60 protein-coding genes (2 of these 60 cut by a window edge) are annotated in these 54034 nt (G+C 64.3%); 41 read left to right on the top strand and 19 right to left on the bottom strand.

All coding sequences use genetic code 11. The annotated features are described in order from the left end of the window. Positions 1–34 carry the beginning of an alpha/beta fold hydrolase gene (locus tag AC3WMR_RS26195; RefSeq protein ID WP_492265990.1) on the bottom strand. It extends 863 nt beyond the left edge of the window, so only the first 34 of its 897 coding nucleotides appear in the window; its start codon is at positions 32–34; its stop codon lies off the left edge, out of view. A gap of 167 nt (positions 35–201) precedes the next feature. Between AC3WMR_RS26195 and AC3WMR_RS26190 the strand changes: the two genes are divergently transcribed. After that, positions 202–1161 carry an AraC-like ligand-binding domain-containing protein gene (locus tag AC3WMR_RS26190; protein WP_492265991.1) on the top strand — a complete coding sequence of 320 codons (960 nt, stop codon included), beginning with the start codon at positions 202–204 and terminating at the stop codon, positions 1159–1161. A gap of 81 nt (positions 1162–1242) precedes the next feature. On the opposite strand, the gene AC3WMR_RS26185 is transcribed toward AC3WMR_RS26190, so the two are convergent. Both AC3WMR_RS26185 and AC3WMR_RS26180 read right to left on the bottom strand, forming a co-directional pair. Continuing rightward, positions 1243–3408: a metallophosphoesterase gene (locus tag AC3WMR_RS26185; RefSeq protein ID WP_492265992.1), complete on the bottom strand. Its 2166-nt coding sequence runs from the start codon at positions 3406–3408 to the stop codon at positions 1243–1245. Positions 3409–3612: 204 nt separating this feature from the next. Further along, on the bottom strand, positions 3613–5040 hold the full coding sequence (locus tag AC3WMR_RS26180; RefSeq protein WP_025136332.1) for an NAD-dependent succinate-semialdehyde dehydrogenase: 1428 nt from the start codon (positions 5038–5040) through the stop codon (positions 3613–3615). A gap of 186 nt (positions 5041–5226) precedes the next feature. Here AC3WMR_RS26180 and AC3WMR_RS26175 point away from each other — a divergent pair, with 186 nt between their 5' ends. The 19 genes from AC3WMR_RS26175 to rplQ all read left to right on the top strand — a co-directional run bounded on the left by AC3WMR_RS26175 (position 5227) and on the right by rplQ (position 15414). Next, positions 5227–5991 (top strand): aspartyl/asparaginyl beta-hydroxylase domain-containing protein, encoded by a 765-nt coding sequence (locus AC3WMR_RS26175; RefSeq protein WP_492265993.1) that lies wholly within the window; start codon positions 5227–5229, stop codon positions 5989–5991. A 379-nt stretch (positions 5992–6370) separates the two neighbouring features. Further along, positions 6371–6739: a 50S ribosomal protein L14 gene (rplN, locus tag AC3WMR_RS26170; protein WP_006216531.1), complete on the top strand. Its 369-nt coding sequence runs from the start codon at positions 6371–6373 to the stop codon at positions 6737–6739. 11 nt (positions 6740–6750) lie between these two features. Next, positions 6751–7071 (top strand): 50S ribosomal protein L24, encoded by a 321-nt coding sequence (rplX, locus tag AC3WMR_RS26165; protein WP_006389623.1) that lies wholly within the window; start codon positions 6751–6753, stop codon positions 7069–7071. 12 nt (positions 7072–7083) lie between these two features. Continuing rightward, a complete protein-coding gene (gene rplE, locus AC3WMR_RS26160; RefSeq protein ID WP_025136330.1) occupies positions 7084–7623 on the top strand; it encodes a 50S ribosomal protein L5 in 540 nt (179 codons plus the stop codon). A 12-nt stretch (positions 7624–7635) separates the two neighbouring features. After that, positions 7636–7941 carry a 30S ribosomal protein S14 gene (gene rpsN / locus AC3WMR_RS26155; protein ID WP_006227037.1) on the top strand — a complete coding sequence of 102 codons (306 nt, stop codon included), beginning with the start codon at positions 7636–7638 and terminating at the stop codon, positions 7939–7941. 10 nt (positions 7942–7951) lie between these two features. Then, positions 7952–8347, top strand: a complete 396-nt coding sequence (rpsH, locus tag AC3WMR_RS26150; RefSeq protein WP_006216525.1) for a 30S ribosomal protein S8 — start codon at positions 7952–7954, stop codon at positions 8345–8347. 12 nt (positions 8348–8359) lie between these two features. Then, on the top strand, positions 8360–8893 hold the full coding sequence (gene rplF, locus AC3WMR_RS26145) for a 50S ribosomal protein L6 (protein WP_175192366.1): 534 nt from the start codon (positions 8360–8362) through the stop codon (positions 8891–8893). Positions 8894–8914: 21 nt separating this feature from the next. After that, positions 8915–9280: a 50S ribosomal protein L18 gene (gene rplR, locus AC3WMR_RS26140; protein WP_013397004.1), complete on the top strand. Its 366-nt coding sequence runs from the start codon at positions 8915–8917 to the stop codon at positions 9278–9280. Between the two features lie 15 nt (positions 9281–9295). Next, complete coding sequence (gene rpsE, locus AC3WMR_RS26135; protein WP_006389628.1) at positions 9296–9817, top strand: 30S ribosomal protein S5; 522 nt, start codon at positions 9296–9298, stop codon at positions 9815–9817. 3 nt (positions 9818–9820) lie between these two features. Beyond that, on the top strand, positions 9821–10006 hold the full coding sequence (gene rpmD, locus AC3WMR_RS26130) for a 50S ribosomal protein L30 (protein ID WP_006216520.1): 186 nt from the start codon (positions 9821–9823) through the stop codon (positions 10004–10006). A gap of 9 nt (positions 10007–10015) precedes the next feature. Further along, positions 10016–10456 (top strand): 50S ribosomal protein L15, encoded by a 441-nt coding sequence (gene rplO, locus AC3WMR_RS26125; RefSeq protein ID WP_042884491.1) that lies wholly within the window; start codon positions 10016–10018, stop codon positions 10454–10456. Between the two features lie 14 nt (positions 10457–10470). Beyond that, a complete protein-coding gene (gene secY, locus AC3WMR_RS26120) occupies positions 10471–11796 on the top strand; it encodes a preprotein translocase subunit SecY (protein ID WP_025136326.1) in 1326 nt (441 codons plus the stop codon). An 8-nt stretch (positions 11797–11804) separates the two neighbouring features. Then, positions 11805–12023: a translation initiation factor IF-1 gene (infA, locus tag AC3WMR_RS26115; RefSeq protein WP_003806927.1), complete on the top strand. Its 219-nt coding sequence runs from the start codon at positions 11805–11807 to the stop codon at positions 12021–12023. Positions 12024–12057: 34 nt separating this feature from the next. After that, positions 12058–12171: a 50S ribosomal protein L36 gene (rpmJ, locus tag AC3WMR_RS26110; protein ID WP_003806928.1), complete on the top strand. Its 114-nt coding sequence runs from the start codon at positions 12058–12060 to the stop codon at positions 12169–12171. A gap of 43 nt (positions 12172–12214) precedes the next feature. Continuing rightward, positions 12215–12580 (top strand): 30S ribosomal protein S13, encoded by a 366-nt coding sequence (gene rpsM, locus AC3WMR_RS26105; protein ID WP_006216517.1) that lies wholly within the window; start codon positions 12215–12217, stop codon positions 12578–12580. A gap of 15 nt (positions 12581–12595) precedes the next feature. Further along, the gene (gene rpsK / locus AC3WMR_RS26100; RefSeq protein WP_006216516.1) at positions 12596–12997 is read left to right on the top strand and encodes a 30S ribosomal protein S11; all 402 of its coding nucleotides are present in this window, start codon (positions 12596–12598) and stop codon (positions 12995–12997) included. Between the two features lie 11 nt (positions 12998–13008). Beyond that, positions 13009–13632, top strand: coding sequence for a 30S ribosomal protein S4 (gene rpsD / locus AC3WMR_RS26095; RefSeq protein ID WP_006216515.1), 624 nt, complete (start codon positions 13009–13011; stop codon positions 13630–13632). Between the two features lie 214 nt (positions 13633–13846). After that, on the top strand, positions 13847–14833 hold the full coding sequence (locus AC3WMR_RS26090; protein WP_025136325.1) for a DNA-directed RNA polymerase subunit alpha: 987 nt from the start codon (positions 13847–13849) through the stop codon (positions 14831–14833). 185 nt (positions 14834–15018) lie between these two features. Beyond that, entirely contained in the window at positions 15019–15414 is a 396-nt protein-coding gene (gene rplQ, locus AC3WMR_RS26085; protein ID WP_025136324.1) for a 50S ribosomal protein L17, read from the top strand. 102 nt (positions 15415–15516) lie between these two features. Here rplQ and AC3WMR_RS26080 read toward each other — a convergent pair whose 3' ends face one another. Further along, positions 15517–15954: an HIT family protein gene (locus AC3WMR_RS26080; RefSeq protein WP_492265994.1), complete on the bottom strand. Its 438-nt coding sequence runs from the start codon at positions 15952–15954 to the stop codon at positions 15517–15519. A gap of 130 nt (positions 15955–16084) precedes the next feature. Here AC3WMR_RS26080 and cutA point away from each other — a divergent pair, with 130 nt between their 5' ends. The 3 genes from cutA (at position 16085) to AC3WMR_RS26065 (ending at position 19298) form a co-directional block, all read left to right on the top strand. After that, positions 16085–16432, top strand: coding sequence for a divalent-cation tolerance protein CutA (cutA, locus tag AC3WMR_RS26075; RefSeq protein ID WP_492265995.1), 348 nt, complete (start codon positions 16085–16087; stop codon positions 16430–16432). A gap of 71 nt (positions 16433–16503) precedes the next feature. Beyond that, the gene (dsbD, locus tag AC3WMR_RS26070; protein ID WP_492266097.1) at positions 16504–18315 is read left to right on the top strand and encodes a protein-disulfide reductase DsbD; all 1812 of its coding nucleotides are present in this window, start codon (positions 16504–16506) and stop codon (positions 18313–18315) included. A 131-nt stretch (positions 18316–18446) separates the two neighbouring features. Then, positions 18447–19298, top strand: coding sequence for a DMT family transporter (locus tag AC3WMR_RS26065; RefSeq protein ID WP_492266098.1), 852 nt, complete (start codon positions 18447–18449; stop codon positions 19296–19298). Here AC3WMR_RS26065 and hemB read toward each other — a convergent pair. Both hemB and yihA read right to left on the bottom strand, forming a co-directional pair. Continuing rightward, positions 19295–20311, bottom strand: a complete 1017-nt coding sequence (hemB, locus tag AC3WMR_RS26060) for a porphobilinogen synthase (RefSeq protein WP_492265996.1) — start codon at positions 20309–20311, stop codon at positions 19295–19297. The two genes, AC3WMR_RS26065 and hemB, sit on opposite strands and share 4 nt — an antisense overlap. Further along, positions 20308–20931: a ribosome biogenesis GTP-binding protein YihA/YsxC gene (yihA, locus tag AC3WMR_RS26055; protein WP_199164866.1), complete on the bottom strand. Its 624-nt coding sequence runs from the start codon at positions 20929–20931 to the stop codon at positions 20308–20310. The genes hemB and yihA overlap by 4 nt, the downstream gene beginning before the upstream one ends. Before the next feature lie 233 nt (positions 20932–21164). Between yihA and AC3WMR_RS26050 the strand changes: the two genes are divergently transcribed. The 3 genes from AC3WMR_RS26050 (at position 21165) to ccsB (ending at position 25445) form a co-directional block, all read left to right on the top strand. Then, entirely contained in the window at positions 21165–21866 is a 702-nt protein-coding gene (locus tag AC3WMR_RS26050) for a c-type cytochrome (RefSeq protein WP_025136319.1), read from the top strand. A 118-nt stretch (positions 21867–21984) separates the two neighbouring features. Next, entirely contained in the window at positions 21985–24063 is a 2079-nt protein-coding gene (locus tag AC3WMR_RS26045; protein ID WP_492265997.1) for a cytochrome c biogenesis protein ResB, read from the top strand. Positions 24064–24110: 47 nt separating this feature from the next. Further along, the gene (gene ccsB, locus AC3WMR_RS26040) at positions 24111–25445 is read left to right on the top strand and encodes a c-type cytochrome biogenesis protein CcsB (RefSeq protein ID WP_492266099.1); all 1335 of its coding nucleotides are present in this window, start codon (positions 24111–24113) and stop codon (positions 25443–25445) included. Positions 25446–25509: 64 nt separating this feature from the next. Here the strand turns inward: ccsB and lysA are convergent, their stop codons facing one another. Then, complete coding sequence (lysA, locus tag AC3WMR_RS26035; RefSeq protein ID WP_492265998.1) at positions 25510–26802, bottom strand: diaminopimelate decarboxylase; 1293 nt, start codon at positions 26800–26802, stop codon at positions 25510–25512. Next, positions 26799–26930, bottom strand: coding sequence for an LPS translocon maturation chaperone LptM (gene lptM / locus AC3WMR_RS26030; RefSeq protein WP_246288635.1), 132 nt, complete (start codon positions 26928–26930; stop codon positions 26799–26801). The genes lysA and lptM overlap by 4 nt, the downstream gene beginning before the upstream one ends. 94 nt (positions 26931–27024) lie before the next feature. Between lptM and cyaY the strand changes: the two genes are divergently transcribed. After that, positions 27025–27354 carry an iron donor protein CyaY gene (gene cyaY / locus AC3WMR_RS26025; protein WP_025136314.1) on the top strand — a complete coding sequence of 110 codons (330 nt, stop codon included), beginning with the start codon at positions 27025–27027 and terminating at the stop codon, positions 27352–27354. A 52-nt stretch (positions 27355–27406) separates the two neighbouring features. Here cyaY and AC3WMR_RS26020 read toward each other — a convergent pair whose 3' ends face one another. Continuing rightward, the gene (locus AC3WMR_RS26020; protein WP_025136313.1) at positions 27407–29854 is read right to left on the bottom strand and encodes a penicillin-binding protein 1A; all 2448 of its coding nucleotides are present in this window, start codon (positions 29852–29854) and stop codon (positions 27407–27409) included. Positions 29855–29969: 115 nt separating this feature from the next. On the opposite strand from AC3WMR_RS26020, the gene AC3WMR_RS26015 reads away from it, so the two are divergent. Genes AC3WMR_RS26015 through AC3WMR_RS26005 form a run of 3 tightly spaced genes read left to right on the top strand, consistent with a single transcriptional unit; the run spans position 29970 to position 32835 of the window. Then, complete coding sequence (locus AC3WMR_RS26015) at positions 29970–30611, top strand: shikimate kinase (RefSeq protein ID WP_492266100.1); 642 nt, start codon at positions 29970–29972, stop codon at positions 30609–30611. Then, positions 30608–31684 carry a 3-dehydroquinate synthase gene (aroB, locus tag AC3WMR_RS26010; protein ID WP_492266000.1) on the top strand — a complete coding sequence of 359 codons (1077 nt, stop codon included), beginning with the start codon at positions 30608–30610 and terminating at the stop codon, positions 31682–31684. Before AC3WMR_RS26015 ends, aroB begins: the two co-directional genes overlap by 4 nt. Before the next feature lie 23 nt (positions 31685–31707). Next, positions 31708–32835 (top strand): deoxyguanosinetriphosphate triphosphohydrolase, encoded by a 1128-nt coding sequence (locus AC3WMR_RS26005; RefSeq protein WP_025136310.1) that lies wholly within the window; start codon positions 31708–31710, stop codon positions 32833–32835. Between the two features lie 51 nt (positions 32836–32886). On the opposite strand, the gene AC3WMR_RS26000 is transcribed toward AC3WMR_RS26005, so the two are convergent. Then, entirely contained in the window at positions 32887–33549 is a 663-nt protein-coding gene (locus AC3WMR_RS26000) for a glutathione S-transferase family protein (RefSeq protein ID WP_492266001.1), read from the bottom strand. Positions 33550–33578: 29 nt separating this feature from the next. Then, complete coding sequence (uvrA, locus tag AC3WMR_RS25995) at positions 33579–36434, bottom strand: excinuclease ABC subunit UvrA (RefSeq protein ID WP_492266002.1); 2856 nt, start codon at positions 36432–36434, stop codon at positions 33579–33581. A 179-nt stretch (positions 36435–36613) separates the two neighbouring features. Here uvrA and AC3WMR_RS25990 point away from each other — a divergent pair, with 179 nt between their 5' ends. From AC3WMR_RS25990 to AC3WMR_RS25965, 6 genes are all read left to right on the top strand, one after another. Then, positions 36614–37798, top strand: a complete 1185-nt coding sequence (locus AC3WMR_RS25990) for an MFS transporter (protein WP_492266003.1) — start codon at positions 36614–36616, stop codon at positions 37796–37798. A gap of 290 nt (positions 37799–38088) precedes the next feature. Further along, the gene (gene ssb, locus AC3WMR_RS25985; protein WP_175192375.1) at positions 38089–38610 is read left to right on the top strand and encodes a single-stranded DNA-binding protein; all 522 of its coding nucleotides are present in this window, start codon (positions 38089–38091) and stop codon (positions 38608–38610) included. A gap of 224 nt (positions 38611–38834) precedes the next feature. Beyond that, positions 38835–39563, top strand: a complete 729-nt coding sequence (locus AC3WMR_RS25980) for a class I SAM-dependent methyltransferase (RefSeq protein ID WP_492266004.1) — start codon at positions 38835–38837, stop codon at positions 39561–39563. Positions 39564–39765: 202 nt separating this feature from the next. After that, positions 39766–40071, top strand: coding sequence for a DUF4148 domain-containing protein (locus AC3WMR_RS25975; protein WP_492266005.1), 306 nt, complete (start codon positions 39766–39768; stop codon positions 40069–40071). A gap of 131 nt (positions 40072–40202) precedes the next feature. Then, the gene (locus AC3WMR_RS25970; protein WP_492266006.1) at positions 40203–40508 is read left to right on the top strand and encodes a DUF4148 domain-containing protein; all 306 of its coding nucleotides are present in this window, start codon (positions 40203–40205) and stop codon (positions 40506–40508) included. 125 nt (positions 40509–40633) lie between these two features. Then, the gene (locus AC3WMR_RS25965; RefSeq protein WP_492266007.1) at positions 40634–41224 is read left to right on the top strand and encodes a TetR/AcrR family transcriptional regulator; all 591 of its coding nucleotides are present in this window, start codon (positions 40634–40636) and stop codon (positions 41222–41224) included. 102 nt (positions 41225–41326) lie between these two features. Here AC3WMR_RS25965 and AC3WMR_RS25960 read toward each other — a convergent pair whose 3' ends face one another. From AC3WMR_RS25960 to AC3WMR_RS25950, 3 genes are all read right to left on the bottom strand, one after another. Next, positions 41327–42181, bottom strand: coding sequence for a cysteine hydrolase family protein (locus AC3WMR_RS25960; protein ID WP_492266008.1), 855 nt, complete (start codon positions 42179–42181; stop codon positions 41327–41329). A gap of 309 nt (positions 42182–42490) precedes the next feature. Continuing rightward, a complete protein-coding gene (locus AC3WMR_RS25955) occupies positions 42491–43108 on the bottom strand; it encodes a TetR/AcrR family transcriptional regulator (protein WP_025136300.1) in 618 nt (205 codons plus the stop codon). A gap of 127 nt (positions 43109–43235) precedes the next feature. Next, positions 43236–45410, bottom strand: a complete 2175-nt coding sequence (locus AC3WMR_RS25950) for a malate synthase G (protein WP_492266009.1) — start codon at positions 45408–45410, stop codon at positions 43236–43238. A gap of 235 nt (positions 45411–45645) precedes the next feature. Between AC3WMR_RS25950 and glcC the strand changes: the two genes are divergently transcribed. Next, a complete protein-coding gene (gene glcC / locus AC3WMR_RS25945; RefSeq protein ID WP_025136298.1) occupies positions 45646–46407 on the top strand; it encodes a transcriptional regulator GlcC in 762 nt (253 codons plus the stop codon). A 20-nt stretch (positions 46408–46427) separates the two neighbouring features. Here the strand turns inward: glcC and AC3WMR_RS25940 are convergent, their stop codons facing one another. The 5 genes from AC3WMR_RS25940 to AC3WMR_RS25920 all read right to left on the bottom strand — a co-directional run bounded on the left by AC3WMR_RS25940 (position 46428) and on the right by AC3WMR_RS25920 (position 51166). Then, complete coding sequence (locus AC3WMR_RS25940; protein ID WP_492266010.1) at positions 46428–47546, bottom strand: saccharopine dehydrogenase family protein; 1119 nt, start codon at positions 47544–47546, stop codon at positions 46428–46430. A 205-nt stretch (positions 47547–47751) separates the two neighbouring features. Further along, positions 47752–48144, bottom strand: coding sequence for a DUF4148 domain-containing protein (locus AC3WMR_RS25935; RefSeq protein WP_492266011.1), 393 nt, complete (start codon positions 48142–48144; stop codon positions 47752–47754). A 317-nt stretch (positions 48145–48461) separates the two neighbouring features. Then, positions 48462–48866 carry a DUF1090 domain-containing protein gene (locus AC3WMR_RS25930; protein WP_492266012.1) on the bottom strand — a complete coding sequence of 135 codons (405 nt, stop codon included), beginning with the start codon at positions 48864–48866 and terminating at the stop codon, positions 48462–48464. A 70-nt stretch (positions 48867–48936) separates the two neighbouring features. After that, entirely contained in the window at positions 48937–49863 is a 927-nt protein-coding gene (gene ubiA / locus AC3WMR_RS25925; RefSeq protein WP_025136294.1) for a 4-hydroxybenzoate octaprenyltransferase, read from the bottom strand. Between the two features lie 100 nt (positions 49864–49963). Further along, positions 49964–51166, bottom strand: a complete 1203-nt coding sequence (locus AC3WMR_RS25920) for an aminotransferase-like domain-containing protein (protein WP_492266013.1) — start codon at positions 51164–51166, stop codon at positions 49964–49966. Between the two features lie 169 nt (positions 51167–51335). On the opposite strand from AC3WMR_RS25920, the gene AC3WMR_RS25915 reads away from it, so the two are divergent. From AC3WMR_RS25915 to AC3WMR_RS25900, 4 genes are all read left to right on the top strand, one after another. Next, a complete protein-coding gene (locus AC3WMR_RS25915) occupies positions 51336–51821 on the top strand; it encodes a GAF domain-containing protein (RefSeq protein ID WP_492266014.1) in 486 nt (161 codons plus the stop codon). A gap of 308 nt (positions 51822–52129) precedes the next feature. Then, complete coding sequence (dapA, locus tag AC3WMR_RS25910; protein ID WP_175192382.1) at positions 52130–53023, top strand: 4-hydroxy-tetrahydrodipicolinate synthase; 894 nt, start codon at positions 52130–52132, stop codon at positions 53021–53023. A 137-nt stretch (positions 53024–53160) separates the two neighbouring features. Further along, complete coding sequence (locus AC3WMR_RS25905) at positions 53161–53937, top strand: sterol desaturase family protein (RefSeq protein ID WP_025136290.1); 777 nt, start codon at positions 53161–53163, stop codon at positions 53935–53937. Beyond that, on the top strand, positions 53897–54034 hold the 5' portion of the coding sequence (locus AC3WMR_RS25900) for a fatty acid desaturase (RefSeq protein WP_492266015.1). 795 nt of this gene lie beyond the right edge of the window; only the first 138 of its 933 coding nucleotides appear in the window; it begins with the start codon at positions 53897–53899; its stop codon lies beyond the right edge, outside the window. The genes AC3WMR_RS25905 and AC3WMR_RS25900 overlap by 41 nt, the downstream gene beginning before the upstream one ends.

Below are 54034 nucleotides of genomic sequence, written 5' to 3'. Positions count from 1 at the left end.
CGTGGCAGGCGGCCTGTGCGGGCGCGTTAGCCATGAGTCTCCTCCCGGGTTGCCCAGGTTGTATGCTTATCGGGCTGAATATAGACTTGCGCCCGGCGCGGCCACAATGCGCCAGACCGCCCGCGGCAGGGTGAGTCAAGAATATGTAGACGCAGGATCACAAGCGCCCAGCCCGACCCGCGCACACCAGGAGACCGCGCCATGCCCGATACGGAATTTGCCATTTCGGCCATTACCGGCGCTGAACGCCATGAGCAATGGCGCGCGGCCTTGTCCGACGCCTTCGGGCCGTTCGAAGTGCACCATGGGCAGGGCGGACGTTTCGCCGGCCATGTACGCTACGTGCGGCGGGCCGCTTTGCAGTTCAATGACCTGCACTATCAGGGACAGAAGATCGAGCGCACCGCCGGTAATGTGTCGCGGCTGGACCAGGAGTTCTATACCTTCGGCCTGCCCTTGACCGGGCCGTTGGCGGTGGTGCAGCAGGGTCGCGAATTCCAGGTCGAGCCAGGTTGCGTCTACCTGATGAACCAGAGCCTGCCTTATCAAGCCACCGCCCTGGGCGCTGACGGCTACCGCAGCCTGAGCGTGTCGTTTCCGCGCAGCGCGCTGTCACAGCGCGATTCTCGTATCGGCCCGTTTTACAAGCTGCGCGTCGATGATGGCTCGCCGCGGGGGGCGATGCTGGCCAGCTATATGGACCACCTGTTCAAGGGCCTGGATGGCTGGACGGCCGCCGAAGCGGCCGAACTGGGCGAACGGCTGATCGACCTGATCGTGCTGTTCGTGGTGCAGCCGGGGCAGGGCCATGCGTCGGCATCGGACAGCAGCGTCACCATGGCGCACCGGCAACGGGCCATGGCCTACATCCGCCAGCATCTCGCCGACCCGGCGCTGACGCCCCAGCGGGTGGCGCAGGGCTGTGGCGTGTCGGTGGCTTATCTGCACCGCATCTTCCAGGCAGGCGACCTGTCCGTGGAAAGCTTCGTGTTTGACCAACGCCTGGAGCGTTGTCGTGAATTGCTGTTGAATCCGGCGCAGCGTCACCGCGGTATCGCCGAATTGGCCTACCAGGCCGGCTTCGCACATCCCTCGCATTTCAGCCGGCTTTTCAAGCAGCGCTTCGGCGTGTCGCCGCGCGAGTGGCGTGCACGCGGCTAGACCGGGGGCGGTACGACAGCGCAAAAAAAAGGCCCGCTTGCGCGGGCCTTGTCGTCTCCGGCGCCAGGCCGGACACCGCCCTTAGAAGGGCGAGGGCTGGGTCGACAGATTGACCACGGTGTTGCTCTTGAGGTCAACGAGGATGTGCTCGGACGGCAGGCCGTCGGCCAACTTCAACATGATCGCCATCAGCGGCTTGAAGCGCGCCTTGTACATGTCGGCCAGCGTGTTCGCGTCGCTGACGCGGTCACCGTTGAGCTGCAGGCCGGCGTTGGTCTGGCTCAGTGCCTGGGCCAGCAGCTTGTACTGGCTGGCGCGCTGGGCCGGGATGTCGGCATAGGCCAGGTCACCGGCATTGGCCAGGCGCACGAAGTCACCCGCCAGGTCCAGCGCCTGCCACTTGGCGAAGTCCGCCAATTGCATGCCATGCGCTTGGGCCAGGGCCTGTGCGCGGTTCTGGGCATCGGCCAGGTCCGCGGCATACGCGGGGTTGCTGGCATTGGGGCCGCCGGCGGTGTACAGGCAGTTGAAGAACTCGGGCGTCAGCTTGTTGTGGTCACCGGTGTTCTTCAGTTCGGCCAGCGTCACCGTGGTGCGCAACTGCGACAGCACGAGCATGTCGGCGCCAGTCAGGGGGCTCTTGACCAGCTCGCGCATTTCGCAGCGCCAGTCGTCATTGAGCAAGCGCAGGCGCACCAGTTCGCTCATGTAGCGATAGTTGAAGTCGCCGTAGTCCTTGGCGTCCAGGATGGACACATTCCAGCGCGGCGGCACGTCATACGCGTTCTCGGCGCGGTACAGGTCGAACAGCTCATCGAAGCGCGGCACCTTGTCCAGGCGGATCGTCTTGACCTCGATCTCGCTGGCGCTTTGCAGCGTCATGATCTTGTAGGCCGGCACGTAGGCGGCCATGGACGGCGCCTGGATGTTGAACAGCGCCTTGTCGCCGCCATACGTGCGCACCGCCATGTCATTGAAATGCATGTGGCCGCCGACGTGGATCTTCAAACCGGTCTCGGCCAGCGCGCGGGTGGTGTTCTCCGCCGGGCGGCGCACCATCTGCATCTTGTTGGCGCCCAGCAGCGCTTCGATGTCGTCCGAGGCGCCATTGAAGAATTCCGTCATCGGGAAATGGCTGAACGCGATCACCTGCTTGCCCTGCGCCTTGCCGCGCGCCACCACATCGGCCAGCCACTTGATCACGTGGGACTTGTGCGTGAGCATCTTGTTGTAGCCCTGGTCGCCCGAACCGGTGAAATCATTCGGGCCGGTCCCCGTCGGCACGTAGACGTTGGCATCCAGGCCAACCAGCCACACCCCCTTGACGGGTTCGACCACGTAGGACGTGTCCGGCACCATCTTGCACAGGGTGTAGTTCGACGGCTTGTTGGGGCCGCCCGTACCCTGGGCGCAGATTTCGTACTGGCGATTGATCCACCCGGCTTGCGACAGCGCGGTGTTGTAGTTGTAGTCCTCGTACTTGTAGGTGCTGTACGGGGTTTCGTAATACACATACTGCGGCTTGGGCATGAAGCCGTGCTGGGCCAGGGCGTCCGTGATGCCCGCATAGCCCATGTGCAGCACTTCCTCGGTGCAGTAGGTGTCGCCTACGCGCGCCCAGTCGCCGGCATAGGGCGTGCTGCAGGCAGCGTTGCCGCCGCGGCTGTAGATGGGTTGCGAGAAGCCGATGGCGCCGGTGACCGGGTCCAGGCCCAGGTAGTCGCTCTTGCCGTTCGCCTGGTTGAAGGGGCGTACCGGATCGTGGTTGCCGGGGGCGGCGAAGAACTGGATGCCGTACTTGGCCGCGTACTCGTCCATCACCTTGACCAGGCCGCGCATGTGCACCGGCTGGCCGTCGTCCGAGAAGTCGCCGGGCAGGGCGATGTACTTCACACCGCGGGTCGCCGCGTCATCCAGCGCCGCCAGGAACGCAAAGTAGTTTTCGTTGAACAGCCGCGTCGACGTCAGCTGCGCGTACATCGTGCGGATGGTGGCGTTGTCGCCGCGCTTGGGGTTGGGGATGCCGGGAAACGAACCATCCTTGAAATCCGCATAGATGTCGTGGAAATGGATGTCCGGCATGAACGCAACTTGCACGGGGGCGGGTTGCTGCGGCGTGGCGGGCGTTTCGGCAACGGGCGGCTTGCTGCCATTGTCGTCGTCGTCCTTGTCGCCGCCGCAGGCGGCCAGCAAGGCCATGAGCGCCATCGCGCCCGCGGATCGGGCGAGACGTTGATATCGATTCATTGTGCTTCTCTCTCTTTTTGGAACAAGTTTTCTTCAGGCGACTGTTTCCCCGTTCCTGGGAAGTCGCGCCCGCGAGCGAGGCGCAATCCTGGGGGGTCAGGATGACAGCGTGATGAAAGAATGGCGCCAAAACTGTCCGCATCACCTTGATCGACAGGCGAAAAAAAAGCCCCTTGCGGGGCTTTTTGCGAGAGGGCGCCTGGGTCAGATGTGCGTGATGAACTTCGTGACCAGGTAGCCATCGAACGTTTCGAGGCCGCCTTCGCTGCCGATGCCGCTGTCCTTGATGCCGCCGAAGGGCGTCTCGGCCAGGGCGCTGCCGAAATGGTTGATGTTGACCATGCCGGCTTCCAGGCCGTTGGAGACCTTGGTGGCGGTCTGTAGCGAGTTCGTGAACACGTAGGACGACAGGCCGAACGGCAGGCTGTTGGCGCGCGCCAGCACTTCATCGGTGTCGGTGAAGCGGACCACCGGCGCGACCGGGCCGAAGGGCTCTTCGGTCATCAGCATGGAATTGTCGGGCAGGTCGGTCACGACCGTGGGGGCGAAGAAGAAGCCCTTGCGGTCCAGCGGGCCGCCGCCGACCACCACCTTGCCGCCGTGCTTCTTGGCGTCGTCGATGAAGGCGCTCATGGCGGGCACGCGGCGCTCATGGGCCAGCGGGCCCATGTCGGTGCCGGCTTCCAGGCCGTCGCCGACCTTGATGTTCTTGAGCACATCGGTGAAGCGCGCCAGGAATTGTTCGTAGGCGCCGTTCTGCACGTAGAAGCGGGTGGGCGATACGCAGACCTGGCCAGCGTTGCGGACCTTGAACTTGGCCAGCATGGTGGCGGCGCGGTCGATGTCGGCGTCGTCGAACACCAGCACGGGCGAATGGCCGCCCAGTTCCATGGTGACGCGCTTCATGTGCGCACCGGCCAGCGCGGCCAGCTGCTTGCCCACCGGCACGGAACCGGTGAACGAGACCTTGCGCACGATGGGCGAACGGATCAGGTAGTCGGAAATCTTGGCGGGCTCGCCCCAGACGATGTTCAGGCAGCCCTTGGGCAGGCCGGCGTCGTGGAACATGCGGGCGATGGCCATGACGGCGCTGGGCGAGTCTTCCGGACCCTTGAGCACCACCGTGCAACCGGCGCCGAGCGCGGCGGCGATCTTGCGGATGGCCTGGTTGTACGGGAAGTTCCAGGGCGTGAACGCGGCGCAGACGCCGATGGGTTCGCGCACGACGATCTGGCGCACGTCGGGGTTGCGCGGCTGAATCACGCGGCCGTAGATGCGGCGGCATTCCTCGGCGTGCCAGTCGGCGTGCTCGGCGCAGGAAGTGACTTCGCCGACGGCTTCCGCCAGGGGCTTGCCCTGGTCCAGCGTCATGTTGCGGCCGATTTCCTTGGCGCGTTCGCGCGACAGCGTGGCGACCTTGCGCAGGATGGCGGAACGATCCATGGGAGAAGACTTCTTCCAGGATTCGAACGCGCGCTGGGCGGCGGCTAGCGCGCGATCCAGATCCGCTTCGGTGGCGTGGGGCAGCTGGCCGAGCACTTCCAGCGTGGCCGGGTTGATGACGTCCTGGGTGCGCCTGCCCTCGCCGGCAACGAATTCGCCATCGATATACAGCGCCAACTGTTCATACATGCCTGTCTTTCCTTGCGAAATAGGAGTGGGTAGCGATCGCGGTCGCCCATGCCAGTCTAAACCAGCTTGCCGGCCGCGGGGAGGTCCAATTCCGGCGGCCGCCTAGGAGCCAATGGACGGCACTTGCGTGCAGCGGGTACCGTCGACAAAATGGTGCATCTTTGGCTGTCTATATAGATACCTATTGTGCAACCCGTCGATACGCGTCCGCCGAGCCAGCCCAGTGTCTATTCCCGCGTTTTCTTCCGTTTCATAGATTGGTTACGGCACCGGATCGCGCTGGCGTCCCTGGTGGGTGACCATCCCATCTTCAAGAACAGCCAGTTTCCCTGGGTGGCCGCCCTCGAGGCCCAGGCGCCCGCCATTCGCGCCGAACTGGTGGCCCTGTTGGCCGAGCGCCAGCAGCTGCCGTCCTTCCATGAACTGTCCCCCGATGTCGGCATGATCACGTCCGACGACCAGTGGAAGACTTTCGTCTTCATGGGCTACGGGCTGCGTTCGGACCGCAACCTGGCGCGGTGCCCGGCGACCGCCCGGGCATTGCAGGGCATCCCGGGCCTGCGCACGGCGTTCTATTCCATCCTGGAACCAGGCAAGCGCATCCCGTTGCACACCGGCCCCTACAACGGCGTGCTGCGCCTGCACCTGGGGCTGGTGGTGCCCGAGCCGGCCGATCAATGCTGGATCGAGGTCGGTGGCGAGCGCTATTGCTGGAAAGAGGGCGAGGCCGTGGTGTTCGACGACCTGTACCCCCACCAGGTGCACAACGACACTGCCGGCACGCGAGCCGTCCTGTTCGTCGATTTCGAACGGCCCTGCCGGGCGCCGATACGCTGGCTCAACCGGCTGGTGCTGATGGCCGCGCCGTTCACCGACGAAATCCGCCGGGGCAAGGCCAACCACGACGCCTGGGAGCGAAACTACTACCGGGATAAAACGGGGGCAGATTGATTTCCCTCGCGTCGCGGCCTGGGCGGGTCGTCGGAAGCGGCCACCTGTGTCGAGTTTTCCACAGGCGCTGTCGTGTATTTGCTCACTATCTCAACAAAGGGCTTGCGCTCAAAATCTAACCACGCTAGAATGGTCAGCTTTCCCAGATTGTCGATTGGCCAGGACTAGCCCGGGCCAACGTGTTGGGGGAATACCCGCAGGATTTCAACCCAGGGTCGTTGCGTTGCCACCAGTTGATGGTCTTTGAAGCGAAAGCTCGAAGCACCAGCCAACAATAAAGCAGGGCGGCTGACCTGACGGGACCAAAACTGGCAGGAATTGCAGTGTTCCCTTTTTTGGGGAAAACCGTATTTCCAGTTAAGTTGGAACAGGAAAAATCATGATCCAAATGCAGACCACGCTGGACGTGGCCGATAACACTGGTGCGCGTCATGTCATGTGCATTAAGGTGCTCGGTGGCTCCAAGCGCCGTTATGCCGGTATCGGCGACATCATCAAGGTGAGCGTCAAAGATGCGGCTCCGCGCGGACGCGTCAAGAAAGGCGAAATTTACAATGCCGTGGTGGTTCGTACCGCCAAGGGCGTGCGCCGTAAAGACGGTTCGCTGATTCGTTTCGGTGGCAATGCCGCCGTGTTGCTCAACGCCAAGCTGGAGCCCATCGGCACCCGCATCTTCGGACCCGTTACGCGTGAACTGCGTACCGAGAAGTTCATGAAGATCGTGTCGCTGGCCCCGGAAGTGCTGTAAGGAGCCCTACGATGAACAACATTCGTAAAGGCGACGAAGTCATCGTCCTGACCGGCCGCGACAAGAAGCGGCGCGGTACCGTGCTGGCCCGCGTTGATGCCGACCACGTCCTGGTCGAAGGCGTCAACGTCGTCAAGAAGCACGTGAAAGCAAACCCGATGGCCAACAACCCGGGTGGCATCGTCGAAAAGACCATGCCGATCCACATCTCGAATGTGGCGCTCTTCAACCCCGCTACCGGTCGTGGCGACCGCGTCGGCGTGCAAGAAGTCGAAGGCCGCAAGGTTCGCGTGTTCCGTTCCAATGGTGCCGTTGTCGGCGCCAAGGCGTAAGGGGCGAAAGACATGTCTCGTTTGCAAGATTTCTACAAGAGCAAGGTCGCTGGCGACCTGCAGGCCAAGTTCGGCTACAAGAGCGTCATGGAAGTGCCGCGCATCACCAAGATCACCCTGAACATGGGTGTCTCGGAAGCCGTCGCCGACAAGAAGGTCATCGAACACGCTGTGGGTGACCTGACCAAGATCGCTGGCCAAAAGCCGGTCATCACCAAGACCAAGAAGGCTATCGCCGGTTTCAAGATCCGCGAAAACTACCCGATTGGTTGCATGGTCACGCTGCGTGGTCAACGCATGTACGAATTCCTGGATCGCCTGGTGGCGGTTGCGCTGCCTCGCGTGCGCGACTTCCGCGGTATCTCGGGTCGTGCGTTCGACGGCCGTGGCAACTACAACATCGGGGTGAAAGAGCAGATCATTTTCCCCGAAATCGAGTACGACAAGATCGACGCGCTGCGTGGGCTGAACATCAGCATCACCACCTCCGCGAAGACCGACGAAGAAGCCAAGGCGCTGTTGACGGCCTTCAGCTTCCCGTTCCGTAACTAAGGGGCTGATGACGTGGCTAAACTTTCCCTCATCAATCGCGACATCAAGCGCGCCAAGCTGGCTGACAAGTTCGCTGCCAAGCGCGCTGAGTTGAAGTCGATCATCGACGACCAGTCGAAGACCGACGAAGAACGTTACCAAGCTCGGCTCAAGCTGCAACAGCTGCCGCGCAATGCCAACCCGACGCGTCAACGTAACCGTTGCGTGGTCACCGGTCGTCCGCGCGGTGTGTTCCGCAAGTTCGGCCTGACGCGCCACAAACTGCGTGAAATGGCGATGAAGGGCGAAATCCCCGGCATCACCAAGGCCAGCTGGTAGGAGAAACAATATGAGCATGAGCGATCCCATCGCCGATATGCTGACCCGCATTCGCAATGCGCAGCAAGTGGACAAAGTTACGGTGAGCATGCCCTCCTCGAAGCTGAAGGCGGCTATTGCCGCTGTGCTGAAAGACGAAGGCTACATCGACAGCTTTGAAATCAAGGGCACCCAGGCCAAGCCTGAGCTCGAGATCACCCTGAAGTACTACGCTGGCCGTCCGGTTATCGAGCGCATCGAACGCGTCTCGCGCCCTGGTCTGCGTATCTACAAGGGCCGTACCAGCATTCCTCAGGTCATGAACGGCCTGGGCGTGGCTATCGTTTCGACCTCGCGCGGCGTGATGACCGACCGTAAGGCTCGCGCCAACGGCGTCGGCGGCGAAGTGCTGTGCTACGTGGCCTAAGGAGAAATTCGAATGTCACGTATCGCTAAGTATCCGGTCGAACTGCCCAAGGGTGTCGAAGCTGACATCAAGCAGGATCAGATCACTGTCAAGGGCCCGCTGGGTTCCTTGACCCAAGCCCTGACTGGCGACGTCACGGTTGAGTTGGACAACGGCAAACTCACGTTTGTCGCCGCCAACGAAACTCGTCACGCCAACGCCATGTCGGGTACCGTGCGCGCGCTGGTGGCCAACATGGTCAACGGCGTGAGCAAGGGATTCGAGCGCAAGCTGAATCTGGTTGGCGTGGGTTACCGCGCCTCGATTCAAGGCGACGCCGTTAAGCTGCAGCTCGGTTTCTCGCACGACGTTTTGCACCAGTTGCCGGCCGGTATCAAGGCCGAATGCCCCACCCAGACGGAAATCGTCATCAAGGGCTCCAACAAGCAAGTCGTCGGTCAGGTGGCCGCTGAAATCCGCGCGTACCGCGAACCCGAACCCTACAAGGGCAAGGGTGTGCGTTACTCGGACGAACGCGTCGTCATCAAAGAAACCAAGAAGAAATAACGGCGCACGCAAGGACGAATCATGGACAAAAAAGTTTCCCGTTTGCGTCGTGCGGTTCCGACCCGCCGGAAGATCAACGAGCTGCGCGTTCACCGCCTCTCGATCTTCCGCTCGAACCAGCACATCTACGCCAATATCATTTCGCCGGAAGGCGATCGCGTTCTGGTCAGCGCCTCGACGGTGGAAGCCGAAGTGCGTGCGCAACTGGCCGGCCAAACCGGCCAGGGCGGCAACAAGGCCGCTGCTTCGCTGGTTGGCAAGCGCGTGGCCGAAAAGGCCAAGGCTGCCGGTATCGAACTGGTCGCTTTCGATCGCTCGGGCTTTCGTTACCATGGCCGCGTGAAAGCGCTGGCCGATGCCGCGCGTGAAGCCGGCCTGAAGTTCTAAGCGAGGATCTGTCAAATGGCTAAAGTACAAGGCAAGAACGCCGCGGAAAAAGAGAACGATGACGGCCTCCGCGAAAAGATGATCGCGGTCAACCGCGTGAGCAAAGTGGTCAAGGGTGGTCGCACCATGAGCTTTGCCGCGCTGACCGTGGTTGGCGATGGCGATGGCCGCGTCGGCATGGGCAAGGGCAAGGCGCGTGAAGTGCCGGTGTCCGTTCAGAAGGCTATGGAACAGGCCCGTCGCGGCATGTTCAAGGTGGCCCTGAAAAACGGCACGCTGCACCACACCGTGGTCGGCAAGCATGGCGCCGCTACCGTGCTGATCTCGCCCGCTGCTGAAGGTACTGGCGTTATCGCCGGCGGCCCGATGCGCGCTATTTTCGAAGTGATGGGTGTGCGTAACGTGGTTGCCAAGAGCCTGGGCTCGAGCAACCCCTACAACATGGTTCGCGCCACGTTGAATGGCCTGCGCGCCTCCCTGACCCCGGCGGATGTTGCTGCCAAGCGCGGCAAGACCGTCGAAGAAATCCTGGGGTAAATCATGGCTCAGAAGCAGATCAAAGTGACCCTCGTGCGCTCCGTGATCGGTACCAAGCAATCGCACCGTGACACGGTTCGCGGTTTGGGCTTGGGTCGCATCAACAGCAGCCGCGTGCTGGTCGATACGCCCGAGGTGCGTGGGATGATCCGTAAGGTGGATTATCTCGTTTCCGTCTCGGAAGCCTAAGGAATCACCATGTCGGATATGCAACTTAATTCGCTGAAGCCCGCTGAGGGCAGCAAGCACGCCAAGCGCCGCGTCGGCCGTGGTATCGGTTCGGGTCTGGGTAAAACCGCCGGCCGTGGCCACAAGGGTCAGAAGTCGCGCTCGGGCGGTTTCCATAAGGTTGGCTTCGAAGGCGGTCAAATGCCGCTGCAGCGTCGCCTGCCCAAGCGTGGTTTCACCCCGCTCGGTCAGCACCTGTACGCCGAAGTTCGTCTGTCGGACCTGCAAGCCCTGCCCATCGACGAAGTCGACGTGCAAGTGCTGAAGGCGGCTGGCGTGATTGGCCAGGCGGTTCGTTACGCCAAGGTCATCAAGTCGGGTGAACTCTCGCGCAAGGTCGTGCTCAAGGGCATTACCGCGACGGTCGGCGCTCGCGCCGCCATCGAAGCCGCGGGCGGCTCGCTTGCTTGATCACGAGGTGACGAGTGGCTAACGCGCAGGCATTGGGCAAAACCGGAGCACGGTACGGCGACCTTAAACGCCGCCTCGTGTTCCTGGTGCTCGCCCTGGTGGTTTACCGTTTGGGTACACACATCCCCGTACCGGGTATCAACCCGGATGCGCTGGCGGACTTGTTCCGTCAGAACCAGGGCGGGATCCTGGGCCTGTTCAACATGTTCTCGGGCGGGGCGCTCTCGCGCTTCTCGATTTTTGCCCTGGGGATCATGCCGTACATTTCGGCATCCATCATCATGCAGTTGATGTCGGTGGTGGTGCCGTCGCTGGAAGCGCTCAAGAAAGAGGGCGAAGCCGGCCGTCGGAAGATTACCCAATACACCCGCTACGGCACGGTCGTGCTGGCGCTGGTGCAGGCTGTGGGCATTTCGGTAGCGTTGGAGTCCCAGCAGGGACTGGTGATCGATCCGGGCATGCTGTTCCGCTTTACGACCGTCGTGACTCTGGTCACTGGCACCATGTTCGTCATGTGGCTGGGTGAGCAAATCACGGAACGTGGTCTTGGCAACGGGATTTCCATCCTGATCTTCGCAGGTATCGTTGCGGGTCTGCCCGCGGCGCTGGCTGCACTGTTGGACCTGGTCCGCACCAACGCGATGTCCGTGCTTTCCGCACTGTTCATCGTGGCTCTGGTGGTGCTGGTTACCGCTTTTGTGGTGTTCGTGGAACGCGGACAGCGCAAGATCACGGTGAACTACGCCAAGCGTCAGGTCGGCAACAAGGTCTACGGTGGTCAAAGCTCGCATTTGCCGCTGAAGCTGAACATGGCCGGGGTGATTCCGCCGATCTTCGCATCGTCGATCATCCTGTTCCCGGCAACGATCACGAGCTGGTTCTCCAGCAGCGAGAACATGCGCTGGCTTAGCGACCTGGCTGCGGCCCTGTCGCCTCGTCAACCGCTCTACATCACGCTGTATTCGGTCGCGATTATTTTCTTCTGCTTTTTCTACACGGCTCTGGTGTTCAACAGCCGCGAAACGGCGGACAACCTGAAGAAGAGTGGTGCGTTTGTTCCGGGCATTCGTCCGGGTGAACAAACAGCGCGCTACATCGACAAGATCCTGATGCGTCTGACGCTCGCAGGTGCCATCTACATCACGTTGGTGTGCCTGTTGCCGGAATTCTTGGTGATGCGCTGGAACGTTCCCTTCTACTTCGGTGGTACGTCTCTGTTGATTATTGTGGTGGTGACGATGGATTTCATGGCGCAGGTTCAGGCCTACATGATGTCTCACCAGTACGACTCGTTGCTCAAGAAGGCTAACTTCAAGGGCGCGGGTTTGCCGATGCGGTAAGCAAAAGAATGTCCAAGGACGACGTCATTCAGATGCAAGGCGAGGTTCTTGAGAACCTCCCGAACGCGACATTTCGCGTCAAGCTCGAAAACGGCCACGTGGTGTTGGGCCATATTTCCGGCAAGATGCGTATGCATTACATCCGGATCCTGCCGGGTGACAAGGTCACAGTGGAGCTCACGCCCTATGACCTGACGCGAGCCAGGATAGTTTTCCGCTCCAAATGAGCGGAACCGGATTACGGAAAATTAGGAGTCAACCATGAAAGTAATGGCATCGGTTAAGCGGATCTGCCGCAACTGCAAAGTTATCAAACGTCACGGCGTCGTGCGTGTTATCTGCACCGACCCGCGTCACAAGCAGCGTCAAGGCTAACTCGGGTTAGCGACTACGCAACAGATTTATTCAAGGAATAGTCATGGCCCGTATTGCTGGCATTAACATCCCGCCGCAACAGCACGCCGAGATCGGCCTGACCGCCATTTTTGGCATCGGTCGTACGCGCGCTCGCAAGATTTGCGAAGCGGCAAACGTACCCTTTGACAAAAAGGTCAAGGATCTGAACGACGCTGAATTGGAACGCGTCCGCGAACATGTTGGTCTGTTCACGGTTGAAGGCGACCTGCGTCGTGAAGTACAGCTCTCGATCAAGCGTTTGATCGACCTGGGAACCTACCGCGGTATGCGTCACAAGCGCGGTTTGCCCGTGCGCGGCCAGCGCACTCGCACCAACGCCCGGACCCGCAAGGGCCCGCGTCGTGCTGCTGCGTCCCTGAAGAAATAATCGAGGAACTGGATTATGGCGAAAGCTTCCACCAGCGGCGCTTCGCGCGTGCGCAAAAAGGTCAAGAAGAACGTCTCGGACGGCATCGCGCACGTTCACGCTTCGTTCAACAACACCATCATCACCATCACCGACCGTCAGGGCAACGCTTTGTCGTGGGCCACTTCGGGCGGTGCTGGCTTCAAGGGTTCGCGTAAGTCGACCCCGTTCGCCGCGCAGGTTGCTGCTGAAACGGCTGGCCGCGTTGCGCTGGAATACGGCATCAAGACGCTGGAAGTTCGCATCAAGGGCCCCGGTCCTGGCCGCGAATCCTCCGTTCGCGCTCTGAACGCGCTGGGCATCAAGATTTCGAGCATTGCCGACATCACGCCCGTTCCGCACAACGGCTGCCGTCCGCCGAAGCGTCGTCGTATCTAAAGGGAATCCACATGGCACGTTATATTGGACCCAAATGCAAGCTCTCGCGCCGCGAGGGTACTGACCTGTTCCTGAAGAGCGCCCGTCGCTCGCTGGATTCCAAGTGCAAGCTGGATTCCAAGCCTGGCCAACACGGCCGCACTTCGGGTGCCCGCACTTCCGACTACGGCCTGCAGCTGCGCGAAAAGCAAAAGCTCAAGCGCATGTACGGCGTGCTGGAAAAGCAATTCCGCAAGTACTTCGCTGAAGCCGAGCGTCGCCGTGGCAACACCGGCGAAACGCTGATCCAGCTGCTGGAATCGCGCCTGGACAACGTCGTCTACCGCATGGGCTTCGGCTCGACCCGCGCTGAAGCTCGCCAGCTGGTGAGCCACCGCGCCATCGAACTGAACGGCCACACCGCCGACATCGCTTCGATGCTGGTCAAGGCTGGCGACGTGGTCTCGATCCGTGAAAAGGCCAAGAAGCAAGGCCGTATCAAGGAATCGCTCGACCTGGCTACCAGCATCGGCATCCCCCAGTGGGTGGAAGTCGACGCGACCAAGCTGACCGGTACGTTCAAGTCGGTCCCCGATCGCGCTGACGTCGCTCGCGACATCAACGAATCGATGGTCGTCGAACTGTACTCGCGTTAATCACGCCTGCCGGCGCCTCCTTCGCAAGGCGCTGGTGAGCTGGTCTCGCGACCCGTTTGCACGTCTCGCAGCAGCCCGCTTTCCGCCTTTTGGCGGGGCGGGCTTTGCGGTAAGTATCGGCCGGTGTTTTCGCGCCGTCCGAGTTTCACGTTTCACCCTGTCCATCAGCCTTATCGGTGTAACGAGCCGAGGGTATTGAAAAGGAACACAGTACATGTCCACTCAAGGTTTCCTGAAGCCGCGCTCCATTGAAGTCGAACCGGTCGGCACCCACCATGCCAAGATCGTGATGGAGCCGTTCGAGCGTGGCTACGGTCATACGCTGGGCAACGCCCTGCGCCGCATTCTGTTGTCTTCGATGACCGGCTACGCGCCGACCGAAGTCCAGATGACGGGCGTGGTGCACGAATACTCGACCATCCCGGGCGTTCGCGAAGATGTCGTCGACATCCTGCTGAACCTGAAGGGCGTGGTCTTCAAGCTGCACAACCGTGACGAAGTCACCCTGGTGCTGCGCAAGACCGGCGCCGGCATTGTGCTGGCCAGCGACATCGAACTGCCGCACGACGTCGAGATCATCAACCCCGGCCACGCCATCTGCAACCTGACGGACGCAGGCAAGCTGGAAATGCAGATCAAGGTCGAAAAGGGCCGTGGCTACGTGCCGGGCAACGTGCGCGCGCTGTCGGAAGACCGCACCCACACCATCGGCCGCATCGTGCTGGACGCGTCGTTCAGCCCGGTTCGTCGCGTGAGCTACGCGGTTGAAAGCGCCCGTGTGGAACAACGCACCGACCTGGACAAGCTGGTCCTGGACATCGAAACCAACGGCGTGATCTCGCCCGAGGAAGCGGTGCGCCAGTCGGCCCGCATCCTGATGGACCAGATTTCGGTTTTCGCTGCCCTGGAAGGCGCTGGCGATTCGTACGAAGCCCCGGTCCGCGGCACGCCGCAGATCGACCCGGTGCTGCTGCGCCCGGTCGACGACCTGGAACTGACCGTGCGTTCGGCCAACTGCCTGAAGGCCGAAAACATCTACTACATCGGCGACCTGATTCAGCGTACCGAAAACGAGCTGCTCAAGACCCCGAACCTGGGTCGCAAGTCGCTCAACGAGATCAAGGAAGTCCTGGCTGCACGTGGCTTGACCCTCGGCATGAAGCTCGAGAACTGGCCGCCCCTGGGCCTGGAGCGTCCGTAAGTCTTGAAAGGTGGCGCCCCTGGAAGGGGTGTCTCCTGCAGCGCCCGGCTTTACCGCCGGGCGATTTGCGAAACCGTCGTAAAATGCACCGTTTTCTACCGGACCGCGGCCTGATTACAGGTTGATAGAAGAGCCGGACAACCCGATGGCGGAAACGCCTTCTTTAGATTCAAAGGATACTTATCATGCGTCACGGTAATGGCTTGCGTAAGCTCAACCGCACCAGCAGTCACCGTCTTGCCATGTTCCGCAACATGGCCGTTTCGTTGATCACCCACGAAGCCATCAAGACCACGCTGCCGAAGGCGAAAGAATTGCGCCGCGTCATCGAACCCCTGATCACGCTGGGTAAAGAACCCACCCTCGCGAACAAGCGTCTGGCTTTTGCCCGTCTGCGCGATCGCGACGCCGTGGTGAAGCTGTTCGCCGAAATCGGCCCGCGCTACGCGGCCCGTAACGGCGGCTACACCCGCGTGTTGAAGATGGGTTTCCGTCAAGGCGACAACGCTCCCATGGCATTCATGGAGCTGGTCGACCGTCCGGAAGTCGATGAAGCCGCTGAGGACAGCGCCGCCGAATAAGCTTCGGTTGCGCGATGAGTAGCAAGGGCGGGTCTTCGGACCCGCCCTTGTTTTTTTGTGGCGCCGCCAAGGAGGCGCCAAAACGGCCTGCAAGCGCGCGGGCTACGACGCGTGCAGTTCGCCTCGCAATTGTGCCGAGGCGGCCTCCAGCGCCTCTTTGGGGGCCTGGGGCGGCATGCGGAAGGTCAGGTCCTGTTGCTCGATGTACTGGGTCGAGGTCACGTCCTGCGGATGGTGCATCGGAATCACGTGCGCATGAGTGTGGGCGACGTGGATGCCCGTGAACGCGAACGCCACGCGATCCACGCTATACAGGCGTTTCATATGGCGACCCAGCTTCTGGCCCAGGTTGACGATGTGCCCGGCCAGGTCGGCCGGCATGTCTTCGTAGTACGGGTAGTGCTGCTTGGGAATGATGAGCGTGTGCCCGGCCCGTACCGGCTGGATGTCCAGGAACGCCATCAGGCGGTCGTCTTCGTGGATGATGTGGGCCGGGATTTCGTGGCGGGCGATGCGGCAGAACAGGCAGTTATCGGACATGCTTGCCTCGGTGGGAATGGGAGTGCGCAACGGCGCAGCGTAGCCGCAAGTCCGGCCGTGACGGACGGCGGCGGCAATACCGATAAAATACCCCGAGTTACATCCCACACGGCTACCCCAAGGAGGCCCCATGTTGCGCGATGACGACGTCGTGCTGGTCATCAGCAACGCGCCGGACCTGCTGCTGGCCAAGCGTATCGCCCACGTGCTGGTCGAAGACGGACTGGCGGCTTGCGTGAACCTTGGCGCCCCGGGCCTGTCCATCTACCTGTGGAAAGGCGTGGTCGAGGGGACGCAAGAAATCCCCATCCACATCAAAACCACCTACGCGCGCCACCGGGCCGTGGTCCAGGCCCTGGCGCAGATGCATCCCTACGACGTGCCCGAGATCATCGTGCTGCCGGTCATCGGCGGTGCGGCACCCTATCTGGATTGGGTGCGTGAACAGACGGCCGTCCCGCAGAACAAGAGAGACTGATGTTGCAACTCGCGGTTCCAGCCGGCGCACCGGCACGTGCCTTATTCCCCAGATTGCTGGCCCTGTTGGCCATGGCGCTGCTGCTGTGGGGCTGGAACGCGCCCGCGCGCGCGGATGCCGAATTCCTTGAACCGGAAAAGGCGTTTGTCTTCAGTGCGGTGATGACGGCGCCGGACACGGTCGAGCTGCGTTTCAAAGTGGCGCCCGGCTATTACATGTACCGCGAGCGCTTTGGCATCACCATCAGTCCGCTGGGTGCGGCGACCCTTGGCGAGCCCGTCTATCCGAAAGGGGACGTCAAGTACGACCCGACCTTCGAGAAAGACATGGAGGTCTATCACAAGGATGTCGTGATCCGCGTGCCGGTGGCCCCTGGCGGGCAGCCTTTCACGCTGACGCTGACCGGCCAGGGTTGTGCCGACGCCGGGCTGTGCTACCCCCCGATGGACAGCAGCGTGAAGCTGACGCCCGTGGCGGGTGGGTACGCGGTGGCCGGCGCGGGTGCTGCCGCGGCCGGCGGGTCTGTCGTCCCGGCATCGTCGGGCGGCTTGAGCGCGCTGGTGAACGCAGGCGATACCGGCCTGGCCGATGCGCTGGGCGGGCTGGGTTGGGTGAAGACGGCGGGCGTGTTCCTGGTGCTGGGCCTGCTGCTGGCGTTCACGCCCTGCGTCTTGCCGATGATTCCCATTCTTTCGTCGATCGTGCTGGGCGGGGCCAGCCAGGCCCGCCCGAGCCGCGGCCGCGGCCTGGCGCTGGCCGCGACCTATGTGCTGGGCATGTCGGTGGTCTATACCGCGCTGGGCGTGGCGGCAGGCCTGAGCGGCGCGGGCCTTGCGGCATGGTTGCAGACGCCCTGGATACTGACCTTGTTCGCCATTTTGCTGGCGGTGCTGGCGCTGGCGATGTTCGATGCCTTTACCTTCCAGATGCCGTCGGGCATTCAGGCCAAGTTGGCCGAACGTTCGTCGCGCGTGCCCGGCGGGCGCTACACCGGCGCGCTGGTGATGGGGGCCCTGTCTGCCCTGATCGTCGGGCCCTGCGTGGCCGCGCCGCTGGCCGGAGCATTGCTGTACATCTCGCAGACCGGCGACGTGGTGCTGGGCGGTTCTGCCTTGTTCGCCATGGCCTGGGGCATGGGCGTGCCGCTGTTGATCGTGGGTGCGTCGTCGGGGGCGCTGTTGCCCAAGGCAGGGCCCTGGATGGACGGCGTCAAGCGCCTCTTTGGCATGTTGCTGCTGGCGACGGCGTGGTGGATGCTGATCCCGGTCGTGCCCACCTGGGTGCAGATGACCGGCTGGGCCTTCCTGGCGATTGTCGGGGCCGTGATGCTGCGGGCGTTTGATGCGCTGCCGGCCGGCGCCGGCTCGGCGCGCATGTTCGGCAAGGGCCTGGGGCTGCTGCTGGCCCTGGCGGCCGCGGCGTGGCTGGTGGGGGCGGCCAGCGGCGGGCGCGACGTGCTGCAGCCTTTGTCCCATTTTGCATCGGGCGGCCCGGCCGCGGCCGGCGTGTCGGCCAATGCCGGCGAGGTGCATTTCAAGCGCGTGCGCAACAATGCCGAGCTCGACGCGCTGCTGGCGCAGAGCCAGCAACCGGTGATGCTGGATTTCTATGCCGACTGGTGCGTGTCATGCCGCGAGATGGAGCGCTTTACCTTCACCGATCCAGGGGTGGCGCAGCGCATGGCGGGCATGCTGCTGGTGCAGGCCGACGTCACGGCCAACAATGCCGATGACCGCGCGCTGCTCAAGCGGTTCCGCCTGTTCGGCCCCCCCGGCATCATGTTCTTCGCGCCGGGCGGCAAGGAAATGCCCGAGGCCCGCGTGGTGGGGTTCCAGGACGCCAAGCGCTTCACCGAGTCGCTGGACCGCGTGCTATTGCGCTGAGCGGCGCCCGGCCGCTACCATGAGGGCTCGCGCCGCGTGGGCGGCGCCCTCCATCCACCAGGCCGGCGCCCGTGACGTCTTCGACAGTTGCTGCAAGCCAGGACCGTACCGGTCTGATCTATCTTCAATTGATGTTCGTGATGGCCACGTGGGGCCTGAACATCGTCTCCATCAAGTACCTGACGCAACACATGGACATCCGGGCCCTGGCGGCCGTGCGGATTGCCGTGGCGTTCGTTGCGGTCACCTTGATCGTCAAGGCCCGCCGCGGCCGCATTCCCCGGCTAGGCCGCGTGGAGCTGGGCTGGGTCGCGCTGGCGGGCTTTCTGGTGGTGTATGCGCACCAGACCGCGCTGGTCTACGGCCTGCAGTTCTCGTCAGCCGCCAATGGCACGCTGCTGATGGCCACCAGCCCGCTGTTGTCGGCGCTGCTGGCGGCCTTGTTCTACCGTGAAAAACTGACGTGGCTGCGCATTGCCGGCGCCTTGCTGGGCCTGGCCGGCGTGGCGATGGTGGTGATCGGCAGCGGCGCGCAGTTGGGCCTGACGGGTTGGGGCGATGCGATCGTGTTCCTGGCGGTCGCGGTGTTCGTGTTCGGCGGGCTGGTGATCCAGCGCATCTCGCGCACGCTCGATCCGCTGGCGATGCTTTGGTACATGTACCTGGCTGGCGGGCTGATGCTGGTGGTGCATGCCATCCTGACACCCGGCTCGTACGAGGCCGAGGGCTGGCGCATGACGTGGTGGCCGTGGATGGTGCTGCTGTTCTCGGCAGTGATCGCCTCGGGCGTCAGCAACATCATCTGGAATGCAGGCATCGCGCGGCTGGGGATCAGCCGCGCGGCGCTGTTCGTGAATTGGCTGCCGATCTTCGGCCTGCTGTTCGCCGCGCTGTTCCTGGATGAACACGTGACGCTGGTGCACGTGGCCGGCCTGGCCTGCATCTTGAGCGGGACCTGGCTCGGCCTGCGGCGCAGCGCTTAGTCGCGGTTCTTGAGCAGCTTGGCCGCTTCGATGGCGAAGTAGGTCAGGATGCCATCGGCGCCGGCGCGCTTGAACGCCAGCAGGGCTTCCATCATGACCTTGTCGTGGTCCAGCCAGCCGTTGGCGGACGCGGCCTTGATCATCGCGTATTCGCCGCTGACCTGATAGGCGAAGGTCGGCACGCGGAAGGTGTCCTTCACGCGGCGCAGCACGTCCAGGTAGGGCATGCCGGGCTTGACCATGACCATGTCGGCGCCTTCCTGCAGGTCGGCGGCGACTTCGCGCAGGGCTTCGTCCAGGTTGCCCGGGTCCATCTGGTAGGCCATTTTGTTGGACTTGCCCAGGTTGGTGGCGGACCCGACGGCGTCGCGGAACGGGCCATAGAAGGCGCTGGCGTACTTGGCCGAGTAGGCCATGATCTGCGTGTGGATGTAGCCGTTGGCTTCGAGCGCGCGGCGCACGGCGCCGATGCGGCCGTCCATCATGTCGCTGGGGGCGACCATGTCGACGCCGGCGGCGGCCTGCGTGAGCGCCTGCTTGACCAGGATCTCGACCGTGGGCTCGTTGACGACGTAGCCATTTTCATCGATGACGCCGTCCTGGCCGTGGCTGGTGTAGGGATCCAGCGCCACATCGCACAGCACGCCCAGCTCAGGGAAACGCTTTTTCAGCTCGCGCACCACGCGCGGGATCAGGCCGTCGGGGTTGGTGGCTTCGATGCCGTCGGGCGTCTTGAGCGACGGATCGATGGCGGGGAACAGCGACAGCACCGGGATGCCCAGCGATACGCATTCTTCGGCCACCGACATCAGCGTGTCCGGCGAATAGCGGACCACGCCGGGCAGCGACGGCACGGCTTGCTTGACGCCCGTGCCTTCGGCCACGAAGACGGGGTAGATCAGGTCGTCCACCGTCAGGGTGTTTTCGCGCACCAGGCGCCGGGTGAAGTCGTCGCGGCGCAGGCGGCGGGGGCGGGAAACCGGGAAGTCGGGGGTAATGATCTGCGGGTTCATGGTACGACCTTGGGAGAGATCCAGTTTTCTATGTGCGCGCCAGCTTCTTCCAGGCCGATGCGCTCGGGTGCCGAGAAGGGGATGGTGTGCAGGGCGCCGATGTCCGCCAGGTCTTTGCGCACGGAAAACACGGTGCGCATGCGCTGGCCGTAAGGCAGCTTGTCGGCTTTGGTGAGCAGCGCCAGCACCGGGCGTCCGGTGGGGGCAATGAAATTGGCCAGTCGGCGATCCAGTTCGGTGACGCCGCGGCGGATGTCGATGAGCAGCACGATGCCGACCAGCGATTCGCGATCGCGCAGGTAGCCGCCCAGGATATCGGCCCACTTTTCCTTCTCGTTGCGGGCCACCGACGCGTAGCCGTAGCCGGGCAGGTCGACGAGATAGCCGATGTGGCTTTCAGGGTCCAGCGGGTCGGGCAGGCCGAACATGTTGATCAGGCGCGTGCGGCCCGGCGTCTTGCTCGAGAAGGCAAGGCGGCGCTGGTTGCACAGCACGTTGATGGACGTGGATTTGCCCGCGTTGGACCGGCCGACAAAGCAGACCTCGGGTGCGCCGGCGGGCGGCAACTGGTCGAGGCGAGCTGCCGACGTGAGAAAAGAGGCGCGATGTAGGAGGGACACGGATGGCTTTGGATACGGTTGGTTTCGAGCCCTATTGTATAATCCGGCGTTTGCAACAGTGGTCCCCGTGCGCGGAGCCGTCTCTTTTGCTTACTGTTAAGGGCATTTCGGTACCAACCGGCATGTTCCAGGCAGGCAAGACGGGCAAAGCAGGTTCGATACGGTTTTCCAGATGTGCGGGTAGGCGTGGGCGCCTTTTTGCGCCTTGAGCGATGCGATTCGTCGAGGTCTTCATGAAGCGTGTGCTGTCCCGGATGTTGGTTGCGAGCGGGCTGTTGCTCGGCGCCTCCGCCTTATCTACTACGAGTTTCGCCGCCGACGGTGCTGCGGGCCCGGCCAAGCCAGATGCCGCCAAGGGCGGACAGCTGTTTGACCAGGGTGACGCTTCCCGAGGCATCATTGCCTGTGCCTCCTGTCATGGCGCGGCGGGCAACAGCACCATCCCGGTGAACCCCAACCTGGCCGCGCAACCCCACGAATACCTGGTCAAGCAACTGACCGATTTCCAGGTCAAGGCGGGCGCCAAGCTGCCGGTGCGCAATGGCGCGGGCGGCAACCCCACCCCGATGACCGCCATGGCGCAGAACCTGACGCCGGCCGACATGCAGAACATCGCGCTGTACCTGGCGCAGCAGCCCCTGAAAGAGCCCGCCACGGCCGGCTACGAGAAGCTGGTTGATCTGGGTCAAAAGATCTGGCGCGGCGGTTTGCCCGAACGCAATGTTCCCGCGTGCGCGGCATGCCATTCTGCCAACGGCGCGGGCATTCCGGGCCAATACCCCCGCTTGTCGGGTCAGTTCCCCCTGTATATTGAAGAGCAGCTCAAGCTGTTCCGCAGCGGTGATCGCGCCAACGACGTCATGCACGCCGTGGCCGACCGGATGTCGGATGCCGACATCAAGGCCGTGGCGGATTACGCGGCTGGCCTGCGGTAGCGGCTTGCCGGCAACGCGCGCGGCTGGTCCGCGTTCACGCAACCTGAGCGTACGGAACCTGGTTCCGCTACGCGCTGTCTACGAGGGGGGTAGCCGATAGCGCGGCCCCCCTTTTTTCATGAATTCGACTCTGACACATTCTCGTCCCTCTTTGCGCAGCCTGCCCCGCGACTTGTTCGAACTGCTGGGTTCGATGCGTTTTGCCGTCAGCCTGCTGATGTTCATCTGCGTGGCCAGCTTGGTGGGGACGGTGCTGCAGCAGAACCGGTCGTCCAGCAACTACATCGACCAGTTTGGCCCGTTCTGGTACGAGGTGTTCGACAAGTTTTCCATCTGGCACGTCTACAACAGCTGGTGGTTTCTGTTGATCATGGCTTTCCTGGTCATTTCGACCTCGGTCTGCCTGATTCGCAACGCGCCCAAGATGCTGCGCGAGGCCAGCTCGTTTCGCGAACACGTGCGTGGCAGCAGCCTGCGGGCCTTTCCGCATCGCGTCGAAACCGAGGTGTCCAGCGATGTGCCCCAGACGGCGGCCGGCCTGACGGCGCTGCTCAAGCGCATGGGCTATGCGGTGCGCGAGCGCCAGGACAGCACGGGTGTGCTGCTGGCGGCCAAGAAGGGCAGCGCCAACCGGCTGGGTTATGTGTTTGCGCATGCCGCGATGGTCATCATCTGTATTGGCGGGCTGCTCGACAGCGAGCTGCCCGTGCGGCTGCAGGTCATGTTCGGCGGCAAGAAGCCGATCGTCGAGAACATGCTGATTTCCGAGGTGCCGGAAAGCGGCCGCCTGTCGGTCGACAACCCCAGCTTCCGCGCCAGCGTGCTGGTGCCCGAGAACGGCCAGGCCAGCACGGCGGTCGTGATGGTCGGCGACGGCGCGCTGGTGCAGCCGATGCCGTTCACGCTCAAGCTCAAGAAATTCGTCGTCGATTACTACTCGACGGGCATGCCCAGCCGTTTCGCCAGTGAAGTGGAAGTGACGGACCCGGATACCGGCAAGTCGTTCGATTCCACCATTGAAGTGAACGAGCCGCTGCGCTTCAAGGGCATGACGGTGTACCAGTCCAGCTTCGACGATGGCGGCAGCACGGTCGTGCTCAAGGGCTATCCGCTGGTGGGCGCCGACAGCGCTACCTTCAATGTCGATGGCACCGTGGGCAAGACCGCCGAAGTCAGTGCGAACACGGCCAAGGGTCCGCGCAGCATGGGCGTGGAAATCACGGCGTTGCGTCCGATCAACGTCGAAGACCTGACCCGTGGCGACCCCAAGGGCGCGAACCAGAGCTTTGCCGAGCACGTGGCGTCGGTATCCGGCAGCGCGGCGGGCAAGAAAAACGAAAACCTGCGCAACGTGGGCCCCAGCGTCGAATACAAGCTGATCGACGATGCCGGCCAGGCGCACGAATTCCAGAACTACATGCTGCCGGTGCAATTGGACGGCGCCAGCGTGTTCCTGGCCGGCGTGCGCAACAACGCGTCGGAACCGTTCCGTTACCTGCGCATTCCCGCGGACGACGACAGTTCGGTGGCGGAATTCATGCGATTGCGCGCCACCTTGGCCGATCCGGCGGCGCGCCAGGAAGCGGCCCGCCGTTTTGCCGAGCGCAACAGCCCCACCGGCGCCGACCGCCAGCCCTTGCAGACGGCCGCCGAGCGCGCGTTGGAAACCTATGCCGGCGGCGGCTTGCAGGCCGTGGCCGCATTCCTGCAGGCCAATACGCCGCCCGCCGACCTGGAGCGCGCGGCTGACGTCGTGATCCGGCTGATCGGCGCCAGCATGAATGAACTGCGGGGCGTCGAACGCGAGCGCGCTGGCTTGCCGCCCGTGCCGACCGAGGGCGCCGATGGCGAGCGCGCCGCGGTGTGGTCGCGCCTGGCGGTGGCGGCGCTGTCCGACCTGACCGTCTACCCGGCGCCGGTGTTCTTCTCGCTGGCCGATTTCAACCACATCCAGGCCAGCGTGTTCCAGGTCAGCCGCACCCCGGGCAAGAACACGGTCTACCTGGGCAGCCTGCTGCTGGTGCTGGGGGTGTTCTCGATGTTCTATATTCGAGATCGCCGCGTCTGGATCTGGGTCCGGCCGCAAGACGGCGGCAGCGGCATCCTGGCGGCGATGACTTCGCAGAAGCGTACACTCGACTTCAATCACGAGTTCGATCGCTTCAAGCAGGCGCTGCTGCGCCAGAAAGGGTCTTAAGGTTTCTTATGTCCACGACGACCACCACGCATTCCCCCACGCCCGACATGCCTGTGCATGCCGCCTCGCCAGGCAGCCCCTGGGATGAAAGCCTGTCCGAGACCGGCGACAACCGCGCGCAACGCGGTAAACCCGACTGGACCGACGTCGTCTTCTTCCTGTTGCTGGCAGTGGGGGCGGGCTTTGCGCTGACCCGCTACGCCAGCGCCATGGACTACTACGAGAAGATCATCCTGTGCGGCACGGTGCCTGCGCTGGCCTGGCTGGGCTGGCTGTGGCGCCCCTTGCGCCGCCTGATGGTCGCCTGTGCGATCGCGGCCGGCCTGGCTCTCATGCTTTACGGCAACGATCTGGCGCGGGCCGAGCAGGTGTTCTTCCTGAAGTACCTGTTCTCGTCGCAGTCGGCCATTCTCTGGATGAGCGCGCTGTTTGCGCTGGCCATGGTCTGCTACTGGATCGGCGTGGTCAGCCCGACGGCCGCCTGGCTGGGCACGGCCTTGACCTGGGGCGCGGTGTTCGCGGGTGTCACGGGCCTGCTGGTGCGCTGGCGCGAAGGCCACCTGATGGGGCCGGACCTGGGCCACATTCCGGTCAGCAACCTGTACGAAGTGTTCGTGCTGTTCTCGCTGATCACCGCGCTGTTCTACCTCTACTACGAGCGCAAATACAAGACGCGCGCGCTGGGCGGCTTCGTGTTGCTGGTGGTGACCTCGGCCGTCGTGTTCCTGCTCTGGTATTCGTTCACGCGCGACGCGGGGCAGATCCAGCCGCTGGTGCCGGCGCTCAAGAGCTGGTGGATGAAGCTGCACGTGCCCGCCAATTTCATCGGCTACGGCACGTTCTCGCTGGCGGCCATGGTCGGCTTTGCCTACCTGGTCAAGCAGCATGGGCAGACCACGTCGTGGTTGAAACTGGCGCCGCTGTTCGTGCTGGGCGTGCTGCTGTGCGCCGAACCGATGGTGTTCCGCACCGACGGCCTGTCGGCGACCTGGATGCTGTATTTCGGCATTGGCGCCGTGATCGTCGGCGCAATCCTGCTGGGCCGGCGCCATATCGCCGCGGCGTTGCCGCCGCTGGAGGTGCTGGACGACATCATGTATCGCGCCATCGCCATCGGTTTCGCCTTCTTCACGGTGGCCACCATCCTGGGTGCGCTGTGGGCGGCCGATGCCTGGGGTGCGTACTGGCAGTGGGACCCCAAGGAAACCTGGGCGCTGATCGTCTGGCTGAACTACGCGGCCTGGCTGCACATGCGCCTGATCAAGGGCCTGCGCGGCACCATGGCGGCTTATTGGGCGCTGACGGGCCTGTTGATCACGGGCTTCGCCTTCCTGGGTGTGAACATGTTCCTGTCGGGCCTGCATTCGTACGGCCAGCTCTGACGCCAGGACGTCCCATGAAAAAGGCCCCGACTGGGGCCTTTTTCATGTTCCGGCGGCGCGCAGGTCAGGGCAATGTCGACTCGCCCCGCAGCAGATCGTCCAGTGTCTCGCGTTGGCGCACCACGTGGTAGTGGGCGCCGTCGACCATGACCTCGGCCGCGCGCGGGCGCGTGTTGTAGTTGCCGGCCATGGTCATGCCGTAAGCGCCAGCCGATTCCAGCGCCAGCACGTCGCCTTGTTCCAGTGCCAGCACGCGCTGCCTGGCCAGCCAATCGGCGCTTTCGCAGACCGGGCCGACGATGTCGTATTCGGTGGCATCGCCGCCGCGTGGCCGCAAGGGGCGCAGTCCGTGCCAGGCCTCGTACAGGGCGGGTCGCAGCAGGTCGTTCATGGCGGCATCGACGATGGCGAAGTTGCGCGCCTCGTTGTGCTTGAGGTACTGCACCGTGGTCAACAGCACGCCGGCATTGCCGACCAGCGAGCGGCCCGGTTCCAGCACCACGTGCAGGTGACCTTGGCCGCGCGCCTGCAGGCGCTGGAACACCGGGTCCAGCAGCGTCTTGGGCGAGGGGGGCGTTTCGTCTGCGTAGCGGATACCCAGTCCGCCGCCCAGATCCAGGTGCGACAGCGGGATGCCGATGGCGTCCAGTTGCTCGACCAGATCGAGCAGCTTTTCCAGGGCATCTAAATAGGGACTGATGTCGGTCAGCTGCGACCCGATGTGGCAGTCCAGGCCGGTGATCTCCAGGCCCGGCAGCAGGCGGGCGCTGCGGTAGGCGTCCAGCGCGGAATCGATGGGGATGCCGAACTTGTTTTCTTTCAGACCGGTGGAGATGTAGGGATGGGTCTGGGCATCGACATCCGGGTTGACGCGTAGTGACACCCTGGCGCGCAGGCCCATTTCCTGCGCAACGTCGGACAGACGCTGAAGTTCGGCCTCGGATTCGACGTTGAAGCAGAACACGCCGGCCGCCAGGGCCGCGCGCATTTCCCAGACCTGCTTGCCCACGCCCGAGAACACGATCTTGGAGGGATCGGCGCCGACGGCCAGGGCCCGCTTGAGTTCGCCACCGGAGACGATGTCGAAACCCGCGCCCAGCCGGACGAATTCTTTCAGGATGGCCAGGTTGGAATTGGCCTTCATGCCGTAGCAGACCAGCACGGGGCGCTGGCCGATGGCGCTGCGGTAGGTGTCCCAGGCGCCCTTGAGGGCGGCGCGGGAGTAGACGTAGAGGGGGGTTCCCAGTTTTTTGGCCAGATGGTCCAGCGGCACGTCTTCGGCGTACAGCACGTTATTGCGGTACTGGAAGTAGGGGTGCCCGGCCAGTTCGGGCGGAACTGGGAACGCGGCGGTCATGGCAGCGAGGGAGCCGCCGGAATCTGGGGAACCTGGGGCGTCTGCTGCCGCTGCTGGGTACGCTGAGGCGGCTTGCCATCGGGCGTCGGCATGTACAAAGGACCCTTGTACCCGCAGGCCGCAACCATGCCGGTCGCCACAAGCGTGGCTACAATGCGAAGAGACATGCGGCTGAATGCCAATTGGAACACTGGGAACTCCGTAATTCTTGCAGGCTCGATTATGACCGAAACCGAATTTCTTGCGTTGATCGACCAGGTGCTGGAAAGCATCGAAAGCCAGGCCGATGACTGGGCGGCTTCGCTCGACGTCGACGTCGAAACCAGCCGCAGCGGCAATGTGCTGACCATGGTGTTCGAAGACAATACCCACGTGGTGGTGAACAGCCAGGCCGCCATGCAGGAACTGTGGGTGGCCGCGCGCAGCGGCGGCTTCCATTACCGCTACGACGGCCAGAACTGGAACGATACCCGAGGCGGACCGAAATTGCCGGACGCCCTGTCCCAGATCTGTTCCGCGGCGGCGGGTGTGCCCGTCACGATCCGCCTGTAGCGTTCAATAGAAAAGGCCGGTTCCCAGGAACCGGCCTTTTTTTCATTCCGCGTCAGAACGGAATCTTTTGCGACCAGGGCTGCGCGTTCTGCGTGCCCACGCCCGGCCCGACCTTGATGCGGTTGTCGGCGCCGCTGTCGTTGTTCAGGCCGTTCAGGAACTCGCCCAGCGTGTCGGCCTGGGGCAGGCCCAGGCGTGCAACGGCTTGTCCGGGCGGAAATTCCGAGAAATAGTATTCGCCGTTCTCGACGATGATGCCGTCCGGGCGGGGGCGCGGCTTTTCTTCCGGCACGCCCTTGAGCACGTCCTGCATGTAGTCGACCCAGATCGGCATGGCCACGCCGCCGCCGGTTTCGCGCGAACCGAGCGACTTGGGCTGGTCAAAGCCCAGCCAGGCGGTCGCGACGAGAGACGGGGTATAGCCCGAGAACCAGGCGTCCACGGATTCGTTGGTGGTACCGGTCTTGCCGGCGATGTCGTTGCGCTTGAGCAGCACGCGGGCACGGGCGGCGGTGCCGAAGGTGGCCACGCCGCGCAGCACGTCGTCCATGATCCAGGCAGTGCGCGGATCGATGGCGCGGGCGGCGGCGTCGCCGGCCACGACGGGCTTGGACTGCATCACGATCTTGCCGTTGCTGTCGGTGACGCGGTCAATCAGGTAGGGCGTGATGCGGTAGCCGCCGTTGGCGAACACCGAGAACGCGCCGGCCAATTGCAGCGGGGTCACGGAACCGGCGCCCAGCGCCAGCGGCAGCACGGCGGGCTGGCGGGCCTTGTCGAAGCCGAAGCGGGTCAGGTAGTCCTGGGCGTACTGCGGGCCGATTGCCTGCAGGATGCGGATCGAGACCATGTTCTTGGACTTGTACAGGCCCTGGCGCAGCGTCAGCATGGGTTCGTACTGGTTGCCGTAGTTCTTCGGGTTCCAGGCCTTGGAGCCCGTTTGCGCGGCGGTCAGTTCGAACGGCTGGTCGGAAATCTGCGTGGCCGGGGTCAGGCCGCGTTCGAGCGAGGCGGCGTAGATGAACGGCTTGATGTTCGAGCCCGGCTGGCGCCAGGCCTGCGTCACGCGGTTGAAATTGCCGCGGTAGAAGTCGAAACCGCCGACCATGGCGCGGATGGCGCCATCCTGCGGCGACAGGGCCACGAACGCGGCCTGCACCGACGGCAGGTTGATGATTTCCCAGTTGTCGCCCAGCTTGCGGATGTAGACGACGGAACCGCGCTTGATGCGTTGTTCGGGCTTGGCCTTGTCGTTGAGCGCACGGGCCACCACGCCCAGCACCTTCTTGTCGGTGACGGTGATGACTTCGCGCGAGCTGCGGGCCAGCTTGACCTCGGTGGGGCTGGCCGACAGCACCAGCGCGGTCAGCAGGTCGCCGCTGTCGCTGAACTTGTCGAACACGCCATCCAGGAATTCGTCCAGCGCCTGCGGGTTGTTCTCGGTGCCGGGGGGCAGGTCGAGCTGCTCTTCGGGGCCGGGGTAGGGCGCGCGGCGGGTGTATTCCAGCACGCCTTCGCGCACGGCGCGGTAGGCGGCTTCCTGGTCCTTGGACTGGACCGTGGTGTAGATGTTGATGCCGCGCGAGTAGACGTTGTCCTGGTAGACATTAAACAGCAGCTGGCGGGCCAGTTCGGCCACGTATTCGCCGTGGATGGCATAGCCGCCCGCAGGCGTGCCTTCCGCCGACTTCATGACGATCTGCTGCGCCATCGCCTGCTTGTATTCAGGCTCGGTCAGGTAGCCCAGCGACTGCATGCGGCCCAGCACGTAGCGCTGGCGCAGTTCGGCGCGGGGGCGGTTGGAAATCGGGTTGAAGCGCGAAGGGGCCTTGGGGATGCCGGCCAGCATGGCGGCTTCGGCCGGGGTCACTTCCGACAACGGCTTGCCGAAGTAGGTGCGCGAGGCGGCGGCAAAGCCGTAGGCGCGGTGCCCCAGGTAGATCTGGTTCATGTAGAGCTCAAGGATCTGGTCCTTGGTGAGCTCGGATTCGATCTTGAACGTCAGCAGCAGCTCGTAGAACTTGCGCGAGTAGGTCTTTTCGGACGACAGGTAGAAGTTGCGCGCCACCTGCATGGTGATCGTGCTGGCGCCCTGCGTCTTGGACATGTTGATCAGGTTGGTCAGGCCTGCGCGCACCACGCCCGTCCAGTCGATGCCGCCGTGTTGATAGAAGCGGTCGTCTTCGGCGGCCAGCACCGCGGACTTCATGACGTCCGGGATTTCGTTGAAGCGCAGCACGTTGCGGCGTTCTTCGCCGAACTCGCCGATGAGCACCTTGTCGGCCGTATAGACGCGCAGCGGCACCCGCGGGCGGTAGTCCGTCATGGCGTTCAGGTCGGGCAGGTTGGGCCACGCCAGCGCCAGGGCCATCCCTGCCAGCAGGACGCCGCACAGGAACAGGCCGGCACAGAAAATGCCGGTCTTGACGAAAAATCGCAATATCGGGGAACCGCTCTTGGCGGGCTTGTCTTTTTTGGAGGAATTCTGGGGCTTGCTCATCGCGGCGATTTTACGGGTATCTCCGGTCCCGCCTTAGCGAGGCGGATCGGTTTCTGTAACAAGATAGTTCAGTGTGGTGCGCGGGCAACTTGGCGGCAGATGTGATAATGCCGTCATGAACTTTTCCGCTCACTCATGTCCGGAGTCTGACCCGGACCTGGCGCCCTCCGGCGAGGCGCCCGAAAACTTGCCTTGCGCCTCGGAATGCGCAGGCAAGACCGTGTCGTTGCCGCATGACCTGCCCGTCTTCCTGGTGGGGATGATGGGGGCGGGCAAGACGACCATTGGCCGCGGTCTGGCGCGCGCCCTGGGGCGCGAGTTTGTCGATCTGGATCATGAGCTCGAGGCGCGTTGCGGCGTACGGGTGCCGGTAATCTTCGAAATCGAGGGCGAGGCCGGTTTCCGTCGCCGGGAGGCCGCCGCTTTGGAAGAGTGTACCCAACGGCGCAACATAATTCTTGCCACGGGCGGCGGCGCCATCCTGGCGGCCGAAAACCGCCTGCGGCTGCGCCAACGGGGCATCGTGGTCTATTTGAGGGCCAGCGTGGACGAATTGTTCCGCCGGACTTGCCGCGACCGCAACCGTCCCCTGCTGGCCACCGCCGATCCCCGCGGTACCCTGCGCGACCTGATGACCCTGCGCGAACCCCTCTATAAAGAAGTGGCCGACCTGGTGGTGGAAACGGGCTCGATGCCCATCCACACCCTGGTCAAGGCGCTGCTGCCGCAATTACAAGCCTTCGAGAAGCAGATATGAACGTTGTTGAGGTCGACACCCCGGGCGGCCAGTACCCGATCCGCATCGCACCGGGCCGCCTGGACGCCCTGGACCAGAGCATTCCCGCCGACGCCACCGCCATCGCCGTGGTCACCAACCCCACGGTGGCCGCGTTGTACGGCGAACGCGCCGAGGCCGCCCTGGCGCGTACCGGCAAGCGGGTGCTGCGCATCGAGCTGCCCGACGGCGAGTCCTATAAAGACTGGCAGTCGCTGAACCTGATCTTCGACGCCCTGTTGACGCACCGGCTGGACCGGCGCTGCGTGCTGGTGGCGCTGGGCGGCGGCGTGATCGGTGACATGACCGGGTTTGCCGCTGCGGTGTACATGCGCGGCGTACGCTTCGTGCAGGTGCCCACGACACTGCTGGCCCAGGTCGATTCGTCGGTGGGCGGCAAGACGGCCGTGAACCACCCGCTGGGCAAGAACATGATCGGCGCCTTCTACCAGCCGCTGGCGGTGGAAATCGACACCGACGTGCTCAACACCCTGCCGGCGCGCGAGATTTCGGCGGGCCTGGCGGAAGTCATCAAGTACGGCCTGATCCTGGATCCGGGTTTCTGGACCTGGTGCGAGGAAAACGCGCCCAAGCTGCGCAGCCTGGACCCCCAGGCCATCGCCTACGCCATCCGCCGCTCTTGCGAGCTGAAGGCGCAGGTGGTGGGCAAGGACGAACGTGAATCTGGTCTGCGCGCGATCCTGAACCTGGGCCATACCTTTGGCCACGCCATCGAGGCCGGCCTGGGCTACGGCGCCTGGCTGCACGGCGAGGCCGTGGGCTGTGGCATGGTGCAGGCTGCCGAGCTGTCGGCCGACGTGGCGGGTTTTCCGCGTGCGGATGTGGCGCGCGTGCGCGACCTGGTCGCGGCCATCGGCTGCCCCACGGTGGCGCCCGACCTGGGCGCCGAACGTTGGCTGGACCTGATGCAGGTCGATAAAAAGACCGAGGGCGGTGAAATCCGCTATGTGCTCATGACCCGCATCGGCGATGCCATGATGCGGGCGGCGCCGGCAGAGGCCGTGCGCGCCGTACTGGCCCGAACCACCGAGTAACGACAGGAGTGACGGTGTCGCAGATGAAAGAACTGGCTTCCTATGCATCCGACCCGTCCCGATCGCGCGGCCGGACCTATGCCGAGCCGCCGCCGGAAAACCGCAGTGAATTCCAGCGCGACCGCGACCGCATCGTGCATTCAAGCGCCTTTCGGCGGCTGGAATACAAGACCCAGGTCTTCGTGAACCACGAAGGCGACCTGTTCCGCACCCGGCTGACGCACAGCCTGGAAGTGGCGCAGATCGCGCGCACGCTGGCGCGCAGCCTGGGGCTGTCCGAAGACCTGACCGAAGCCATTTCGCTGGCGCATGACCTGGGCCACACGCCCTTTGGCCATGCGGGCCAGGACGAGCTCAATGCCTGCATGCGCGAGTTGGCGCCCGAGGCCGGCGGTTTCGAGCACAACCTGCAGAGCCTGCGCGTGGTGGACGAGCTTGAAGAGCGCTACGCCGACTTCAATGGTTTGAACCTCTGCTTTGAAACGCGCGAGGGCATACTCAAGCATTGCTCGGCGGCGCATGCGCGGCAGCTGGGCGCCGTGGGCGAACGCTTCCTGTCGCGCACCCAGCCCTCGCTCGAGGCGCAGTTGGCCAACCTGGCTGACGAAGTGGCCTACAACAACCACGATATCGACGACGGCCTGCGCTCGGGCCTCATCACGCTCGAACAATTGCAGGACGTCTCGATTTTCCAGCGGCATCATGCCCAGGTGCTGGATCGCTATCCGGGCCTGGCGTCGCGCCGGGCGGTGGCCGAGACCATCCGCCGCATGATCAATACGCTGATCACCGATCTGACGCAGACGTCGCTGGCACGCATACGCGATGTGGCGCCGGCCAGCGCCGACGACGTACGGCGTGCGCCGCCGCTGGCCGGATTCTCGGACGTGATTCGCCGCGAAGCCGACGAGCTGAAGAAATTCCTGTTCGACAACCTGTACCGGCACTATCGGGTGCTGCGCATGACCACCAAGGCGCGGCGCATCGTGCGCGAATTGTTCGCGGCCTTCCTGGATGACCCGCGGCTGCTGCCGCCGGACTATCGCCGGGCGGCCTTCAACGAGCAGGCCCGTGCCATTGCGGACTACATCGCCGGCATGACCGACCGCTACGCCATCCGCGAGCACAAGCGCCTGTTCGACATGGCTTAGGCCCTGGCGGCCGGCGGTTTGCCACGGTGGCAAACCGTTGCTGCCACGGTTTCAGCGATGTTTGCGGTAGGGTTCGTCGGCTTCGACGAAGGTGGCCTCGGCGCGTGCATCGCGCATCCATTCCTGCATGGCCGGCAGCGCCAGCACCGCATCCATGTAGTCGCGCACCGGGCCCGCCGCGGCGATGCCATAGGTGGTGAAACGCGACACGATCGGCGCAAAGAACGCGTCGGCGATCGAGAACGCACCGAACAGGAACGGACCGCCCTGGCCGAATTCGGCGCGCGTGTCTTGCCAGATGGCATGTATGCGCGAGATGTCCTGCCGTGCGGCTTCGGGGATATCGATGCCGGGCAGGTGGGCTTCGATGTTCATGGGCAGGGCCTGGCGCAGTGCGCCAAAGCCGCTGTGCATCTGAGCGGCCAGCGAGCGGGCGCGCCCACGGGCGCGGGCATCCTGTGGCCACAGGCGGGCCTCGGGGTGTTGTTCGGCCACGTATTCGCAGATGGCCAGCGAATCCCACACGGCGAATTCGCCCTCCAGCAGTACCGGCACCAGGCCGGCCGGGGTCAGCGGGCCCAGGCTGCGGGCAAAGTCCTCTGTGAACAAGCCCAGTTTTTGCTCGGTGAAGGCGACACCGGTGGCGCGCAGGGCGAGCCAGGGGCGCAAGGACCACGACGAATAGTTCTTGTTGCCGATGATCAAGGTGTACATGCCGTTTCCCCTTTGTGGCGCTGCGCCCGTCAACCGCCGGGCGTGCGGCGCAGCAGTTTGCCCAGATAGTGTCCCGTATGGCTGCCCGGGGCGTCGGCGACGTCTTCGGGGGTGCCTTGCGCCACCACGCGGCCGCCGCCGTCGCCGCCTTCGGGGCCCATGTCGACCAGCCAGTCCGCCGTCTTGATGACGTCCAGGTTGTGTTCGATGATCAGTACGGTGTTGCCGCTGTCCACCAGCTGGTTCAGCACCTGCAGCAGCAGTTCGATGTCGCGGAAATGCAGGCCGGTGGTGGGTTCATCCAGGATGTAGAGCGTGCGGCCGGTGCTGCGCCGCGACAGCTCCTGGGACAGCTTGACGCGCTGCGCTTCGCCGCCGGACAGCGTGGTGGCGCTTTGGCCCAGCCGGATATACGACAGGCCCACGTCGATCAGCGTATGCAGTTTTCGTGCAATGGCCGGCACCGATTCGAAGTATTCCAGCGCCTGCTCGACGGTCAGGTCCAGCACTTCGCTGATGTTGCGGCCGCGGTAGCGGATTTCGAGCGTTTCGCGGTTGTAGCGCTTGCCGTGGCAGACGTCGCAGGGCACGTACATGTCAGGCAGAAAGTGCATTTCCACTTTGACCACGCCATCGCCCTGGCAGGCTTCGCAGCGTCCGCCCTTGACGTTGAAGCTGAAGCGGCCGGGATCGTAGCCGCGCGTGCGCGCCTCGGGCACGCCCGCGAACAATTCGCGGATCGGCGTGAACAGGCCGGTGTAGGTGGCAGGGTTGCTGCGCGGCGTGCGGCCGATGGGGCTTTGGTCGACGCTGATGATCTTGTCGAAGTTCTCCAGCCCCTGCATCGACACATAAGGCGCGGGTTCGCTTTGCGCATGATGCAGCGCGCGCGACACCGCCACGGCCAGCGTGTCGTTGACCAGGGTCGACTTGCCCGACCCTGACACGCCGGTCACGCAGATCAGCCGGCCCGCGGGCAGGCGCAAGTCCACGGTCTTCAGGTTGTTGCCGCTGGCGCCGGTGAGCGTCAGCCAGGGCAGGTCGTCGGTGACCGGGCGGCGCTGCGGAATGGCGATGGCGCGCTTGCCGCTCAGGTATTGGCCCGTGAGCGAATTGGGATCACGTTGCACGGTGTCGGGATCGCCTTGCGCCACGACTTCGCCGCCGTGTTCGCCCGCGCCGGGTCCCATGTCGACGACCCAGTCGGCCATGCGGATCATGTCTTCGTCGTGTTCGACCACGATGACGCTGTTGCCCAGGTCGCGCAGGTGCTGCAGGGTGCCGATCAGGCGGTCGTTGTCGCGCTGGTGCAGGCCGATGGAGGGTTCGTCCAGCACGTACATGACGCCGGTCAGGCCCGAGCCGATCTGGCTGGCCAGGCGGATGCGCTGCGCCTCGCCGCCGGAAATGGTGTCGGCGCTGCGGTCCAGCGACAGGTAGTTCAGGCCGACGTTGTTCAGGAAGCTCAGGCGCGCCTCGATCTCGCGCACGATGCGCTGGGCGATCTCTTGCTTGGCGCCGGTCAGCGTCAGGTCGCGGAACCACGCCAGGCAGGTCGACAGCGGCATGGCTTCGACTTCGTAGATGGCCTGGCCGTGGCGTTCGCCGCCGCGCGGATCGTGGCCGATCAGCACATTGCGGGCCTCGGGCCGCAGCCGCGAACCGCCGCAATCGGGGCAGGTCTTGATGTTGCGGTACTTGCCGAGCTCTTCGCGCACGGTGGCCGAATCGGTTTCGCGCCAGCGGCGTTCCAGGTTGGGGATCACGCCTTCGAAGGTGTGGCGCTTGACGGTGCTGCGGCCCTTTTCGTTCAGGTAGAGGAACGAGATTTCTTCTTCGCCGGAGCCATACAGCACCTTGTCGCGCAGCGCCTCGGGCAGATCTTCGAAGGGCGCTTCGATATCGAATTCGTAGTGCGCGGCCAGGCTGGTCAGCAGCGAATGGGTAAAGGCGTTGCGGCGGTCCCAGCCGCGAATGGCGCCGGCCGCCAGGCTGAGTTCGGGGAAGGCGACCACGCGCTTGGGGTCGAAGAACCCGACCTGGCCGATGCCGTCACAGCTGGGGCAGGCACCCATCGGGTTGTTGAAACTGAACAGGCGTGGTTCCAGTTCCGGCAGGCTGTGGCTGCAGACGGGGCAGGCGTAACGGCTGGAGAAGACCTGTTCGCGGGTGCTGTCCATGTCCAGCGCCAGCGCGCGGCCATCGGCCAGCTGCAGGGCGGTTTCGAAGCTTTCGGCCAGGCGCTGCTTGCTTTCGGGCTTGATGCGCAGCCGGTCGATCACGACATCGATGTCGTGCTTCTCGGTTTTCTTGAGCGGCGCCATGCCGTCGATCTCGACCATCTGGCCGTCCACGCGCAGGCGCACATAGCCTTGCGCCTGCAGGCTGGCGCATTCGTCTTCGAAGCTGCCTTTCTTGCCGCGCGCGATGGGGGCCAGCACCGCCAGTCGGGTCTCGGCCGGCCAGGACAGCACCGCGTCCACCATCTGGCTGACGCTCTGGGCCTGCAATGGCAGGCCGTGATCCGGGCAGTAGGGCGTGCCGACCCGCGCATACAGCAGGCGCAGGTAGTCGTGGATCTCGGTGATGGTACCCACCGTAGAGCGCGGATTGTGCCCCGCGGCCTTCTGCTCGATGGAGATCGCCGGCGACAGGCCTTCGATCAGGTCCACGTCGGGCTTGTCCATCAGCTGCAGGAACTGGCGCGCATAGGCGGAAAGGCTTTCGACGTAGCGCCGCTGCCCTTCCGCGTAGAGCGTGTCGAACGCCAGCGAGGACTTGCCCGAGCCGGACAGGCCCGTCACCACCACCAGCTTGTGGCGCGGCAGATCCAGCGAGACGTTCTTGAGATTGTGGGTGCGAGCACCCCGAATGCGTATGGTCACGTCTATCGGGCTCTTTTAAGCGGTTGCAAAGGCCAACTTGGTACTATAGCGCGCCGAGTCCTCCCCCGTACGGGGGCGTTCGCCAAGATGGCTTGATGCGGACCCGGCGCCCAGGATCAGACCGTAAGCGCATGACATCCGTCAGCGCGGCCGGCCCTCGTCATCGTCTAGATTTCCGCATGCCGGCAGATACCAAACTGAAATTGACCCCTTCCGAGCGCCGCGCCAGCGTGGCGCTGGCCGGCCTGTTCGCCGCTCGGATGCTGGGGTTGTTCCTGCTGTTGCCCGTTTTCGCCGTTGCCGCCCGGGGCTTGCCCGGGGGCGACGACCCGGCGCGCGTGGGCCTGGCGCTGGGCATGTATGGCCTGACCCAGGCGTTCATGCAAATTCCGTTCGGCCTGGCGTCCGACCGCTGGGGCCGCCGGCCCGTGGTGATCTTCGGCCTGCTGCTGTTCGTGGCGGGCAGCATTGTCTGTGCCCAGGCGACCGACGTGTTCTGGATCACCATCGGCCGTGCCATTCAAGGCGCCGGCGCGATCTCGGCTGCCGTGACGGCCTGGCTGGCTGACGCCACCCGCGACGAGGTACGGACCCGGGCCATGGCCATGGTGGGCGGATCGATCGGCCTGTCGTTCGCGGTGTCGTTGGTGCTGTCGCCGGTGCTGGTGGGCTGGTGGGGCCTGTCGGGCCTGTTCTGGACCATTGCCTGTCTGGGCGTGATCTGCCTGGGCGTGGCGCGCTGGGTCGTGCCGGTGGTGCCGCGCACGCAGGCCCGCAGCTTGCAGGCGGCCAGCCCGCGCCAGGTACTGACCCACCGCGACCTGCTGCGGCTCAATTTCGGCGTCTTCGTGCTGCACCTGATCCAGGTGTCGCTGTTCGTGGTGGTGCCGGCGCTGCTGGCCAAGGTGGGCGGCCTGGACGCGCGCGAACTCTGGAAGGTCTACCTGCCGGTCATCCTGGTGTCGTTCGTGCTGATGGTGCCGGTGGTGTTCGTGGCCGAAAAGCGCCGGGCGCACCGTGGCGCCTTGCGGGGCGCGGTGGCCGGGCTGGTGCTGGTGTGCGCACTGCTGCCGGCAGCCAGCCACGGTTTCTACACACTGGCGGTGGCCTTGACCGGCTTTTTCGTGGCGTTCAATGTGCTCGAAGCCTTGCAGCCGTCGCTGGTGTCGCGGGTGGCGCCACAAGCTTATAAGGGATTGGCGCTGGGGTTCTACAACACGGCCCAGGCCGCCGGCCTGTTCACGGGCGGTGCGCTGGGCGGCTGGGTGGCCTCGCATTCGGGCGCGGGGGCGGTGTTTGTCGGCGCCGCGGTGCTCGCGGCCTTGTGGCTGGTCGTGACCTGGGCGCTCAAGCCGCTGGCGTAGCCGGCCGGGCAATGCCCGAAGCGGAAAGTCGCGGATCGCGCCGCCAACGGTGCCCAACAGCGCTGAAATCGATTCCCGGGCAGGACAGCTTTGTCACGATTCCGGTTTGGCGCGGCAGGCGCTTTTCGTCGATAATACTAGCCAAATTAGGGCTTCACCGGCATCGCCGGTCATCGCTATGATGACCGGCGAGTTTCATGAAGCCGGTCTTCAACATTGCTATTTATGTTGTTGCCGGCGTGTCCGCGGCAACGCGTGGCGCAGGCTGTCAACAACAGAGGGACAACGGCATGGCATCGGTTAACAAAGTCATTCTCGTGGGCAATCTGGGTCGCGACCCGGAAGTCCGCTACAGCCCCGACGGGGCCGCAATCTGCAACATGTCCATCGCCACCACCTCGTCCTGGAAGGACAAGGCCAGCGGCGAGAAGCGCGAAGAAACCGAATGGCACCGCGTCGTCATGTATAACCGCCTGGCCGAAATCGCCGGCGAATACCTGAAAAAGGGCCGTTCGGTCTACATCGAAGGCCGCCTGAAGACCCGCAAGTGGCAAGACAAGGACACCGGCGCCGATCGCTACAGCACCGAAATCGTCGCTGACCAGATGCAGATGCTGGGTGGCCGCGAAGACGGCGGTGGCGGTGGCGGCAGCTACGGTGGCGGCGGTGGCTACGATGACGCGCCGGCGCGCCAGCCGCAGCAACGCGCTCCGGCTCAGCGCCCGGCGCCGCAGCAGCGTCCGGCTCCCCAATCGGCCCCGGCCGGTGGCGGCGCCAACCTGGCCGACATGGACGACGATATCCCGTTCTGATCGCGTCATCGCGATGGTGCGCCGACCGCGCATCATCAACAGAGCCCGGCAAGCTTTGCGCCCGCCGGGCTTTTTTGTGCCGGTTGCCTGGCCGTACCAGCGGCTGTCCACAGGCTACGCACAGCCTGTCCACAGCTTGCCCACCGATAATCAGGGCTTTTCCACAGCTTGTTAACAGGGGTAGGCTGACAAGCCTGCCCCTTCATGCCCGCGAGAGAGCCGCAATGACCCAGAACATCTACGACACGCCGGAATTCTTTGAAGGCTATAGCCAGATGGCCCGCTCGGTGCATGGCCTGGATGGCGCGCCCGAATGGCCGGCGTTGCGGGCACTGGTGCCCGATGTGAAGGGCCGCGGCGTGGTCGACCTGGGGTGCGGCTTCGGCTGGTTCTGCCGTTGGGCCGATGAGCAAGGGGCGGCCAATGTGCTGGGGTTGGACGTGTCCGAAAACATGCTTGCGCGGGCACGTGACACCACTCGCAGCACTACGATCCGGTATCAGCGGGCCGATCTGGACCAGTTGCAGCTGCCGCCGCAAAGCGTCGACCTGGCCTACAGCTCGTTGACGCTGCATTATCTGGAACACCTGCCCGCGCTGTTCGCCTCTGTGCACCAGGCGCTCAAACCGGGCGGGCGCTTCGTGTTTTCGGCCGAGCACCCGATCTACACGGCCCCGGCGCGGCCCGGTTTCGTTCAGGACGCCGCGGGGCGGCGCATCTGGCCGTTGAACCAGTACGCGCTACGGGGCCCGCGGACCACCGACTGGCTGGCCAAGGGCGTCATCAAGCAGCACCGCACCGTGGGGGACTACGTGAACCTGTTGATCGAAGCGGGTTTCACGCTGGCGCACCTGGACGAATGGGCGCCCACCGCGGCCCAGCTTGCCGCCCAGCCTGCGTTGGCCGAAGAGCAGGACCGGCCCATGATGCTGCTCGTGGCTGCAGATCGTTGAAATATCTGGTTTCACAATAAGCGCTTGCGCCATCTACCTAGTAGTAGGTAAGATTCATCCATCGACGCAGCAAACCCAGCAACACCGCGGCGTCGCCCGAAACCAGAAATACAGTAGTCCCCCTTTTTATTTGCCTTGTTATCTACCTATAAGTAGATAGTTTAACTGAAACAACCTAGCCATCGCTATCTGGAGATCCATCATGAAGACCCTCGTTTCCGCCCTGATCCTGTCTGCTTCGTTCATCGGCGCCGCCCATGCCGGCGAGCTGGACTATCCGCCCGCCGCCGATACCCAAAGCACGGTGACCCGCGCCCAGGTGCAGCAAGAACTGGCCGCCGCCCGCGCCAACGGTGAACTGGCCTCGGGTGAAGAAGGCTACGCCGCCACCGCTTTCGCCAACGCCGGTGACAAGAGCCGCGCCCAAGTGAAGCAAGAATTGGCCGCTGCCCGCGCCCAGGGCCTGACCGAAAGCGGCGAATTGGACTATCCCCCCGTTCAAGGCTGATTTTTTGCGGCTGGACGTCTATCTATAGATAGGTAGCCTTTTCGAGCCTGGCCGCAACGTCGGCAGCAAGACCAAACAGCACTTCCTGAACAGCAAGCCAAGCATCACCCCATCCTTACTGGAGATCCACCATGAAGACCCTCGTATCCGCCCTGATCCTGTCCGCCTCGTTCATCGGCGCCGCCCAAGCCGGCGAACTGGACTATCCGCCCGCCGCGAACACCCAAAGCACGGTGACCCGCGCCCAGGTGCAGCAAGAACTGGCCGCCGCCCGCGCCAATGGTGAACTGGTCACCAACGAAGAAGGCTATGCCGCCACCGTTTTCGCCAGCGCCGGTGACAAGAGCCGCGCCCAAGTGAAACAGGAACTCGCCGCGGCCCGCGCCCAAGGTCTGACCGAAAGCGGTGAACTGGACTACCCGCCCGTTCAAGGCTGAGTCTGATGCCGAACGATGCGGACTCCGGGGGGGCGGGATGTTTCCCGGCCGGAGTCCGCACGGTTGTTCCGGCCCGGGGAAACCCGCCGATGACGAACCGATCTATTAGTAGGTAATATTCAGCCATGGACACTCCGACTCCCAACACCACCCGCGACCAGCTGCTGGCCCATGCCGAGAAGCTGATCCGTACCCGCGGTTGCAATGGCTTCAGCTATCGCGACCTGGCTGAGCATGTGGGCGTGAAGACGTCCAGCATTCACTATTACTTTCCTGGCAAGGACGACCTGCTCTACGAGGCCGTCGAAGCCTATAGCGCCCGTGCCCTGGCCTCGGTGCGCAGCATCGATACCGCCCAACCGGCCCACGCCCAGCTTGAAGCCTATCTGTCGATGATGGAATCGAAGGCCTGCAGCAGCGGCGAGCTGTGCCTGGGTGGCATGCTGGCCGCCGAAGTGATGAGCCTGCCCGAACGCGTGCGTGGCGCCTTGCAAGGATTTTTCCGGGCCCACGAAGCCTGGCTTACCCGCGTGCTGGCGCAAGGCGCCGAAGAAGGCACCTTGAAATTCTCGGGCACCGCCGAAGCGGCAGGACGAGCGGTGTTTGCGACCGTGCAGGGTTGTCTGCTGGTGTCCCGCCTGTTCCAGGCGCCGCCCGCCTTGTGCGAGGCGATCAGCGCCTTGTATGTCGAATGCCAGGATAAGCCGGCGGCTTGATCTGCCCGTCTGGCTCTTGCCACGGCCGCACTGCGCAAGCTTGCGGCCGTTGTCCTTTTTTTTGCGGCGCCCGATAACGCCCAATCGCAGCGCTGCGCTGGATCAGGCCAGCGCGCGCGCCATGTCCACGCTGCTGCGGGCCTGCATGCCCAGGTCGCGCACGCGCTGCAGGAAACCGGCCTGCGCATCGCTGAAACCGGTGACCGGGCTGATGCAATCGGTCAGCAGCACGACGCGCGACAGGTTGCCGCCAGGCAAGTACTCGCCGATATGTTCGACCGTGGCCTTGACGCAGTGGCTGCCGGCAACGCCTGCGACGACGATGAGATCGGCGCGATCCAGCGAATCGAGCAGGTTGCGGTTGAGCTGGCTGCGGGGATCGTCGGCGTCCGGCACTTCGGCCATCAGCGCACTGTAGTGTTCCGTCCACGGGTTGGTGCCCTTGGGCACCTTGCGCACGATGAATTGGCCGGCGTCTTCCCAGCGGCTGTAGGCGGCGCGCACATCTGGATGGACATTGTGGCCCCAGGTGCCGATTTCGCAATGCACAGGCCACACCATCAGGGTGTAGCGGCCGCGCGCCTCCAGTTCATCCAGATAGGACAGCGTGCGTGGCAGGTCATCGACGTGCCGGGGCTGGAAAGCACCCGAACGCACCTGGCTGGCCGTGATGGGCGTGAATGGGGCGACTGGCCTGCCGTCGCCCGTGCGCCAGAACGTCGGGTGGGCGATGTCCAGCCGATGATGCGAATCCAGCGTGACGGTCACGGCGGATAACACCGGCGCGGCGGCATCGATGAATTGCGCCAGCCGCTGCATGTCGGCATGCGCGCCGGGCACCGGCAACGCGGGCGCGATGGCCTGGCCGGTCAGGGGATCGGCGGGCAGGTAACCCTTCGGCAGATCGCAGAAATCGTTCTGCGGATCGATGATCAGTAGATGAACAGAGCGCGACATGGGGGCGGGGGCGGGGAATGAATACGGAATATAGACCGGGATGCCCGCGCCGGGCGAGTGCATTGCGCTTGCCCGCCTGGGATCGAGCCATCCCGCCAAGCAGGACATGCTAGAACAGCACGAGATGATGGGCGCAGTCCGGCAATTGCCGCAGCAAGGCGCGCCACAGGAACCAGATGCGTGCCAACGCCGTCACCCCGACTGCTGCTGCGATGTAGAAAACCATGACCCGCTCCATTTTTCATAAAATTCGCACGACCGTGCGAAATTGGCTGCAAGAAATGCCGGCTCGCGCCGGCGCCCAGGGGACTACTCGATGTACTTGAAACTGCGATACGTGGAGATCAGGCGTTCATAGGCGGCGCGCACCCGCTCGTGCGCCTTGGGATCCCGCAAGAAGCGGGCGTCGTGCATCAGCCCGATCATCAGGCTGTAGACCTCGAACACCAACTGTTCGGGATCCGTGTCCGGACGCAGATGGCCGGCTTCCAGCGCCTGCTGCACCGTGCGCACCATGGCGGCGCGCCAGCCGCGCAGATGTTCTTCCACCACCGAGCGCAAGGGCGTGTCGACGTCGTCGTATTCAAAGGCGCCGGCAACATAGATGCAGCCGGTCAGCAGTTCGACATTGCAGGCGCGTTCGATCCAGTGGGCCACCAGCGCATTCAGGCGCGGCAAGCCTCGGGGCTGTGCCATGGCGGGGGTGAACACGGCGGCCACGAAGCGGCGGTCGTATTCGTCCAGCACGGCTTGCTGCAGCGCCTCGCGCGAACCGACCCGCGAGAACACGCCGCTTTTGCTGATGCCCAGCCGCTTGGCGACTTGGCCGAGCGACAGGCTCTCCAGCCCTTGGGCGGCGGCCATGTCCAGGGCCGCGTCCACAATGGCCGCGAAAGTCAGCTCGCTCTTTTCAGTCAGGGCAGTCATGCCCGAAATTTAGCACGATCGTGCGAAATAGGGAGATTTATTTGCCGCCGCTGCTGGGCGCGGCGGGCAAAGAAAAGCCGGGCCGCTTGCGCCGCCCGGCGGGGTCATGCGGGTTCTGGCGGAATGATCAGGCCTGGGCGGCCTTGAATTCCAGGCGGAACTTGTGCAGCAAAGGCTCGGTGTAGCCGTTGGGCTGGGTCAGGCCTTCGAACACCAGCGCGCAAGCGGCCTTGAACGCCAGCGAGCCGTCGAAGTTGCCGGCCATGGGCAGGTACTGGGGGTCGCCGGCGTTCTGACCATCAACCACCTTGGCCATGCGCTTGAAGGTTTCCATGACCTGGTCGCGGTTCGTCACGCCGTGGCGCAGCCAGTTGGCGATGTGCTGGCTGGAGATGCGCAGCGTGGCGCGGTCTTCCATGAGGCCGACGTTGTGGATGTCGGGCACCTTGGAGCAGCCAACGCCCTGATCGATCCAGCGCACCACGTAGCCCAGGATGCCCTGGACGTTGTTGTCGAGCTCTTGCTGGATGTCGGCGGCGGACCACTTCGAGCGGTCGCCGACGGGCACCGTCAAGAGGCCGGCCAGCAGATCGTCGCGCACGCTGTCGAGCTTGGTGCGTTCGAGTTCCTGTTGGACGGCCTGCACATCCACCTGGTGGTAGTGCAGCGCATGCAGGGTGGCGGCGGTGGGCGAGGGCACCCAAGCGGTGTTGGCACCGGCCTTGGGGTGGGCAATCTTCTGTTCGAGCATGGCCGCCATCAGGTCGGGCATGGCCCACATGCCCTTGCCGATCTGGGCGCGGCCGCGCAGGCCGGCGTCCAGGCCGACCAGCACGTTGTTGCGTTCGTAGGCGGTGATCCAGGCGGTGGACTTCATGTCGCCCTTGCGCAGCATGGGGCCGGCTTCCATGCTGGAATGCATTTCGTCGCCGGTGCGGTCCAGAAAGCCCGTGTTGATGAACGCCACTCGCGCAGCCGCGGCCTGGATGCACGCCTTCAGGTTGATGCTGGTGCGGCGCTCTTCGTCCATGATGCCCATTTTCAGGGTGTTGCGCGGCACGCCGAGCAGGTCTTCGACGCGGTCGAACAATTCGCTTGCGAACGCGGCTTCGGCCGGGCCGTGCATCTTGGGTTTGACGATGTAGACCGAACCCGTGCGCGAATTGAGCTTGCGTCCGCGGTCGTGCAGCGCGGCCAGGCTGGTGACCACGGCGTCCAGGATGCCTTCGGGAATTTCCTGCCCGTCGCGGTCGAGCACGGCCGGGTTGGTCATGAGGTGGCCGACGTTGCGCACGAACATCAACGAGCGGCCGTGCAGGCTCAGCGGGGCGCCATTGGCGCCGGTGTATTGGCGGTCGGCGTTGAGTTTGCGGGTGAAGGTCTTGCCGGCCTTGGTGACGGCTTCGGTCAGGTCGCCCTTCATCAGGCCGAGCCAGTTGCGGTAGATGTGGACCTTGTCGTCGGCATCGACGGCCGCGACCGAATCTTCGCAGTCCATGATGGTGGTCAGCGCGGCTTCGACCAGCACGTCCTTGACGCCGGCGGCATCGGTGGCGCCGATGGCGTGGCTGCGGTCGACCTGGATTTCGAAGTGCAGGCCGTTGTTCTTGAGCAGCACGGCCGTGGGGGCGTCGGCATTGCCTTGGTAGCCCACGAACTGGGACGGCGCCTTGAGCGTGGTTGCGCCGTTTGCGAGCGCGACGCTGAGCTGGCCGTTCTTGACCGTGTAGCCGCGGGCGTCGGCGTGCGAGCCTTGCGCCAGAGGTGCGGCGGTATCGAGGAAGCTGCGGGCGCGGGCGATGACGGCAGCGCCGCGCTCGGGGTTGTAGCCCTTGCCGGTGTCGCCAGGCGTGGCAGGAATGGCGTCGGTGCCGTAGAGCGCGTCGTACAGGCTGCCCCAGCGCGCGTTGGCGGCGTTCAAGGCGTAGCGCGAGTTCGACACCGGCACCACCAGTTGCGGACCGGCCTGCTGCGAGATTTCGGTGTCGACGTGGTCGGTGGTAGCGCGCACGCTGGCCGGCTGCGGCAGCAGGTAACCGATGCCTTCCAGGAACTTGCGGTAGGCGGCCGGGTCGGCGATGGGGCCCGGATGGGCGCGGTGCCAGGTGTCGAGCTCGGCCTGCAGGCGGTCGCGCTCGGCCAGCAGGGCGCGGTTCTTGGGGGCCAGGTCGTGCACCAGGGCCGAGAACTCCTTCCAGAAGGCGTCGGCGTCCAGGCCGGAGCCGGGCAACGCTTCCTTTTCGATGAACTGGCTGAGATTGGCCGCCACTTGCAGGCCGTGGTGCTGGGTGCGTTGAGTCATGCGAGTCTCTGGTAAGGAGGTCTGGGCGGCGCGTGCGCCGAGCGAATCTATCGTGACATCATCGTTCGCGCCTGCGCCAAAGTCCATATCAAAACCTGCTGGTCATACCAGTTTATTCAAGCCATGCCAGGCAAACATCGTTTTTTTATGGTTTTATATCAGCCACTTACGGTTGGCATGAACCGGCAGGCGTTTTAGGACGATTGCTTGGTCATACCACTGGTACGGAGAACGCATGCACGCCGAAATCGAAGCGAAACCCCGCCAGGTGGCGGACGAGGTGGCCGAGCGCATCGAGCGCCTGATCCTGGACGGCGTCCTGAAGGCCGGCCAGGCGCTGCCGTCCGAGCGGCGCCTGACGGAAAAGCTGGGCGTGTCGCGTACGGCGCTGCGCGAGGGCCTCAAGCTGTTGCGTGCCCGCGAGATCATCCACACGTCGCAGGGCAAAGGGTCGTTCGTGGCGCGCATTTCCAAGGTGGACGCGGGCCCGTTGATGCACCTGTTCAATTCGCAGCCGCGCACGCTGTACGACTTGCTCGAGGTTCGTTCGCTGTTGGAAGCCGATTCGGCTCGGTTGGCCGCATTGCGGGGCACCGAGGCCGATTTCATCATGATCCGGCGTCGCTACGACGAGATGGTGCACGCGCAGGTCGATGCCGATACGGCTACGCACGCACACCTGGACCACGCGTTTCACCTGGCCATCTGCGAGGCCTCGCACAACCCGGTGCTGGTGCACACGCTGCAATCGCTGAACGACCTGATGCTGGGATCGGTGTTCGCCTGCGTCAATAACCTGTACCACCGCGAACCCGAAAAGCGGCAGATCGACAAGCAGCACGCCAAGCTGTTCAACGCGGTGATCGGGCGCCAGCCCGAGCAGGCTCGCCGCGCCGCCGCCGACCATGTCGACAGCGTGCGGCAGAACCTGGCCGAAATCGAGCAGGAAGAACAGCGCCTGGTGCGCGCAACGTTGCGCCTGGAAGGCTGGACGTAGCGCGCGGTGCGGCGCTGGCGTCAGCGGTCTTCGGTCATCGCGGCCGCCAGGGCCAGCGGCTTGCCTGCGTAGACGCGGCCAAAGCGGTTGCCAAGCAGCGCTTCCAGCGCGATCTGTTCCTGGCCGACGAAGCCCTTTTGCGGCAGCATGCCTTGCGCCACCAGGTCCAGCGCCGCGCAGATGCCGGCGGCGGTCGACAGCTGGATGGCGCTCAAGCGATGGCCGTCGACGTCGGCGCCGAAGACGCGGATCGGATAGGACTCTTCTTCCAGTCGACCGTGGCGATGGCCCGATGCCTGCGCCTGGATGACGATCACATCCTGTTCGGTGGTGGGGATGGCGGTTTCGAAGATGTCCTTGAGCAAGTCGCGGCGATCTCGCAGACGCAGGTCATTGAGCAAGAGCTTCATCAGGTTGCAGTGGCCCGGGTAGCGCACCGACTTGTAGTCCACGTTGCGGGCGCGGCCCAACAGCGTGGCGGGCAGCGTGCCCAGCCCACCCGAGGTGTTGAAGGCTTCGTATTCGACGCCGTCCAGCGCAAAAGTCTCATACCCTTCCAGCGCGGGCACGCTGGTCAATTGGCCGTCGACGATGGCTTCGCACGGGTTGCAATATTCGTTGATCAGCCCTTCGGTGCTCCAGGTCAGGTTGTAGCGCAGGCTGTTGGACGGATAGCGCGGCAGCGCGCCCACGCGCATGCGCAGGTCCAGCAACGTGTCGAAGCGGCGCGCCAGTGCATTGCCGACGATGCCGATGAAGCCGGGCGCCAGGCCGCACTGCGGCATCAGCACGCTGCGGCTGTCGGCGGCCAGCGCCTGGATGGCATGGGTGCTGGCCACGTCTTCGGTCAGGTCGAAATAGTGGACGCCGGCCTTCGCGCACAGCCCGGCCACCGCGATGGCGCGATGGAAAGGCAGCGCATTGACCACGGCGTAACGGCCGTCGAGGCAGGCCGCGATCGAGGCGTCATCGGAAATCTGGCGCGTTTCGCAGCCCAGTTCGGCCACGGCGCGCAGGCGCGCGGGATCCTGGTCGGCAACCAAGACCGAATAGTCGCCGCTACGCTCAAGCATCAGGGCAATGGCGAAGCCGATTTTTCCGGCGCCCAACAAGAGAACGGGCTTGGTAGAGGTGGACATGTTGCGCTCCTGCTTAGAGAGGGGGAAGGGTTGGCCTCATCCTATGCGCGAGCGTTGTCGATTTGTAGATACCAAAGCGTCGTAACGGCTTTAACTAATGTCGTTATGACTTAATTGGATGTCGATTCGTCAAAAGAAAAGCCCCTCGGCCAGGGCCGAAGGGCTTTGCGGGGCGACTGCCGGGCCTGGAGACCAGGCCGCGCAATCAGCTGCCCATGGGGGGGTAGTCCATGTTGCCGAAGGTGACCAGGCCTTCCGTCTTGGCTTGGGCCAGTTCGGTTTGCACTTGGGCGCGGGTCAGCGACGTGGCAGCAGCCTGGGCAACGGGCGGGTAGTCCATGTTGCCGAAGGTCACTTCACCGGCGTTCTTGGCTTGGGCCAGTTGCTCTTGCACTTGTTGCGCGGTCAGGCTGGACTTCTGGGCGATGGCGGCGGGGTAGCCTTCTTCGCCGAAGGTGTATTGGCCGGAAACCTTGGCTTGTTGCAGTTCGGCTTGAACCTGGGCACGCGACGGGCCTTGGTCGGCTTCAGCGGCTTGGGCGCCAGCGGCAGCCAGAACGGACATGGACAGCATCAAAGCGGTAGCAAGGGTTTTCATAGCAGACCTCCATATGTCTTGAGCTTGGGATCCGAACCTCTGGCCTGATTGCTGGGGGTTCGCTTGCTGTGTCCCGATGAGATGCATTCTGTGCCTAAACAACCCTGGGATAAACCCTTATTACCTGAAAACATCTTTCCAAAATACGTACTAATCAGTCGGGAACTTCTCAAATGGCACCATAGGTGGCGATATTTCCATTTGATGACGCAATGGGTGGTGGTCGGCCCGGGCAGGGGCCAAGGCCGGCGAATCAAGGGGAAGGGGATAAAGCGGCGCGCAGCCCCGGAAGGGTTCCGGGGCTGGCAGGGGGAGGATCAGCGGTTCAGGTCAGCCAAAGCGGCGTCGTATTCAGCGCGGGCTTCGTTCAGCTTGCGCTGGGCCTTGTCGATCTTGTCTTGCTTGCCCTTGGCGCGGGCGGTCTTGAGCTCGGCCTCGCGTTCGGAGACCTTGTTCTGCTTGTCGCGTACGTCGGCTTCACGCTGGGATTGCAGGCGGCTGTCGGTGCAGTGCGCCTTCGCCTCAGCCAACGCTTTCTGCAAGCCGGCCACCTTGCGGGTGTTGTTGTTGGCCTTGGCCGCGGCGATGTCGTTTTCGATCTGGCAGAACTTGGCGGCGCAACCGCGTTGCGCCGAGCAGTCGGTCGCGGCCTGCGCGGGCAGGGCGCCGAGCAGTGCGCAAACCGAAGCCAGGGCCGTCAGGGTTTTGGTCAAAGCGGGCATGCGGTGTCTCCGTAAGGCGTGTCGGAGCTGCCATCATCGCCCAGGTGGCCATTGCCCGCAATGCGCGGGATCAACGGATCAGCGTGCCCGCCAAGGCCGCCGCGACCAGCAGGGCGCCCAGCCACAGGTTGGCGCGGAACAGCATGAAATTGCGGTCGGGACGCTGGATGTCGAAGACCTTCAGCTGCCACGCCAGGTGCACGGCAATGGCGGCGATGCCCACGTAATAGGCCCACGACAAGCCGATGGCGTAGCCGCCCCAGGCCCACAGCACAACGGTGGCCAAGTAGAAGCCACCGATCCAGAGCTTGCCCTGGTCGCCGAAGCGCATGGCGGTGGAATGCAGGCCCAGGCTGCGGTCGTCGCGCACGTCGACATAGGCGTAGATGCTGTCGTAGCCCACCTGCCACAGCACCGCACCCAGCCACATGGCCACGGCGGCCAGGGGCACGTGGTTCTGCGTGTCCGACCAGGCCATCAGCATGCCCCAGTTGAAGCAGATGCCGAGCACGACTTGCGGCCAGTAGGTGACCCGCTTGCACAGGGGATAGATGAAGACGAAGGGCAGCACGGCCACGGCCAGCCAGCGGCTCATGTCGTTCAGGAAGAACAGCAGCGAACCGCAGACCAGCAGCTGGCCGATCAAGAACCACACCGCGTTGCGCATCGTCAGCTGGCCGCTGGTCAGCGGGCGAAAACGGGTGCGTTCGACATGCTTGTCGAAGTTGCGGTCGCACATGTCGTTGACGGTGCAGCCGATGCCGCGCATCAGCAATGCGCCCAGCGAGAAGACGATCAGGCGTTGCAGGTCGGGCAGGCCGCCCGCGGTCTGGATCAGCGCCGCGATACAGGGCAGCAGCGTCAGCCAGGTGCCGATGGGGCGATCGAGCCGGCACAGGCGGGCATAGGGCCGCCACGATCTGGGCAGCCAGCGTTCGACCCAGTCGGTGAAGACGATGTCGCTGAGGTCGACGGGAGGTTGTTGCGGGGCGCTCACTGTCACGGCGAAAGAAATGGGAGGAAAGCCGACAGCATAAAACAACGGCCGGGCATGGTGCCCGGCCGCGGTGCCGTCAAGGGTGGTCAGGGCCGGGTTTTCAGGCCGTGTATTCCTTGAGCAGCTTGCCCAGGATGGCGATGCCGGTGCGGATCTTGTCTTCGGGCACGGTGGCAAAACTGAGGCGCAGCGTGTTGGCACGGCCGGCGCCGCTGTAGAACGGCGCGCCGGGCACGAACGCCACGTTCTGGGCAATGGCCTTTTCGAGCAGCTTGGTGCTGTCGATGTGCTCGGGCAGCGTCAGCCAGATGAACATGCCGCCTTCGGGCTTGGTCCAGGTGACGGTGGCGGGGAATTCGCGCTGGATGGCTTCAAGCATGCAGCTGCCCTGGGCGCGGTAGATTTCGCGCACGTTGGGCAGGTGTTCTTCCAGGAAGCCGTCCTTGACGATTTCGTACACGGCCATCTGGGTCAGCGTGGGCGTGTGCAGGTCGGTGGCTTGCTTGGCCTGCACCAGCTTGTTGATCAGCGGGCGGGCGGCGGCGATGTAGCCCAGGCGCAGGCCGGGGGCCAGCACCTTGGAGAACGTGCCCAGGCGCACGACATTCGCGCCATATTCGGTGGCCAGCGCGATCAGGCCCGGCTGCGGGTCGCCTGCGTAGCGCAGTTCGCCGTAGGGGTCGTCTTCGATGATGGTCAGGTTCAGCTCGGCGGCGCGCTTGACCAGCGCGATGCGGCGCGCGAGGCTGAGCGTGCGGCCGGTGGGGTTCTGGAAGTTGGGCAGGGCGTACAGGAAGCGCGCGCCCTCGGCCAGTTCGGGGGTGATGGCGTCGGGGATCAGGCCGCCTTCGTCGGTGGGCACCGGCACGAACTTGGGCTGGTACAGGCTGAACGATTGCAGGGCGCCCAGGTAGCTGGGGTCTTCGACCAGCACCTTGCTGTCTTTGTCGATCAGGACCTTGCCGAGCAGGTCCAGCGCCTGCTGCGAGCCGGAGACGATCAGGATCTGGTCGGCAGCGACGTTGGCGCCGGCACGGTTCAGATCATCGGCAACCCATTGGCGCAGCGGTGCAAAGCCTTCGGTGGGGCCATATTGCAGGGCCGCGCGGCCATTGGTGGCCAGGACCTTGTCGAATGCCGCTCGTACCACTTCTACCGGGAAGCCACCGGGCGCCGGCAGACCGCCTGCGAACGAAATGACTTCGGGCCGCTCGGTGACCTTGAGGATCTCGCGGATGGCGGAACTGGTGAGTTGCTGAGCGCGTTCCGAGAAGGAAAACGCAGGTTCGAAAGGCTTGTCCATGGCTTGCTTCTTAATCAAGAAGGGGGGTGGCGGGGGTAACGGCAACGGGGGAGAAAAGACGTTACTGCGTAAACTATTGTCCCACAGCGAGGCGAGCCGGCCCCTTTATCGCGGCCAGCCCCTAAAATCACTTGCATCGATAATCGCCTGTACAGTTACATTTATACCTATGTTTGAAGCCGCCCCGATCGCCGCCGAATCCAAGGCCGCGCTGTACGCCGAACTGACCAAGCAGGCCCGTGCCCTGCTCGACGGCGAGCATGACCGCATCGCCAATGCCGCCAACCTCAGTGCACTGGCCTACCAGGCCTTGCCCGACCTGAACTGGGTGGGCTTTTACTTCTTTGACGGCACGGAACTGGTGCTGGGCCCGTTCCAGGGCAAACCGGCCTGCGTGCGTATTGCGCTGAACCGCGGCGTGTGCGGCGCCGCTGCCAGCCAGCGCCAGACGCAACTGGTGCCCGACGTGCACGCGTTTCCCGGCCATATCGCCTGCGACGCGGCCTCGCGCTCTGAAATCGTGGTGCCGCTGGTCCACCAGGGCCAGCTGATCGGGGTGTGGGACGTGGACAGCCCCATACCCGACCGCTTCGACGAGGACGACCGGCGCGGCATGGAAGCGCTCTGCGAGGCGTTCCTGGCCAGCCTGCGTTGACAGGCCCGCGGCGGCCCGGTAGATTTGCGCATCGGCCGGTTGCGGTCGATTTTTCCCCTTTATTCCATTCATGATTTATCAGGCCAACCCATCCGCTTACCTGTTCCACGCCCTGGGCGTGGCGACGGTTTGCGCCGGCCTGAAATCCAAAAAACAGCCGCTCATCTGACCGGAGCATGCTGTTCCGTCAGATGGGCGACGGAACAGCGGCCTCACGGCGGCGCCATGGCGCCTTCGCGCGCACCCCCTGATATCCCGAGCACTTCTGTACGGTCCAACCACGGTCCGCTTACACCGAAGGAGTGTTCATGCAAACTCGTCAATCCCTTTTCCAAGGCGTCTGGGTCCCCCTGGTGACGCCGTTTTCCGGCGGCGCCGTCGATGGCGGGGCCCTGCGCCGCCTGGTGCGCCATTTCGTGGCCGCCGGCGTGGACGGCCTGGTCGTCTGCGGCAGTACGGGCGAAGCCGCGGCGCTGGATGACGCCGAACAACTGGCCGTGCTGGACGCGGTTTTGACCGAGGCCGGCCGCCTGCCCGTGGTGATGGGGCTGGCGGGCAACCACCAGGGCCATGTGCTGCAGCGCCTGTCTGCGTTTGGCACCCGGCCACTGGCCGGCATCCTGGCGCCCGCGCCGTACTACGTGCGTCCTGGCCAGGACGGCGCCGCCGCCTATTTCCGCTGCCTGGCCGATGCCTCGCGCTTTCCCCTGGTGCTGTACGACATTCCGTACCGGACAGGCACATCGCTGGAGACGGCGACGCTGCTGGCCTTGGCGGCGCACCCGAACATCGCCGCCATCAAGGACTGCGGCGGCTCGCTGGACAAGACGCTGGCGCTGATCGCCGACGGCAACATGAACGTGTTGGCGGGCGAGGACCTGCAATCGCTATCGCTGCTGTGCCTGGGGGGCGCCGGCATGATCGCGGCGGCCGCGCACATTCGCCCCGATCTGTTCGTGGCCATGTACCAGGCGGTGCGGGCGCAGCAGCTGGACCTGGCACGCCGTCTGTTCCAGGCGCTGGTGCCGGTCATCCAGCTGACGTTCGCCGAGCCCAATCCCGGCCCGGTCAAGGCCCAGCTGGGTCGCCAGGGCTTGTTGACGGATGAATTGCGCCAGCCGATGCCGAGCGCCAGCGCGGCCCTGGCGCTGCGCATGGACGCCGCCGTGGCGGGCCTGAACCGGCAGTTTCCCTGCCAGTAAAAGGCGCCTGGGCCAAGGCTTGGGCCGACCGTCTGGCGACCCGTCAGGGTTCGGATTCATTTTGTAATAAATGTCTCACCTTGATCCTGACGGATTGCTTATGATGCGGCCATTCTCCGGGGTGAAACAAAACGTTCATGGCCCAAGCTTTCGTTGCGTTGTCCGCCTGGCAGGTCATGCTGGCAGGCCTGCTGTTCTTCGGTGGCATCTATCTGGTGTTCGGTGCGGCGACCTGGCTGCTGACCCAGCACATCCTGCCGGCGCTGGGCATCGGCCGGCCGCTGGACCCGCGGCCGCTGGCGCCGGGGCAACTGCGTCGCGAGTTCGCCCAGTCGGGCCTGTCGATCCTGCTGTTCGGCACCGGCATGATCTTTCCGTGGGGCCTGCTGCAGTTGGGTTGGGCGCATCTGGACCCGGACGCGAGCTGGCAGAAGATCACGCTGGAAATCCTGGTGCTGGTGGCCTGGAACGACGTGCACTTCTGGATCAACCACCGGCTGCTGCACACCAAGCTGCTGCGCCGCTTCCACCTGCCGCACCACCGGTCGGTGGTGACCACGCCGTTTTCGACCTACAGCTTTCACCCCATCGAGGCGCTGATGCTGGGCAATGTGATCATGCTGCCGATGGTGCTGCACGATTTCAGCTTCTGGTCGCTGGCGTCGGTGCCGCTGTTCAGCCTGTTCTTCAATTGCATCGGCCACGCCAATTACGACTTCTTCCCCAACGTGTCGTATTCGCACTGGTTTGCCGCGAGCCGCCGGCACCATCTGCACCACGCCTGTTACCACGGCAATTTCGGGTTCCAGTTCACCTTCATGGATCGCCTGTTCCGCACCCGGCTGCAAGCCGAGGCGGCCACGCCCCAGCTGGATGCTTTCCGTAAGCGAGAATCGCTTGGCGGACGCGCTTAGCCAGCCGCGCCGGCTGCCCTCGCTGCGTAACCGTCGCGATTGGCAGAGCCTGGCTTACCTGGCCGCGTTGCCCGCGCTGGCGGCGTGGCAGTGGCTG

The sequence above is a fragment of the Achromobacter sp. FW305-C-28 genome (genome assembly GCF_058783235.1).
The sequence above is the reverse complement of the archived record's forward strand: the minus strand, read 5'-3'. Positions and strand labels throughout refer to the sequence as shown.

Bases quoted from the DNA above. Each gene is read 5' to 3' on its own strand.
- AC3WMR_RS26190 (WP_492265991.1), top strand. From the start codon at position 202: ATGCCCGATACGGAATTTGCCATTTCGGCCATTACCGGCGCTGAACGC.
- AC3WMR_RS26185 (WP_492265992.1), bottom strand. From the start codon at position 3,408: ATGAATCGATATCAACGTCTCGCCCGATCCGCGGGCGCGATGGCGCTC.
- AC3WMR_RS26180 (WP_025136332.1), bottom strand. From the start codon at position 5,040: ATGTATGAACAGTTGGCGCTGTATATCGATGGCGAATTCGTTGCCGGC.
- rplN (WP_006216531.1), top strand. From the start codon at position 6,371: ATGATCCAAATGCAGACCACGCTGGACGTGGCCGATAACACTGGTGCG.
- rplX (WP_006389623.1), top strand. From the start codon at position 6,751: ATGAACAACATTCGTAAAGGCGACGAAGTCATCGTCCTGACCGGCCGC.
- rplE (WP_025136330.1), top strand. From the start codon at position 7,084: ATGTCTCGTTTGCAAGATTTCTACAAGAGCAAGGTCGCTGGCGACCTG.
- rpsH (WP_006216525.1), top strand. From the start codon at position 7,952: ATGAGCATGAGCGATCCCATCGCCGATATGCTGACCCGCATTCGCAAT.
- rplF (WP_175192366.1), top strand. From the start codon at position 8,360: ATGTCACGTATCGCTAAGTATCCGGTCGAACTGCCCAAGGGTGTCGAA.
- rplR (WP_013397004.1), top strand. From the start codon at position 8,915: ATGGACAAAAAAGTTTCCCGTTTGCGTCGTGCGGTTCCGACCCGCCGG.
- rpsE (WP_006389628.1), top strand. From the start codon at position 9,296: ATGGCTAAAGTACAAGGCAAGAACGCCGCGGAAAAAGAGAACGATGAC.
- rpmD (WP_006216520.1), top strand. From the start codon at position 9,821: ATGGCTCAGAAGCAGATCAAAGTGACCCTCGTGCGCTCCGTGATCGGT.
- rplO (WP_042884491.1), top strand. From the start codon at position 10,016: ATGTCGGATATGCAACTTAATTCGCTGAAGCCCGCTGAGGGCAGCAAG.
- infA (WP_003806927.1), top strand. From the start codon at position 11,805: ATGTCCAAGGACGACGTCATTCAGATGCAAGGCGAGGTTCTTGAGAAC.
- rpmJ (WP_003806928.1), top strand. From the start codon at position 12,058: ATGAAAGTAATGGCATCGGTTAAGCGGATCTGCCGCAACTGCAAAGTT.
- rpsM (WP_006216517.1), top strand. From the start codon at position 12,215: ATGGCCCGTATTGCTGGCATTAACATCCCGCCGCAACAGCACGCCGAG.
- rpsK (WP_006216516.1), top strand. From the start codon at position 12,596: ATGGCGAAAGCTTCCACCAGCGGCGCTTCGCGCGTGCGCAAAAAGGTC.
- rpsD (WP_006216515.1), top strand. From the start codon at position 13,009: ATGGCACGTTATATTGGACCCAAATGCAAGCTCTCGCGCCGCGAGGGT.
- AC3WMR_RS26090 (WP_025136325.1), top strand. From the start codon at position 13,847: ATGTCCACTCAAGGTTTCCTGAAGCCGCGCTCCATTGAAGTCGAACCG.
- rplQ (WP_025136324.1), top strand. From the start codon at position 15,019: ATGCGTCACGGTAATGGCTTGCGTAAGCTCAACCGCACCAGCAGTCAC.
- AC3WMR_RS26080 (WP_492265994.1), bottom strand. From the start codon at position 15,954: ATGTCCGATAACTGCCTGTTCTGCCGCATCGCCCGCCACGAAATCCCG.
- cutA (WP_492265995.1), top strand. From the start codon at position 16,085: ATGTTGCGCGATGACGACGTCGTGCTGGTCATCAGCAACGCGCCGGAC.
- dsbD (WP_492266097.1), top strand. From the start codon at position 16,504: ATGGCGCTGCTGCTGTGGGGCTGGAACGCGCCCGCGCGCGCGGATGCC.
- AC3WMR_RS26065 (WP_492266098.1), top strand. From the start codon at position 18,447: ATGTTCGTGATGGCCACGTGGGGCCTGAACATCGTCTCCATCAAGTAC.
- hemB (WP_492265996.1), bottom strand. From the start codon at position 20,311: ATGAACCCGCAGATCATTACCCCCGACTTCCCGGTTTCCCGCCCCCGC.
- AC3WMR_RS26050 (WP_025136319.1), top strand. From the start codon at position 21,165: ATGAAGCGTGTGCTGTCCCGGATGTTGGTTGCGAGCGGGCTGTTGCTC.
- AC3WMR_RS26045 (WP_492265997.1), top strand. From the start codon at position 21,985: ATGAATTCGACTCTGACACATTCTCGTCCCTCTTTGCGCAGCCTGCCC.
- ccsB (WP_492266099.1), top strand. From the start codon at position 24,111: ATGCCTGTGCATGCCGCCTCGCCAGGCAGCCCCTGGGATGAAAGCCTG.
- lysA (WP_492265998.1), bottom strand. From the start codon at position 26,802: ATGACCGCCGCGTTCCCAGTTCCGCCCGAACTGGCCGGGCACCCCTAC.
- lptM (WP_246288635.1), bottom strand. From the start codon at position 26,930: ATGGTTGCGGCCTGCGGGTACAAGGGTCCTTTGTACATGCCGACGCCC.
- cyaY (WP_025136314.1), top strand. From the start codon at position 27,025: ATGACCGAAACCGAATTTCTTGCGTTGATCGACCAGGTGCTGGAAAGC.
- AC3WMR_RS26020 (WP_025136313.1), bottom strand. From the start codon at position 29,854: ATGAGCAAGCCCCAGAATTCCTCCAAAAAAGACAAGCCCGCCAAGAGC.
- AC3WMR_RS26015 (WP_492266100.1), top strand. From the start codon at position 29,970: ATGAACTTTTCCGCTCACTCATGTCCGGAGTCTGACCCGGACCTGGCG.
- aroB (WP_492266000.1), top strand. From the start codon at position 30,608: ATGAACGTTGTTGAGGTCGACACCCCGGGCGGCCAGTACCCGATCCGC.
- AC3WMR_RS26005 (WP_025136310.1), top strand. From the start codon at position 31,708: ATGAAAGAACTGGCTTCCTATGCATCCGACCCGTCCCGATCGCGCGGC.
- AC3WMR_RS26000 (WP_492266001.1), bottom strand. From the start codon at position 33,549: ATGTACACCTTGATCATCGGCAACAAGAACTATTCGTCGTGGTCCTTG.
- AC3WMR_RS25990 (WP_492266003.1), top strand. From the start codon at position 36,614: ATGCCGGCAGATACCAAACTGAAATTGACCCCTTCCGAGCGCCGCGCC.
- ssb (WP_175192375.1), top strand. From the start codon at position 38,089: ATGGCATCGGTTAACAAAGTCATTCTCGTGGGCAATCTGGGTCGCGAC.
- AC3WMR_RS25980 (WP_492266004.1), top strand. From the start codon at position 38,835: ATGACCCAGAACATCTACGACACGCCGGAATTCTTTGAAGGCTATAGC.
- AC3WMR_RS25975 (WP_492266005.1), top strand. From the start codon at position 39,766: ATGAAGACCCTCGTTTCCGCCCTGATCCTGTCTGCTTCGTTCATCGGC.
- AC3WMR_RS25970 (WP_492266006.1), top strand. From the start codon at position 40,203: ATGAAGACCCTCGTATCCGCCCTGATCCTGTCCGCCTCGTTCATCGGC.
- AC3WMR_RS25965 (WP_492266007.1), top strand. From the start codon at position 40,634: ATGGACACTCCGACTCCCAACACCACCCGCGACCAGCTGCTGGCCCAT.
- AC3WMR_RS25960 (WP_492266008.1), bottom strand. From the start codon at position 42,181: ATGTCGCGCTCTGTTCATCTACTGATCATCGATCCGCAGAACGATTTC.
- AC3WMR_RS25955 (WP_025136300.1), bottom strand. From the start codon at position 43,108: ATGACTGCCCTGACTGAAAAGAGCGAGCTGACTTTCGCGGCCATTGTG.
- AC3WMR_RS25950 (WP_492266009.1), bottom strand. From the start codon at position 45,410: ATGACTCAACGCACCCAGCACCACGGCCTGCAAGTGGCGGCCAATCTC.
- glcC (WP_025136298.1), top strand. From the start codon at position 45,646: ATGCACGCCGAAATCGAAGCGAAACCCCGCCAGGTGGCGGACGAGGTG.
- AC3WMR_RS25940 (WP_492266010.1), bottom strand. From the start codon at position 47,546: ATGTCCACCTCTACCAAGCCCGTTCTCTTGTTGGGCGCCGGAAAAATC.
- AC3WMR_RS25935 (WP_492266011.1), bottom strand. From the start codon at position 48,144: ATGAAAACCCTTGCTACCGCTTTGATGCTGTCCATGTCCGTTCTGGCT.
- AC3WMR_RS25930 (WP_492266012.1), bottom strand. From the start codon at position 48,866: ATGCCCGCTTTGACCAAAACCCTGACGGCCCTGGCTTCGGTTTGCGCA.
- AC3WMR_RS25920 (WP_492266013.1), bottom strand. From the start codon at position 51,166: ATGGACAAGCCTTTCGAACCTGCGTTTTCCTTCTCGGAACGCGCTCAG.
- AC3WMR_RS25915 (WP_492266014.1), top strand. From the start codon at position 51,336: ATGTTTGAAGCCGCCCCGATCGCCGCCGAATCCAAGGCCGCGCTGTAC.
- dapA (WP_175192382.1), top strand. From the start codon at position 52,130: ATGCAAACTCGTCAATCCCTTTTCCAAGGCGTCTGGGTCCCCCTGGTG.
- AC3WMR_RS25905 (WP_025136290.1), top strand. From the start codon at position 53,161: ATGGCCCAAGCTTTCGTTGCGTTGTCCGCCTGGCAGGTCATGCTGGCA.